Raw genomic sequence first — 57,671 nt, 5'->3', positions numbered from 1 at the left:
GGCGTAGCCAAGAATGCAGTTACCGACACCGCGCAGGCTGCCGTCGGCGGGCAGGCCCCAGCTGGCCAGCAGCTCCAGGCCCTCGGGCGAGTCAAAGACCTCATGCGCGCGGTGAATCCAGCACGAATCGACACCCAGTGCATAGGCGGCGTTGAGCAAGTTGCCCATGGCGAGCGAGCCGTCTTCCAGATGTGTGGGCACACTGCGGTCAACCAGCACCGCCACAACGGTCTTGGCGCCATAGAAGGGGTCGCTGTTGCAGTCCATGACCTGGGCGTTGAGCTGTGAGAGACGCTCGACGGTCGCGGGGTCGGTGACGGCGACAAACGTCACCGGCTGGCGGCCCATGCCGCTCGGTGCATATTGGCCGGCTTCGATAATACGTGCAAGCTTTTCGGCCTCGACGGGACGATCGCTGTAGTTGCGGCAGCTGCGGCGGTGAATGAGTGCTTCGATAGTCTCCATGGTGTCTCCTTGCGGTGGCGTTGCAGATGCCCCGTTCATACCCGTCGGGCTCAAACGATAGACGGTCAATTGCTCGGCCAAAAGGATAGATTCCAATTGGGAAAGTAGGTTTGCATAAAAGTACCTTCAGAATGTGACAAACCAATGGGATGGTTAAACGTTTTATCCCGTCTACCCTGCGGTTTTTTACCACTTGCCTAAATGACGAACGCATAACCTCTGATAAAGGTTTTACTAAAGGAGTACCAACGTTTATCAATGCGCCGTGGTGGCGCCGGGCCAGGAGGTAACATCATGTTCCAGGCTGGAGATGTCGTCGAGACCGATTTCGAAGGATTTCTGAAGCTGCTGCGGTCCAAGACGCGCGCTTTCGTGTCGATCAACGATCATGAGTACTACATCACGCACACCGATGGCTATTGGCGTGTTCAGGATTGCGAGGCCCTCAACGACAAGGGCCACTTTACTGACTGCTCCGAGCTGGTCAACACGGTCTGCGAGGTCGTCGAGCTGCCGTGGATTGCCGGCAAGAGCCTGCATGACAGCTTCTCGGGCGCTACGGTCTATGAGGCTGTCGCCGCTTAACAGGCAATAAAACCCGATTTTCACGTGACCGCTGGCGCCGCCCCCGCGCCGGCGGTCTTTTTCTGCCGATAGGCCATAAAAGTGCAAACATTTGCGGAGAGCCTGTTGACGATAGTCAAAACTCGGACTAATCTAGAGACACAAAATTGGTCAAAAATCGGACAATCGAATGGTGGGATAGATGAATAGCGCGGTTACACTGGTCGACTTCGACCGGTTGCTCAATGGACTCGACCATATCTATTCGGAGTTCTCGCGCGCCTGCGGCCTTTCGGACTGCGCTTACTGGATGCTCGTCGATACCAGCACGGCGGGCGGCAGTATTGCCGTAAGCCGTCTGACAAGCGAATGGTTCTACAGCAAGCAGACCATCAACTCGGCAATTAAAACCTTGACGGCGCGGGGCTTCGCAACGTTGGAGTTTGCCGAAGGCAGCCGTAAGAACAAGGTTGTGAGCCTGACCGAAGAGGGCAGGCGATTTGCCGAGCGTTATGCGCTGCCGGCACTCAAGGCCGAACAGCGAGCCTTTGGCGCGCTTGAGCCATGTGAGCAGCGCAAGATTATGCGCTTGATCGGCAAATTCTCTCAGGTGCTCGGCGATGAGTGCGATGCCTTTAAGCAGCATATCGCTGCCGAGAGCCAAGCCGAGAATCAAGGTGAGGGGGAGTCGTGCGACTGTTAATGAGGTTTCTAAAGCCATATCGAGGGCTTGTCGCAGTGACGCTGCTGGTGCTGCTGGTGGATAACGTTGGTACGCTGTTGGTTCCCACGATGTTGGCGAACATGGTCAACACCGGTATTACCACGGGCGATGTCGACTACATTTTACGCAACGGCCTATACATGTTTATCGCGACCAGCATGGCTAGCGGCGGCACGGTGCTGGGCTGCTATCTTTCGGCGCGCCTAGCCGCCAACGTGGCTTGCGATATCCGCAATGCCGTGTACGACAAATCGCTCGAGCTCGCGGCCAGCGATTTTGAGCGCTTTGGCACCGGATCGATGATCACGCGCTCGCTCAACGACATCAACGTGATTCAGCAGGCGATTCTGCAGACGATTCAGCTGGTGCTGCCCGTGCCGTTTTTGGCTGTGGCGGGCATCATCTTCGCCTGGTTTATCGATCCCGCCATGGGCACGCTTCTGGGCGTAGTCGTTGCGATTGTGCTGGTGGCGGCGGTCTTTACGGTTGCCAACGCGGCGCCGATTTTTATGCGCCTACAGGGCTTTATCGACCGCATGAACGTGGTGCTGCGCGAAAACATCGTGGGCGTGCGCGTCATCCGTGCGTTTAACAAGGAGCGCCACGAGGAACGGCGTTTGGACGAGGTGTTTAGCGAATACGCCGCCAACGCCATCAAAGTCAACCACCTGTTTGTGGGCCTCGACAGCTCAAGCTTCTTTTTGATGAACATCGCCGAGGTGGCGGTGCTGTGGGTGGGCGGCAACCGCGTAGGCGCCCACGCCATGCAGATTGCGAGCATCTCTGCGGTGCTCGAGTACGCAATCTTGATTCTGTTCTTTGTGATGATGGCGCAGATGGTGATTCTGACGCTCCCACGCGCCGCCGCATGCCTGAACCGTGCGCAGCAGGTGTTGGAGATTGAGCCGAGCATCGTGGACGGCGAGCGTACGCTGAGTGACGGTGCGCTTGCCTCCGAGGACGATGCGGACGCGGTCGCCGTGTTCGATCACATGTCGTTCCGTTTTGACGATGCCGACGAGGACACGCTGTGCGATCTGAACTTTACCTGTCGCCGCGGTCAGATGACCGCAATCGTCGGCTCGACGGGTTCGGGCAAGTCGACGGTGGCCAAGCTCCTACTGCGCTTCCACGATGCCACAAAGGGCGCCATTCGCCTGAACGGCATCGATCTGCGCGACCTTTCGCAAGACGACATCCGCGGGCATATCGCTTACGTGCCGCAGAAGGCGTGGCTGTTCTCGGGTACGGTGGCGAGCAACCTGCGCTTTGGCAACGAGGGCGCGACCGAGGCTGACATGCTCCATGCGCTGGAGGTTGCCCAGAGCACCTTTGTGCTCGATCAGCCCCAGGGGCTCGATACTCCGGTATCCCAGGGCGGCACGAACTTCTCGGGCGGTCAGCGCCAGCGCCTGGCCATTGCCCGCGCACTCATGAAGCATGCCGATCTGTATATCTTCGACGACAGTTTTTCGGCTCTGGACTTTAAGACCGATGCGGCACTGCGCCATGCGCTGCAGGACGAGACGCGCGATGCCGCGGTGCTCATCATCGCGCAGCGTATCTCGACCATTCTGCATGCCGATCAGATCGTGGTGCTCAAAGACGGCGAGATCGTCGGCCTAGGCACGCACGATGAGCTTATGGAAACCTGCGAGGTGTACCGCGCTATCGCGGAATCGCAGATGAAGGGAGGTGAGTAGCATGACCGAGGAGCTCAGGAAACAAGGCGGCCTTGTCGATGTTGCCGCTGCGGACGCTGCCGATAAAACGGTCGACCAGGCTGCCGTAGCACCCGAGCTGGATGAGGCCGCCAAGGCTGCAGCCGCGCGCGAGGCTCGCCGCCAGGCGCTCTATGAGGCAAACGAACGAGCCGAGGATGAGCGCGCTCGAGCCGAGGCGGAGCGCATGCGCGATGTGGACGATGAAGACGAGGACGAGACGCCTCGGGATACCTGGGCGACGGTGCGCCGCCTGTGGAGCGAGGCTGCCGGTGACCATTGGCGCTTCTATATCGTGTTCGCGAGCATCGTGTTCTATGCCATCTTTAACACCGCTGCGCCGGCATATAGCGCCCGCGTGATCGATGAGCTGTGGGGCCACATTCAGGTGGCGTTTGCCAACGACACCGCCTTCAACATCACCTGGGAGAACTGCGGCAGGACCATCTTCATCTACTTTATGATCTGGACGGCCGCTGCCTCGTTCTACGCGCTCCAGAGCTTTTTGATGTCGAGCGTGGCCGAACGCCTCAACCTGCGTCTGCGTAACCGCATCGCACAAAAGCTCAATCGTCTGCCGCTCGCCTATTTTGACGCGCATCGTCCCGGCGAGGTCGTCAGCCGCGCGACCAACGACTTGGACAAGATGTCCGAGAGCATGCAGCGCGGCTTGCTGCAGCTTCTGGTGTCGATCGGTACCGTGGTGGGCGCCGTGAGCGTGATGTTCGTGTTTAGCGTGCCACTTACGCTGGTCTTTTTGTTCTTTACGGCGTTGTCGCTGCTGGTGACCAAGGTGGTCTCGCGCCGCACGCATGACGTAACCGGTGAGCGCCAGGAGTGGGTGTCAAAGATTACGAGCGCGGTTGAGGAGGGCTACTCGGGCCGTCTGGTGATTCGCGCGTTCAACCGTGAGCGCCAGAGTTCTGCCGAGGTGCACCAGGCTTCGGGCGAGCTGGCACGCGTGAGTGCCAAGGCCGACTTTATGATTAACGCCGTCGGCCCCGCGGTGCGCTTTATTGGTCGCCTGGCGCAGATCGTGATCGCGCTCGTGGGCTGCAGCATGCTGGTCGCCGGTCACATGACCGTCGGCGTGTTCCAGGCGTTCTTCCAGTTTATCTACGAGGCGTCCGAACCCATGACGCAGTTGTCGTTTACTTTCAACTCGCTGCAGAGCGCGCTGGCGAGTGCGGAGCGCGTGTTCGACCTGCTTGATGAGCCCGAGATGGAGGCCGATCCGCTGCCGGACGAGGCCGCCAAGCTGCCGGGTCGCGTTGAGGGTCGCGTCTCCTTTGAGCACGTGCGCTTTGGTTATTCGCCCGACAAGCCGCTGATGCGCGACGTGTCGTTTACCGCCGAGCCGGGCCAGAAGATTGCCGTGGTGGGAACCACGGGTGCAGGCAAGACGACGCTCATCAACCTGCTCATGCGCTTCTACGAGATTGACGGCGGGCGTATTACGCTCGACGGCGTGGATACGAGCCGCATGGATCGCGGCGAGCTACGTCAGCAGTTTGGCATGGTGCTGCAGGACGCCTGGCTATTCGATGGCACGATTGCCGAAAACATCGCCTACGGCTGCCCCGAGGCAACGCGCGAGGAGATCGTGGCGGCTGCGCGCGCCGCGCAGGTCGACTTCTTTGTGCGCACTATGCCGCAGGGCTATGACACGCGCGTGGCCAACGATGCCGAGAGCATTAGTCAGGGCCAACGCCAGCTGCTGACCATTGCGCGCGTGCTGCTCAACAACCCGGCGATTCTCATCCTGGACGAGGCGACCTCAAGCGTGGACACGCGCACCGAGCTTGCCATCGGCCGTGCCATGGACGCGCTCATGCATGGGCGCACGAGCTTTGTGATCGCGCACCGTCTGTCGACGATTGTGGACGCCGACCTGATCTTGGTCATGGACCACGGCAACATCATCGAGCAAGGCACGCATAAGGAGCTGCTCGCAGCCGAGGGCGCTTATGCCGACCTCTATCTGAGTCAGTTCGCATAATGTGACAAAGGGACAGTCCCGCATGTCACATCGAAAAAAGGCGCGCCGGGGATTGATCCCCTGGCGCGCCTTTTGCATCGGTGCCGATGCCGTTTTGTGCCGCTTGCGTTCCTAGCGTTCGTCCACGAGCTTGGCGACGAGGGCCTTGAGCTCGGCCACCTCTCGCTCGAGTTCTTTGACGCGGCGGGCGTTCTCGGTGATGCCTTGGCGGTTGAGGGCACTCTGCTCGGCGGCGTCATCGGGCATGTACTCGCGATGCTGCTTGGCGTCGAAACTCTCCTCGAACACGCGGCAGCCGTTGCGCTTGATGATGCGTCCCGGCACGCCCACGACGGTGCAGTTGTCGGGCACGTCTTTGACGACGACCGAGTTGCCGCCGATCTTGACGTTGTTGCCGATGCGGATGTTGCCGAGCACCTTGGCGCCCGTGCCCACGGTGACGTTATTGCCGAGCGTTGGGTGGCGTTTGCCGGTCTCGTTGCCGGTGCCGCCGAGCGTGACGCCCTGATAGAGCACGCAGTTGTCGCCCACGATGGTGGTTTCGCCGATGACGACGCCCATGGCGTGGTCGATAAAGAAATGCTTGCCGATCTGTGCGGCGGGGTGAATCTCGACGCCGGTGATGTGGCGGGTGATTTGCGAGAGCACGCGGGCGAGCGAGCGATGGCCATGCTCCCAGAGCCAGTGCTCGGGCACGTGGTTCCACTTGGCGTGCAGGCCAGGATAGGAAAGGAAGATGACCAGACCGTTTTGCGCGGCGGGGTCCTGCGCCTGGACGGTCTTGATGTCCTCGCGAATGGTATTGATAAAGCTCACCGGCCGCCCTCCCTTAGCGCCATGGCAATGCGATTCAATAAAGTATAGCGATTCGCTAGGGATTAAAAAGGACAATCTTGGCGGCTTTGCGCTACAAGTGTCAGTTATGCAAACTTGCTGGTAATGGAGTCATGCTTTTGTGGGGTTGCGCACGAGGGGGCACCGCAACCGTATACTGGTCAACTTGGACGTATCCGCGCCCACAACTGAGAGGTTTTACTTCATGGGTTTCATCAATTTTATTGCCGAGCTGCTTAAGGACCCGCGCACCGCGATCGCCAGCTGGATCGCCGCCGGCCCGCTTATGGCCTACGGCTGCGTGTTCCTGATCATCTTTATCGAGACGGGCGTGGTGTTCTTCCCGTTCCTTCCCGGTGATTCGCTGCTGTTCGCCTCGGGTTTCTTTGCCCACAACGGCGGCTTTAACATCGTGGCGCTTCTGGCCACCGCATGGGCCGCTGCCATTTTGGGCGATCAGTGCAACTTTATGATCGGTCACTTCTTTGGCCGCAAGATCATCGCTTCGGGCAAGGTCAAGGCCATGACGCCCGAGCGCATCAAAAAGTCCGAGGACTTCTTGGACAAGTGGGGTCACTTGGCCATCTTCCTGGGCCGCTTCTTCCCGTTTATCCGCACCTTTGTGCCCTTTATCGCTGGCATGGGCGGCATGCACTGGCGCAACTTTGTCGTCTTTAACGTGCTGGGCGGCATTACCTGGTCGACGGTCTTTACGCTGCTGGGCTACTTCTTTGGCGGCATTCCCTTTGTGCAGGAGCACTTTGAGCTGCTGATTATCGGCATCGTTGCCGTGTCGATCATCCCGACCGTGGTCGGTCTGGTTAAGGCCAAGCTGGGCAAATAGAACGCCTAGCTCGAGCCAGCGCGCAGACCGTACAGTTGAGGCCCGTCACTGCTTACGGTGGCGGGCCTATTTAGCTTCGGTCAAATGAAAATACTTTACTTAGTTAAAGAAAAGCGTTTTATCAGACGCGTGCGGGGAGTACAATCTCGTGCATGCGAATCGACGTGCCATCGGCTTTGATGCTGCTCGCGTGTCCCGTCCGGCTCTACGCTCCGGGCGTGCGACGTTGCGACGCGGTCGGCCTCGGTCCTTGCGTGCGGGTTCGCGAGTATGCAACTGTGTATGTAAGGAGCGACATATGACTGTCGAGAAGAAGGATATCAATTGGGGTAGCCTCGGCTTTGGCTACATGAAGACCGATTACAGCTACGAGGCTCATTGGAAGGATGGCGAGTGGGACGAGGGCGGCCTGACCACCGACCACACCCTGCATGTCTCCGAGTGCGGCGGTATCTTCCATTACTGCCAGGAGGTCTTTGAGGGCCTGAAGGCCTACACCGCCGAGGACGGCAGCATCGTCTGCTTCCGTCCCGACATGAACGCTGAGCGTATGTATAACTCTGCCCAGCGCCTCGAGATGCCCCCGTTCCCCAAGGACAAGTTCGTTGAGGCCGTCAAGCAGGTCGTTTCTGCCAACGCCGCCTGGGTTCCGCCCTTCGGCTCCGGCGCGACCCTGTACGTGCGTCCGTTTATGATCGGCTCCGGTGACGTGATCGGCGTGGCTCCCGCTCCTGAGTACACGTTCCGCATTCTCGTGACCCCGGTCGGTCCGTACTTTAAGGGTGGCCTCAAGCCCGTCAAGCTGCGCGTTTCCGAGTATGACCGTGCCGCACCGCACGGCACCGGCAACATCAAGGCCGGCCTCAACTACGCCATGTCCCTCAAGCCCACGATGGAGGCCCATCGCGAGGGCTATGCCGAGAACCTGTATCTCGACTCCGAGTCCCGCACCTATGTCGAGGAGACCGGCGGCGCCAACGTCCTGTTCGTGAAGGAGGATGGCACTCTTGTCGTTCCTCAGTCGCACACCGACTCCATCCTGCCCTCCATCACCCGTCGTTCGCTTGTTCAGGTTGCTCAGGACCTGGGCATGACCGTTGACCAGCGCCCCGTCGAGTGGGCCGAGGTCAAGGCCGGTACCTTTGTCGAGTGCGGCCTGTGCGGCACCGCTGCCGTCATCTCTCCGGTTGGCGAAATCGACAACAAGGTTTACGGCGCCGACGAGACCGTGACCTTCCCGGCTGGCTACACCGAGATCGGTCCCGTGATGAAGAAGCTTCGCGAGACCCTGACTGGTATCCAGTCCGGTGCTGTCGAGGACAAGCACAACTGGGTTTACACCGTGGCGTAAGCTGTCTTAGCTGTCCGGCCCGAGGGCAACCTTCCTTTCCGGCGCGTCCTCGGACATGAAAGAACCCCCGCTGCGCACTACGTGCGGCGGGGGTTCTTTCGTCCTGCGGAGTGCGCCGGAAAGGAAGGTCGCCCTTTTGTTTTGCTTCGCGCCATGTGGGGGTGGTGGCGACGTGCATTTTTGCGAGTATTCTGCAATCGAAGGTCCCTGCATACCGACCTCGGGCAAAAAATCGGGAGTTCTCGATGTTTTCTACGAATGATGGGCGGGGTTATGGGCTTATAGCGTTTGATTTGCAGGGATATTCGCGGTCTTCGGCATGTATCGTGGCGCCCGAAGCTCTTGGTTATGTTGAATACTCCTAAAAATGCACGGCGCTTAGAGGGGGACCTTCGCGAAAAAAGAAACCGCCCCGTCGAAGTATGCATTCGACGGGGCGGTTTATGCATTTGGCCGATTAAGGATACGCTGCCAAACTACTAGAACTTGACAGTCGGGGCCTGGCGGGCTGCTTCGGCGGCCTCGAAGCCCTGGCGCTCCTTAAACTGGAAGATGCCGGCAAAGATGACAGCCGGGAACGTCTGAATGGCGTTATTGTAGCTGAGCACGCAATCGTTGTAGCTCTGGCGTGCATAGCTAATCTTGTTCTCGGTATCCTCGAGCGATGCCTGCAGCTGCGTAAAGTTGGTGTTTGCCTTAAGATCGGGATAGGCCTCGGCTACGGCGAAGAGCTGGCGCAGCGCACCGGTCAGCACGTTGTCGGCTTCCATCTTGGCCTCGGGCGTGGTGGCCTTGACGGCGGTGTTACGCGCGCTGATCACGGCGGAGAGCGTCTCCTGCTCGTGCTTGGCGTAGCCCTTGACGGTTTCGACCAGGTTGGGGATCAGGTCGTTACGGCGCTGCAGCTGCGTATCGATGTTCTGCCAGGCGTTATCGATGCGGTTACGCTTGGTGACCATGTTGTTGTAGATGCCGGCGATGGCGCAGACAATCACAATGACAACAACGATGCCGATGATGACGGTAATCATGATGTCTCCGTTTCGAATGGCCGCGGCGGCATGCGCCAGCTGCCGTTGGTATAACGCTACTAGTATACCCGCAACGTTTTACCGTGCCGAACTTTCCGGTAAGCGTTGTGTTTTCGGCGGGGTCGGCACCGGGGCAAAGCGCGCGAGGTACAGGTGTAAGATATGCGACAGATTGACGAGTGTTGTCTTTGCCCTGAGGATGGCGATACCAGTGGACCTTCGCATTAAGAAAACCTACCGCTCCCTGTTCGATGCCTTCACCGAGCTTCTCGAGGAGCATCGGTTTGAGGACCTGACGGTCGCCATGCTGTGCGACCGGGCCATGATTCGCCGCACGACGTTCTACAAGCACTTTCGCGACAAGAACGATTACTTTGCCTTTTATATCGATGAGCTTATGTCGGGTTTGCCGCAAAAGCGGGTTGGCGAGGGCGGCACGGTGTCGGCCGACGACGTGCGCGTGCTTCGCCATGAGGTGTTCACCGACGCCATGGACCTGATTCTGGCCCATGAGCAGCTCATGGACAACATTTTGGCGAGCAGCATGTCGGGCATGCTGACCAGCATGATTTGCGATCGCATTGCCCGCTCTATCCGCGAGCGTGTGATGAGTGCGCTAGACGAGGACGCGCTTGCGCCCGTGTCGCTCGACACGACGGCTGAGTTTGTCGCCGGCGGCATTATTCGGCTCTTTACTATGTGGTGGGAATCGGGTCACGATCTGGAGCGTCGCTCCGAGATGGCCGATGTTGTCGATGCACTGTTCGAGCGGACCATGACGCCGGTGCATCACTAGAAGTGGCGGAGAGAGGGGGATTCGAACCCCCGGAACGCTCTCGCGCTCAACGGTTTTCAAGACCGCCGCATTCAACCGCTCTGCCATCTCTCCGTGAGTCGTAATGATAGCATCGTTTTGAATTTGCAACAGGGAAGGCGAACGATGACGATCACCGAAATCGACGAGAAGTTCATGCGCGAGGCGCTGGCGGAGGCTCGCGCCGCCACTGCGGTGGGCGAGGTGCCCATCGGAGCCGTAGTGGCGCGCGACGGCGAGATTGTCGCGAGGGCTCACAATCGTCGCGAGCTCGACCAGGATCCTTCGGCTCATGCCGAGTTTGCGGCTCTGTGTGCCGCTGCTCGGTCGCTTGGTCGTTGGCGCCTTTCCGATTGCGCGGTCTACGTAACGCTCGAGCCCTGCTGCATGTGCGCGGGGCTTATGGTCAACGCGCGCGTGGGACGCTGCGTGTATGGCGCGAGTGACGCCAAGGCGGGCGCGTTGGGATCCCTATACGATTTGAATGCCGACTCGCGCCTGAATCATCGGTTTAACGTGACGGCTGGGGTCCTGGCGGACGAATGCCGCGAGCTGCTGAGTAGCTATTTTGGCGGTCTGCGCGGGGCGGGCGGCGCTGATTGCGGTTGCGGGGCCGATCTTGAGGCGCATGCCGCTCATGCCGAGGCGCTCGCGTGTGCCGAAGATATCGCCGTTGAGGCGGCCGATTTTGGTGCTGCGTGCCGCCGGCCCCGCCGTGTGCTGCTGGCGATCGACTCCTTTAAGGGCAGCGTGTCGAGTGCGCAGGCGGAGGCGGCGGTTGCCGAAGGCGTGCGCCACGTGTGGCCCGATGCCGAGCTGAGCGCTTTGCCGCTGGCAGACGGTGGCGAGGGAACGCTCGACGCCATTGCCGTGCGCGGGGGCGAGCTTTCGACCTGCGAGGTTGCGGGACCCTTGGGCGACCGCGTGCCTGCCCGGATGCTGGTGGACGGCGAGCATGAGTCGGCTGTAATTGAGATGGCCGAGGCGGCCGGCATTGGGTATTCGCCTTGCAGGGAGTCGTCGGCACTGGCTGCTACAACCTATGGCGTGGGCGAGCTCATGCTTCGCGCGGTTCGCATGGGCGCAAAGACTATCTATATTGGTCTGGGCGGTAGTGCCACCAACGACGGTGGCGCCGGCATGCTGCAGGCGCTGGGCGCCCACCTTGTCAATGAAGACGGCCGCGATATCGCTCCCGGTCTTGCAGGTCTTGAACACGTGGCGAGTATCGATGTGGCGCCAGCGCTTCGGGCACTGAATGGCGCGCGTGTCGTGGTGCTTTTCGATGTCGAGAATCCGCTCGTAGGGCGTCGCGGCGCGCTTGCGGTGTTCGGCGGACAGAAGGGGCTGCCGGCGGGCGACATCGAGACGCTACGCAGGTACGACGGTTGGATGGTCGGCTACGGTCGCCTGCTCGATGCGGCGATTGCCGAGGCACGGGCTCAGGGGCTACTGCGCGTGCCCGAGGGCGCGCGGACGTTTGGCTCAGTGCTCGGCGTGCCCGGCGCGGGCGCGGCAGGTGGCTTGGGCGCGGCGCTGCTGGCGCTCGGGGCGGAGTTGCGTTCGGGCGTGGAGACGGTGCTCGATCTCGTGGGGTTTGACGAGCGCGTGTGCGATGCCGACCTGGTCATAGCGGGTGAGGGTAATATGGACGAGCAATCCGCCGCCGGTAAGGCGCCGGTGGGCGTGGCCCGTCGTGCGAAGCGATATGGCAAGCCGGTGATCGCCGTCGTGGGCGGTCGCGCCGTCAACCTGGATGCGGTGTGTGAGCAGGGTATTGACTTGGTTTTGCCGATTTGCCGCAAGCCCATGGACCTGGAACAGGCACTCGATCCGCGAGAAGCCACAACCAACCTCATCTGCGCTGGCGAAGCAGCCGCTCGATCCTACGACCTTGGCCGTATCTAAAACCTATCTCTTTATAAGTTGCGGTGGAATACGGAGTGTTTTTGCCTTTAAGGGGCTAATTCAGCCCGTATTCCACCGCAACTTCGAGAATGGCCATTCGAGGTTGGCTGCCTTGGGTCTTGGGTCGGACCGTTTGCCACGAAATGCGGCTATCTGCTACGTTAGACCGGCCATCCTCGACCATCCCGGAATTTGCAAAAACAAAACCGCAGGTAGAAAGCTTGCCGATTTTCGAAAAAGCACGCTATGGTTGACCTCTGTGACCAAAACGTAGTAGATAGGCCCTTTTCGTGGCACGGCACCAGATCAGTCTATTTAGGATGGGGCTTACTTGACTACTTTCGCCACCCTGATGCCCCTCCAGTCAAAAAGTGGTCAAAAAAGCCCCGTCCCAAATTAGCTACCTTGCTCTGGTGGGCGGGAGCAGGTAAGATATACCGAGCGCCTAGCGCGTTCGATGGGTTCGGATGACGACATGTTCCGAATCTGGTCAGGTCCGGAAGGAAGCAGCCATAAGGAGCCTCTGTCGGGCATCCGAATCCATCGAGCGCACGGGCGCTTTTTGGTGCCGCGACATGGCCCGGCCGGCGGCGAGGTATTTGGTGTCTCGCTGGTCCTCGGCTTCGCCTGCGGGATCGCTCGACTACCAAACACCTCGCCGCCGGCCGGGCCCCGTCGTCCAAAAATCACCCGTAAAGGCGCGTTTATCTAATTAAATCTATCCCTTGCGGAATGCGGCTTGCTGGTGTTGTCTGGGCATTGATGACTATGTGGTTCAAGAGGCGGCGGTGCTGTTGCTTGAATTTTTGCAGTTAAAGAGGTCCGTTTCCCTGGGTGGGGGAAACGGACCTCTTTTTGTCTCTTGGCTTGTGGATTGGCGAAGACAATAACCGCTGGCAGCTATTTTGGGTTCCTGATGCGGCGTGTGGCTGTGGCGGTTATTCCGAGGCCTGCGGCGGCGATTCCTGCGAGTGCTATTGCGCTCGGTGCTGCGTCGCCCGTGTTCGCGAGCTTGCCGGCGGTCGTATCTGCTTGCTTGCCGCTGCTCGTGTTCGCCTGCTTGGTGGAGCTCGATGGGGCGTCTTTGCCGGTTGCAGGTGAGGCAACGGGCGGTGTCGCCTCGGCGGGTTGCGTTGAGCCGGAGGGAGGCGTCGTCTCGGTCGGTTTCGTTATCTCGGGCGAGGTGGCCTTGTCTGCCGCGGCCTTTGCCTCTTCGTATGCCTTGCAGGCGTCGTCATAGGCCGTTTGCGCCTTATTCAAATCGTCGAGGAGCGCATCTCGCTTGGCTATGTCCTCATCGATGTGGGCTTTAGCTTCCTCCGCCTCACTTTCGGAATCCTGAACCTGTCTTTCCTGGCTTTCGAGCCGGCGTCGGTAGGAGTGAAGATCATCTTCACAAGATTTCTCTCGCCTTTCTGCCGACATGATCTCACGTCGCAACTGCTTAATATGCTCTTTAGTAGCTGTGCTGGGCTCCTCGTCGCCGAGTGCTTCAAGTGCCTTATCTAATTCTGCCTGAAGGCCGCTTGTCCGGCTGTGGGCCTCATCGTATTTGGCTTGGGCTGCATCGACGTTCGCTTGCATGGCGGGAAGGCGTTCCCTCCGTTTGGCGGCTTCCGTCACCACCATGTCGTAGATCTCTTGAAAAGCGGCAATGTCATCATCGATTGCCGCAAGTTTCTCGGGACTTGCGGCAACTTTTGCGGCCTCGAGGGTTTTGAGCGCTTCCTGCATGGCTGCATACGCTTTTTCTTTTGCGGCGGCCGCATCTTCCGTCTGCAAGGCAACTGCACCGGTGGGGGAACTGGTTTCTGCCGCAATTGCCGTTACGGGGGCGATTCCCGCGACAAGTGCCGCGGAAAGGGCGATGCTCACAGTTGCTCGTCTTGCTCTTCTTGCGAGAATGTCGTTCATCTCGGCACCTCATTTCAAGGGTCAGCGACTCACTTGGTAGCACTAATGTAAGTATACCAAGTGGTCGACCCGCCACTGGCTGGGCGCGCGCGTACCTCTCCGCTTCTTTGGAAACTGAATCCCGTTAGAAATGAAGAGTTGTTTACGCTTCTTTTGGGTTCACCGTACTATCATGATTCGAATTGAGTGTGAATGATGATAGGGAGCGCCTATACATGATTGAGCTGCTCAGGCGTTTTGGTGGTAAGTTTCGCCGGTATATGGTGATCGGCCCAGCGTGCAAGCTGATCGAAGTGATCTTTGACCTGCTGACGCCGCTGGTGATTGCCCAGATGATCGATAAGGGCATCGGCGCACGCGACGTGAACGCTGTCGTCCACTACGGCATGGTGCTTGGCGCTATGGCCGTGATCGGCATCTCGTTTACGCTCGTCTGCCAAAAGATGGCGGCGCTCACCTCGCAGGGCATGGGTACCGATATCCGCGGCGCGCTCTACGAGCACATCAACAAACTGAGCTATGCCGAACTCGACCGCTTTGGCACGCCGTCGCTTATCACGCGCATTACCAACGACGTCAACCAGGTGCAGCTTGCCGTGGCGCTGGGCGTGCGCATGCTCATCCGCTGGCCCTTCCTGGCGGTGGGCTCTATGTGCGCGGCCCTTGCCATCGACCTTAAGCTCGGCATCATCTTTTTGATCTGCACGCCCGCTATCGGCCTGGTGTTTTGGTTTGTCATGGCGCGCTGCATTCCCTACTACAAGCAGCTGCAGGCAAAGCTCGACCGCATTGCGCTTATCTGCCGCGAGGGGCTTTCGGGCGCCCGCGTGGTTCGCGCCTTTGTGCGTGAGGGCCACGAGCGTGAGCGTTTTGCCCAAGCCGCCGATGACCAGGCCAATACCGCCATCGCGGTGGGCAAGCTCTCGTCGGTTCTCAACCCCGTGACGTTTTTGGTGATGAACCTGGGTGTGTGCGCCATCCTGTGGGTGGGCGGCATTCAGGTCAACGTGGGCGAGCTCACGCAGGGCCAGGTCATGGCGTTTGTGAACTACATGACGCAGACCCTGACCTCCATCGTGTACGTCGCCAACCTGGTCGTGGTCTTTACCAAGGCGAGCGCCAGTGCGTCACGTATCAACGAGGTGCTCAATTGCGTGCCGAGCATCACCGACGAGGGCAACCAGCCGGTCGCGCTGCCCAAGCCGGGCAATGTCGCTCCCGTTCCTGCGCTGGGCTTGAGCCATGCGAGCTTCTCGTTTGGCGCCGGCGCTGCCAACGCCGTCAACGATGTGACCCTGGAGCTGCCGCTGGGCAAGACGCTCGGCATTATCGGCGGCACGGGCAGCGGTAAGTCGACGCTCGTCTCGCTCATCCCGCGCCTGTACGATGCGAGTACCGGCAGCGTGAGCGTGATGGGCGCCGACGTGCGCACCTGGCCGCTCGACCAGCTGCGCCGTGTGGTCGCGACCGTTCCACAGCGCGCGTCGCTGGTGAGCGGCACCATCCGCAGCAACCTGACCTGGCGCGACGAGGCTGCGACCGACGAGGAGCTCTGGGTGGCGCTCGACATGGCGCAGGCGAGCGAGTTCGTGCGCAACAAGCCGCAGGGGCTCGATGCCCCGGTCGAGGCGGGCGGTAAGAACTTCAGCGGTGGCCAACGCCAGCGCCTGACCATCGCGCGCGCCCTGGTGGGCTCGCCTCAGATATTGATCATGGACGATTCTGCCTCGGCGCTCGACTTTAAGACCGACGCGGCGCTTCGCCATGCCATCCGCGAGCGCAGTGTGCGCGGTGCCGCCGAGGGCGGGCTGCCGCTGACTACGGTGATCGTAAGCCAGCGCGTTTCGACCGTGCGCGACGCCGATATGATCTGCGTACTTGACCACGGTTCGGTCGCGGGCCTGGGCGCGCACGATGAGCTCTACACGACCTGCCAGCTCTACCGCGAGATTTGCCAGTCGCAGCTTCGCCGCGAGGAGCTCGAGGGTCAGCAGGGGAGTACGGCGCCCGCGCCCGCCCCAGGCGCCCCCGCATCCGTCTGCGCAAAGGAGGGGTGCTAAATGAATCCGTACACTTCCTCCGGTTCGGTCGCCACGATGACGGCCAACGTGTCCGGTAACGATAGCCTCAACGACCTGGGCGACGGCCCGCGCCAGCCCGGCGATCCCGAGCGCTATCCCGTGGGTGCGGTGACTCGCCGCCTGATGGGCTACGTTCGTCCGCATCGCATTTCGTTTGTAGCGTCGTTTGTGAGTGCCGCCATCTCCGTGGTTCTGCAGCTCTACACGCCCATTCTCATCGGCGAGGGCATCGACCTGATCGTTGCTGCGGGCCAGGTGGACTTCGATGCGCTGCTGCCGCTCGTTACCAAGCTCGCGATTGTCGTGGTGGGCGCGGCGGCCTTCCAGTGGCTGCAGGGCTACTGCGTCAACCGTCTGTCCTACGAGACGGTGCGCGACATGCGCGTGGAGGCGAGCGACAAGCTCAGCCGCATGCCGCTCAGCTTTATCGACGGCCATGCCCACGGCGACCTCATGAGCCGCGTGGTCAACGACGTCGATCAGGTGGGTGACGGCCTGCTGCAGGGCTTTACGCAGCTCTTTACCGGCGTCATCACCATCGTGGGCACGCTCGCGTTTATGCTCTCCATCAACCTGACCATGACGCTCGTGGTGGTGCTCGTCACGCCGCTTTCCATCTTTGCGGCCGGTGCCATCGCCAAGCTTTCCAACAAGAGCTTTACGGCCCAGCAGCGCATCCAGGGCCAGCTCGGTGGTCATATCGAGGAGTATGTGGGTGAGCAAAAGCTCGTGGACGCCTTCGCCTACGGCCCGCACGCTCAACAGCGCTTTGATGCCCTTAACGTCGAGCTCTATACGGCGGGCGAGCGCGCGCAGTTTATGGGTTCGCTTTCCAACCCCGGCACGCGCTTTATCAATAACATCATCTACGCCGTGGTTGCCGTGATCGGCTGCGTGGGTGTGACCACGGGCGTGCCCGCGGCGCTCACGGTGGGCGGCGTGCAGATCTTTCTGTCCTACGCCAACCAGTACACTAAGCCGTTCAACGAGGTCACGAACGTCATCACGCAGATCCAGACCGCGTACGCCTCGGCGCGCCGCATGTTCGCGCTGCTCGATGCGCGCGAGCAGGAGCCCGACGCTGCGGATGCCGTGGAACTTGCCGCCCCGCAGGGTGAGGTGACCTTTGAGCATGTGGACTTTAGCTATGTGCCCGACCGCAAACTGCTGAAGGATATCTGCATCGATGCCAAGCCCGGTATGCGCTATGCGCTCGTCGGTCCCACGGGCTGTGGCAAGACGACGCTCATCAACCTGCTGCTGCGCTTTTACGATATCGATGTTGGGCGCATCGTAGTCGATGGTCGCTCCTCGCGTGACTACACGCGCGCGAGCCTGCGCCGCGCCTTTGGCATGGTGCTGCAGGACACCTGGCTGTTCGAGGGCACGGTGGCGGACAACATCGCTTACGGTTGCCCGGGAGCCACGCGCGAGCAGGTTATCGAAGCTGCCAAGCGCGCTCATGCGCATAAGTTTATCGTGCAGCTGCCAGGCGGCTACGATACGGTGATCGGCGAGGACGGCGGCACGTTTAGCCAGGGTCAAAAACAGCTGCTGTGCATCGCGCGCGTCATGCTCACCGATCCGGCGATTCTGCTGCTGGACGAGGCAACGTCGAGCATCGATACGCGTACCGAGCTGCAAGTGCAGGCGGCATTCGACGAGCTCATGGCTGGCCGCACGAGCTTTGTCGTAGCACACCGCCTGTCGACGATTCGCAACGCCGATTGCATCCTGGTCATGCGCGATGGTGAGATTATCGAGCGCGGCACGCACGACGAGCTGCTAGCGGCAGGCGGCTTCTACGCCGAACTCTACCGCAGCCAATTCGCCCAGTAGGGGTTACCGATTAGCGGCAGATGGTTTACATCTGCGTTGTTAGTACTAAGATATTCATCTAATAAATTGCATTAGTGGCTTTAGTTTTGGGGGAAACGAGGCAACGTGACTATGACGTGCTCTTTGGTGGTCAACAGCAAGAGCGGTAATACCAGGATGGTTTCGGGCGCGATCAAGCGCGCTCTGCAGGCTGCGGGCGTTGAATTTGTCCATGCCGCGGCGTTGAGCGACGATGCGGATGCAGATCAGGTTGCGCTCGAGGCGCAGGGCGCCTGCGCGGCCGACACGGTGCTCGTCGGTTTTTGGTGCGACAAAGGCGCGTGCACGCCTTCGGTCGCGGCGTTGCTCTCCGCCTTGCACGGCAAGCGCGTCTTCCTGTTTGGCACCTGCGGTTTTGGCGCCGACCAGAGCTACTATCAGCAGATTATCGACCGCGTAACTTCCAATTTGGCTGGGGATGCCGAGCTTGCGGGCTGGGCGATGTGCCAGGGCAAGATGGGTCCCGCGGTCAAGCAGCGCTACGAGGCCATGCTCGAGCAAGATCCCGACAACGCCCGATTTAAGATGCTGCTCGACAACTGGGTTGCCGCGAAGGACCATCCCACCAAGGAAGATCTGGACAACATGGCTGCAGCCGCCAAAAAGGCCGTGCTGGGGGAGTAGCTCCCATCGCTGACGGCGGTCGGTCCATCTTTCTAAATGAAACGTCCTCCCGGGCGTCGGGGCACGAAGTTCCCTGCTCTACAGTCCTGCGCAAGACGAAGGCCACATTAAGTGGCCTTCTTTGCGTGCGGAACTCGCGATGAACTTCGTGCCCCGCCGTCCGGAAGGACGCCTCTTTATTGATGGGAGGCCTGATAGGTCGATGGTTCCGTGCCCGGATGCGTCCAAAGTGGGACGGGCTTTCCGGATGGGCAGGCTTTCGAAAAATGCGTCCCGGAATTTGCCTTTGGAATGGGACGTAGTTTCCCGTTGAGGTGCTTTGCGGAAAGTGCATCCCACTCTGGGCGGTCGAAGTGGGACACACTTTCCCAAAGGCGCTCCAACGGGAAATTGCGTCCCATTATTCGGTCAAGAAACGGGATGCATTTTCCCAATGAGAGCAAAACCGGAAAATGCATCCCACAATCAGCCCTCAAAGTGGGACGCCGTTTCCCAATGAGGCTCAAGCGGAAAATGCATCCCGGAATTTGCGCTCAAAGTGGGATGCGGTTTCCGGTTGAGGGTCTAAGGGGAAAATGCGTCCCAGAATCGACGCTTGAAATGGGATGCAGTTTCCCGATGAGGCACTCGACGGAAAATACATCCCAGAAATGGCCTTTGAGCTGGGATAAGATTTCCGCGGCATCTCGGATTCTCAAAAATGAGACACGCCGTTGGCGAAAATGAGACACGTGATATCGGGCATCGGATGCATCATTTGCAAAAATGAGTCCACTCCACTCGAATAAAGCGAGGTCCCTCATGTACGTTGCACACCCCCGTATCCGTAGGCTGTCGAAAATCCCGCTTGTTGGGACGGCGGCGCTTGCTGCGTTGATCGCCACGAGCGTCGCCTGCTTCACGGCCACGCCCCAGGTTGCCCAGGCGGCAGACGCGCCCGCAATCACCGATATGACCGAGCAGGATTATCAAGCCCTGGGTCTGGGCACGAGCGAGGACATTCCGGCCGATACCGTTGGCCCCTATTCCACTGATACCCCCACGACGTTTGCCACGCGCAGCGAGGTCTATATGGCAGCTAACGGTAGCCATGGCAATCGCTACACTCTGCGCGACAAGCTCGAGAACGTCGAGCGCGGTGACATTGGCGGCAGCAGCAAACTCACCGATGGCTATGGAAGTGTGTGGGGCGCCGCAAAGTTCTGGCAAAACGTCAACAACTTCGATACGAACAGCGATCTCTACAAGCATAGCGACTACGGTGGCGGCACCTGGTCGTACCTAAGCAACAATGAGTCCTCAACAGTACTCGCCAACGACAACAACGGTTTCTCGGGCATTCACGCCACGAGTGTTGAGTTCTGCAGCGACGCCAGCACGGGCAAAAAGAGCCGCGTTGCCGAGCTCCGTGCCTACGGCGACAGTTCCTCCACGACGATTGACGGCAAGTCATACGCCGGAAAGGTTGAGCTGGTCCTCTACTCGTTTAGCAACGGGCGTACGCGCACTCTCGACACACACCTGCCGGTGACGGTCAACACTAATATGATGTACGAAGGCCGTTTTAAGTACCTGGATGCCGGTTACCTGCAAGAGCACGACGCCGTCTTTGATGTCGAGGCGGGCGATGTCGATGGCGACGGCGTCGACGAGCTTTTTGTCTACGCGGGCTGCTATGTCGACGAGAACGGCGTGCGCAAGGCTGTAGTCGACATGTATGACTTGGAGGGCGGCAACTGGAAGCAAAGCGTCGTCAAGATCGATGCCGGTAACGCCGCGGACTACACCACGCACAACAAGGGCGGGAACGACTCCTGGACGCAGCTTCAGTCAGCTCCTGTCGTTTCGCTAGCGGCCGGCGACCTCGATCGCGATTTTTGCGATGACCTCGCCATCGTGGTCTCGGCACCCTACGGCAAGAAGAATATTGATAAGTCGACGCATTGCGAGCTGTTTTCGTGGGATGCATCCAAGGGTGCGCTCGTCCATGTCGATGCTCTGGGCGACGCGGGCGCAATCTCCCTCTCCGCGAACGGCAAGACCATGGTCGCTGCGAATGCGACGTTCGGCACGTTTGCCGCCTACGATGAAGAAGGAAAGAAGACGGGTGAAACCGTCACGGGCCTTATTCTTGCGGGCTATGACTGGCAACGCAGCGCTTTTGATTACGGCGCTTCTGACGGCAGCAAGGGGCTGTACGGCGCGCTGTACCGCTACGCGTATTTTGACTCGGAGTCTGGCGAGTTCAAGCTTTCCGATTGTAAGGAATACAGAGACGGGCTCCTCGCCTCCTATGGGCTGATGCATGTGCCCACCAGCGCATGGAAGGATAGCGCTCAGGATAAGCGCTATCCGTGCACCTTGGCGCCTATTGCCCTTGCCACTGCCAACCTTGACGGCCTGTCCGAGCAGCTGGCGGTCGACGAGGTGCTCGTGGGTGGCGATGTGTTCCGCGACTTTGCCTGCAACACGGCACAGAGCGGGGCTCAGGGCTTGGGGTCCATGGTCGGAACCATGAGCATGAGCGGTCAGCAATACAACAGCAGCAACAAGCATGACCACAAGGGTATAGAGCAGGTGTGGATCAGCGACGTCAAGGCGGGCAGCGTCTCGGGTTCGGACCGCTATAACGAGAGCTTTATCGCCGTGGTGGGCAAGCACCGCGACGAGGACCTGCGCAAGAACGATGACTACTATTGGATGACCGCCTCGCATTTTTCGCTCGACGAGAACGGAAAGGTGCGCCGCGGCGAGGAGCAGGTGATTAGCGAGAGCAACCGTCGCGGCACTACCTACGGCACATTTATCTCGCTCGCGCTGCCCGATGTCGACAACGACAGCGTCAAGATCACGTACAAGGACCGCTACAAGGTCTATACCAACCCGCGCGTGCTTGCCGTGCTGCAGGATGCGCCCTATGTTGAGGATCTGGAGCAGGCATACGGCTATCTGGTGTTGGGCGGCACGTCATACGGAGAGGAAAAGGGCACGGGGACATCCCAGGGCTATACCATTGGCGCCGAGTTGGGCGTTGCCGTCGAGGTGCAGACCGGTCCGCCCCTGGTCGCGATGAATGCTTCAGTCGATTTTGCCGCCGAGGGATGCTATGACTACCGGAGCGAGCGCACGGTCAGCGCAAGCGTAAGCTATGAGTCGCATGCCGGCGAGGGTGACAAGGCCGTGCTCTACACGATTCCGATGGTCTATTACGAGTATGAGATCGAAAATGAGGAAACTGGTGGCAAGGGCGTGATGGCGGCGCCCGTGTCGCTCGGCGCGCAGACCTCGGTCGTTAATGTCGAGGCCTATGACCGCATTGCCAAACAGCACAATATGACGCCGCTCAGCTACTTTTTGACCAACCGGTCGGGAGAACCCGGAACCTATCAAACGACGCTCAACGGCGAGACTCCCGTTGGGGATTCCTTTGGCCTGGGCAAGCCTGGCGTAACGCGCGCCTACACGCACGATGGGTTTAACGGCGCCGCCGCGCAGTCGGGGGCGAGCATTGAGCAGACCATCGAAGTCGAGGAGGGCAAGGAGCAGGAGCTCGAGCTCGGCTTGACGCTGAACGGCAGCGTTGTCATGGGCGCGAAGCTCGCAAAGCACGAGTTGTTTGGCGGCCTGTGCTTTGGTGCCAACGCCGGCTTTACTACGGGTAACTCCTCGAGTGAATCGACCGAATACGGCGGCACCGTCGACAACCTGCCCGAGGCCGCGCAGGGCAAGTACGGTTTTGTGTGGCGTCTGGGCGTCAACGCGGTGGATGTCGACAAGTTCGAGGCAGACTCGGGCGACAAGCTCGGCACCAAGGACACCGACCAGTTCTGGATCGTGGGCTATGACGTTAAGGACGTCGAGATGCCCGACGCGCCGGCCGTGACGGGCTTTACGGCAAACGCCGTCGATTCGACCAGCGTTACGTTTAGCTGGGACGATGTACTCGCAAACAAGAGTGGCTTTAGCTACGGCGTGGGCATGCTGCAGAGCAATGCGGCGGATGCGGTCGTCAATAGCTGGAAGATTGCCGACAACACGCAGACCTCGCTCAAGTGGGATGGGCTGCAGCCCAATACGGAGTATCGATTCGCCATCGCCGCCGTTAAGAATGGATCCACGACCGAAACAGGTATTCGCTCGGCAATCATCACGGTCAAGACCATGCCCGATGGCATGACGATGACCGTGAGCGGACCTGCGGCGGATGCTGCGGAGGGGTCGGATCTTGGATACGACTCTTCGGTTGAGCGCGCGGCGGGAAGCCACCTGACGCTCTCGGCGATTGGCCATGTGAAGCAACTCGGTGCCGACGATAGCGAAACAGGGCTGGCACCGACCTATATGTGGTACCGCAAGGGCCGCGGCGAGACAGAGTTTAAGCTCGTGGGTGCCGATGGCAACCTCGCGGCTGGAACGGCCTCAAAGCTCGAGATTGACCTGACCGCAGACGATGACGGTGCGCAGTATTACTGCCACGTGGGATACAACGACGTGGGCCTCGACACCGGCACGACGCTCGTGAATATCGAGGCCGAGGAGACGGCGCCCACAACGGTGAACGCCACCCCAATCCGCACGCGCCGCCTGTTCTCACAGGCAAGTGCGGGCGCCAAGAAGTTCCTGGACCATACGCTGGTAAACACCGCCGGCCCAACCGATTCCGAAGGCTCAAAGGACCCCGAGACTCCTGAGACCCCGACGAACCCGGACAAGCCCAAGTCCGACAACGGAGCTAAGACCGACACCAAGGTCAAGACTACGACCACAGCGAAGAACCTCGCAAACACCGGCGACCAAACATTCGCCCTAGTCGCCACCGCAGCAGCAGCGGGAGCAACGTTCGTAGTGATAGCCCTCATCATGCTGATCAAGCGCCGCAAGACCCACTAGTAGCCAGTCGAACATATCGACAACCCAAAAACCCGGGTAGCCAAAAAACAGGCCACCCGGGTTTTCTGTTGAGTGGAGACTCCGCAAGCGGAAACTGCATCCCACAATTAGCGCCCGGAACGGGACACATTTTCCGTCAAGCCCTCATCCGGAAAATCCATCCCAGTTTGAGCGCCCAGACCGGGACGCACTTTCCCAAAGGGTCCTCAACGGGAAACTGCGTCCCATAATTAGGCCAAGAAATGGGATGAACTTTCCCAATGAGAGCCAACCGGAAACCACGTCCCAGAATCAGCCCCCAAAGTGGGACGCACTTTCCCAACGAGCCTCAACCGGAAAATACATCCCGGAATCCAGCTGAATAGTGGGACACACTTTCCCAATCGGGTCCCAAGCGGAAACTGCATCCCATTCCAGACAAGAATTCCGGGACACACTTTCCGCAAACAAAGAAGGCCACATAACGTGGCCTTCAACTTATATATGTTCGGCGATACGCCCAAGACAAGCCGTGCTCCAACAACAGGGCGTCTGTCCGGGCGGAGGCATATAAGGTTCATCGCGAGTTCCGCACGCAAAGGAGGTCACTTAATGTGGCCTCCGTCTTGCGCAGGACTGTCCGAGCAGGGAACCTTATATGCCTCCGCCCGGACAGACGTTTCAGTTATGAACTCGCAGCTAGTCGTTACTTGATCTTGGTCGTGCCCGGTGCCAGGTTGGGGTCGGTCTCGTTGGCCTCGGTCTGGAAGTGCTCGGTGTACACGTTCTTGCCGTCGCGGAACATCTCGTAGTACTGCATCTTGGCGTAATCTTCGCGCGCCTTGGTGGCGGCTGCGGCGGCGGCATCGTCACCGGTGACGTTGGAGGAAAGCGCCCAGCGCAGGCTGGCGTCCTCGTAGCCCACCGAGTTGATGGCGGGCAGCGACTCGCGCAGCGTCATGTGCGCTTTCTGGTAGTCGGTCAGCGGTGCGCCGATCAGCTGCATAAGCTGCGTGGACAGGTAGTTGGTGGACAGGTCGTCGACCTCGCTCGTCTGGTCGCAGCCGGCAACGTCGTAGTTGGCCCAGATGATGTAGTCGGTCTGCCACAGACGCTCCTGGTGCGTGGCGTCGTCTTCGCCGGTAAACCACTTGTCGTTGAACTTGGACGGGAAGAACGGCTGGTGGTCGCCCCAGAACACCACGACCACCTTGCGGTCGAGCTTGCTCAGGGCGTTGAGGAAGTAGCGAAGCGCCTGGTCGGACTGCTCGATGCACGAGACATACTCGTCGACATCGGAGAGCGTGCCGTCCTCGACGGTTTTGGCGTCCAGGTCGGTCGTGTCGATATTCAGGTGCATCTGCTTGTCGACCGGCAGCAGGCCCGTATCGTAGCCCGAGTGGTTCTGCATGGTCACGTCGAAGATAAACTGCGGATCGGCGTTCTGGTCGAGCAGCTCAAGAATCTTGTCGTAGGTAGCCTGGTCGGTCACCATGCCGCGTAGGGTATCGGCACCCTGGAAATCGTTGATGGACAGGAACTGGTCAAAGCCAAAGTCCTTGTAGACGTTCTCGCGGTTCCAGTTGGTGGCGTGGTTGGGGTGCATAGCCGTGGTGGAATATCCGAGCGACTTGAACTGCTCGGCTAAGTTCCCGGTCGTCTCCATGTTGTAGATGGTGTAGGGGTACACGCCCGAGCCCAGGTTGGCCATGGAGTTGCCGGTCATAAACTCAAACTCGGTATTGGCGGTACCGCCGCCGTAGGCGCTCACATAGAGCTTGCCGCGGCTGAGGCAGTCGGACAGGTTCTTAAAGTACTGCGGACCCTCGTAGCCGGCGCGCATGTTCTGGTAGATCGACAGATCCGAGAACGTCTCGTTCATGATGGCGATGACCGTGGGCTTCTCGCTATCGAACTGCTCCTTTGCGGCGGCGCGCTCGTCGCTCTTGGCCGCGTCGGACTTGTCGTAGGCCTTGGCGTACTTTTTGAGCGTGGCCTTGGCATCGTCGACGGAGTAGTCGGCGGGTTTGGGCGGCTTGATGGACTGCGCTGCGCTAATGAAAGCGGGCAGGTAGCCCTCGCGCCAGTAGCTCTCGAGCGGGCGCCAAGTGTAGACGGTGATGCCGAGGGTGTTGTAGTAGTCGATGAGCGTGACGTGCGCGGTCACGCCGCCTAGGCACAGCACGGCGACGAGCAGATTGGTGAGCAGCACGCGCTTGGCGTTGGCGGCGCCCTTCTGACGGTGCGGTGCCACCAGGCCGGCGTACTCGCACAGCAGCATGGCGATGGCGGTAAAGCCCATGGACAGCACGCAGAACAGCGAGATGGAGAAGGTGTAGCCGGTGCCGGCGACCGCGGCGGCGGTGGAGATGGCCGAAAGGTCGCCCGGCTGGATGGGCATGGACTTAAACGTGATGACGAAGAACTCGGCAATGCCCAGGACAAAGAGGGCAAAGGCCAGGACCGCGGGAGCTGCGCCGTGGCGCTGGAACAGGAAGAACAGGCCGACCATGAGCGTGGTGATGATGGCCCACTCGAGCAGGATGCACAGGGGGTAGACCCAGGTAAAGTCGTGGTTGGACGATACCTCCATGCCCAGCAGCGCAAAGACGCCGGCGAGCAGCAGGCACAGGACGGCGGCGACGAGCGGTTTGCCCACAAAGGCGCCGCGCAGGCGGGCGAGCTTGCCGGTGGGGGCGGGGGCGTCGGGCGCGGCGAACGCAAAGACGCGCGGGGCGATGCGGTCGCGTGCGATGCTGGCCCAAGCGCAGCCGGTGAGGATGGCGTTGGTCAGGATGAGCATCACAAAGGCGAGCGGCTCGTTTTGAGCGACGAGGCCCACGGCGCCCCAAATAGTCAAAAAGACCTGGAACAGGCCGAAGGCGACGCTCCACCCAAGAGCGCTTTTGGCAACGGTGCCCGACTTTGCGCGAATGGCTTTGGCCTCGCGCAAGACAAGGTAGACGGTCGCCGCAAGACCGACGAGCGAGATGGCGGCAGCGAACATGCTGAGACTCCTCACAAACTAAAACCTACGAAAGCGGGGGTTTACCCGATTGTTACCAAGATATGCACTGCAATTGGTGGCTGCGCACAACAACCAGCCATATTAACGCGCGCGTGTGGCGGTGTGGCGCAATGTAGTGGCGACCTGCGCGATAATGGACGGGAATTACACGGAAACGTAAAGGCTTCTTAAAGAATTAGCGAGGATGAGGCGATGAACGAACGGGCTTGTATGACGAGTGCGGGTGACGTGGACGCTGGCATGGACGCGGGCGGCTATCCGGTCGAGACGACGGGCAATGCGGTGCTGGACACGTTGGAGCACCGTTCCTCCACGCGTGCCTTCGCGCGTGATGACGACGACCGTCCCGTGGCGGTGACCGACGAGCAGCGGGCGGCAATTTTGCATGCGGCGAGTCGCGCGCCGTCGGCGGGCGCCATGATGATGTATTCCATCGTGAGCATTCGCGAGCAGGCTACGCTGGATCGTCTGGCCGACCTGTGCGACCACCAGCCCATGATCGCCAAGGCGCCCTGGGCACTTATATTTGTGGTCGACTATGCCAAGTGGATCGATCTGTTTGAGCACGTGGGCTGCTTTGAGCCCGAGTTTGTAGAGCGTACGGGCAAGGCGCCCCGCCGCGCGCCGGGTCTGGGCGACTTTGCCATCGCGGCCCAGGATGCCGTGATCGCCGCGCAAAACGCCGTGGTCGCCGCCGAGGCCCTGGGGCTGGGGAGCTGCTATATCGGCGACATCGTCGAGAACGCCGAGGAAGTTGCCGCGCTGCTCGATCTGCCGCCCTATACCATGCCGCTGTCGATGCTCATCATCGGCACGCCCCGTAAGGAGCGTCCGGCCATTGCGCATCCCGTGGTGAACCTGGTGCACGAGGAGCGCTACTGCCGCGCCGATGCCGCGACCATGGACGCGCAGGTAGCCGAGATGGACGCGATGTTCCGTCCGCATGCCCGCGTGGTGGGGGAGCGCGTCGTGGACATCTATACCCGCAAGCACACGAGTCCCTTTATGGCCGAGATGAGCCGCTCCATGGAGTGGTGGTTCAAAAATTGGCTCGGAAAATGACGGATGCGACAAAGAGACAGTCCCTTTGTCACATTCCATATCGCCGAGGTGGCTTAAAGGCCGTATAAATGTTTATCTAGCTGGGAAAACAGTGCCATTCAAACATGGGCCGATTACCTATAATTCCTTCGAACATTAAAGTTGGGAGGAAACCGGCTTATGGAACAAAAGGCCAAGGAGGCAGCTTCGCACGCTGCGATTCCTGTGAGCATCTCGGCGATGCTCGTCACGCTGGGCGTGGTGTACGGCGATATCGGCACCAGCCCTATGTATGTAACCAAGGCGCTCGTTGCCGGCAACGGCGGCATCGGAAGCGTCACGGAGGAGTTCGTGCTCGGCGCGCTCTCCCTTGTCGTGTGGACGGTCACGTTGCTGACCACCATCAAGTATGTGCTCATCTCGCTGCGCGCCGATAACCATGGCGAGGGCGGTATCTTTGCCCTGTACAGTCTGGTCAAGCGCTGTGGCAAGTGGCTTATCATCCCCGCCATGCTAGGTGGCGCCGCGCTGCTCGCCGACGGCATCCTCACGCCGGCCGTTACCGTTACCACGGCCATCGAGGGCCTGCGCACCATCCCGGCGGTCCATGCCGTGCTGGGCGATGACCAAGGCCGCGTCGTCGCCATTACGCTCGCCATCATCATCGTGCTCTTCTTGGTACAGCGCATCGGTACGGCCAAGATCGGTCACGCCTTTGGCCCCATCATGACGCTGTGGTTCCTGTTCCTGGGCGGCACGGGTCTGTTCTTTGTCTTCCAGCACCCCGCCGTGCTGCTGTGCCTCAACCCGGTGCGCGGCATCGCCTTTTTGCTGAGCCCCAACAACCACGCGGGCATCATGATTCTGGGCAGCTGCTTCCTCGCCACCACCGGTGCCGAGGCGCTCTACTCCGACATGGGCCACGTCGGCCGCGGCAACATCTACGCTACCTGGCCGTTCGTTAAGTGCTGCCTGCTGCTTTCCTATATGGGCCAGGGCGCTTGGCTTATGAACAACGCCGCCAACCCCGAGCTCATGGGCATTGCCGATCTCAACCCGTTCTACCAGATGCTCGCCCCGGGCCTGCGCCCGTTTGCCGTCGGCCTTTCCACCGTCGCGGCCATCATTGCCTCGCAGGCGCTCATCACCGGCGCATTCTCGCTGGTGTCCGAGGCCAGCCGCCTGGACCTCATGCCGCACATGCAGGTCTTCTACCCTGCCGAGACCAAGGGCCAGCTCTATATTCCCATGGTCAACAACGTCATGCTTGTGGGCTGCGTCATCGTGGTGCTGCTGTTCCAGAGCTCGGCGCACATGGAGGCCGCTTACGGCTTGGCGATCACCCTGACCATGATGTGCACGACGCTGCTGCTCTTCTTCTACTTGCATGTCGATCGCGGCCTTAAGGTCGCCCCGTATATCTTCGTTGCGTTCTTCCTTATGCTCGAGGGCTTCTTCTTCGTGAGTTCGCTCACCAAGTTCTTCCACGGCGGCTACTTCACCATCCTCATGGCTGCACTCATCATGGGCATTATGGTGTGCTGGTACAACGGCACGGCGGTCGAGCAGCGCCAGTTTACGCTGCTGCCGCTGCGCAGCTACCTGCCGCAGCTCAAGCGCCTGCGTGACGACGACCGTTACGAGCGCATGAGCGACAACGTCGTGTACCTGACCAAGGACACCCATACCGACTACATCGACCGCGATATCGTCTATTCGATCTTGGACAAGCATCCCAAGCGCGCCCGCGCCTGGTGGTTTGTGAATGTCGAGACCATGGACGAACCGCACACCTTTGCCTATTCGGTCGAGACGTTCGGCACCGACTACGTGTTCCGCGTGCATCTGTACCTGGGCTACAAGATCAACCAGCGCGTCAATGCCTACCTGCGTCAGGTTGTTCAGGACCTGGCTGCCACCGGCGAGCTGCCGCCGCAGACGCATGACTACTCGGTCTACAAGGATCCGGGTAACATCGGCACGTTCAAGTTCGTCTTGATTCGTAAGCTTCTGGCGCCCGAAAGCGATGTGGAGCCCAGCGAGCGTACGGCCATCACGCTCAAGTACATCATCCGCCGTGCCGCCGGCACGCCTGCACGCTGGTACGGCCTGGAGAACTCCAACGTGAGCTTTGAGTACGTGCCGCTGTTCACCAAGTTCAAGGCTGTGAATAAGATGCAGCGCCTGGCCCCCAACGAGCGGCCGTAGGCGCCGACAGTTGCATGGAGTTGGTTTTCGATGGACAAGATTGAGACCGGGGAGGCAAACATGGATGCAAAGATGCTTGATGGCCGCGAGGTGGTTGCCGAGCTGGTACGTGAGGCACGCGCCGACGCCGCCGAAGATCGGTTTTTGACGAACCGTGCCAACATGGACATGGCCGACCGCGTGATCTCGATCGTGGCACTGGTATTTGGAGCGGTGTGCGTGTGTGCCCTGCTCGCGCACGTGCTGTTTGTCTAGCGACCGCCGGTTGCAAAGGCTATACACTTGGAACCACCACAAGGGAAACCACCACAAAGGTGCCTGTCCCTTTGTGGTGGTTTTTGTTTTTGAGAGAGGGGCGGGGCGCTGATGGACGTCCGTACGGACGGCGATATTGCCGATAGCTTTTGGTGGCGGCGCACAACGCTGACGCGCCGCACTCCTCTGTATGACGCCTGCGTATCAGTGGGGCTGCTGGTCGCGGCGACGATTGTGGGCGCGCTGCTCGACCATCCGGGTCTCGCGCCGAGCATCATGATCGTCTATGTGTTCGCCGTTCAGCTGTGCGCATTCTTTACCTGGAGTCGCCTGTATTGCTTGCTGAGCTCGGCTGCCGCCGTGGCGCTCTACAACTTCTTGTTTGTCGACCCGCGCTACTCGCTGTCGCTTATCGACCGCGGCTATCCCGGCATGTTCTTCATCATGTTTGTGGTTTCGCTCGTGTCGAGCTCGATTGCCTTGGCCCTGCGCCGTGCCCTGGCGCAGGCCGCTGCTAGCGACCGCCGCACGCATATGGTGCTCGAGACCAACCGCATGCTGCAGCGCTGCGCCGACGAGCAGCAGATTGTCCATGCCACGGCAACCCAGCTGGCGCGTCTTTCGGGCTGTCCGGTCGTGTGGTACAGCGCCGACGCCGAGGGCGATGACCTGCTGCCGCGTGCGACGTATACGGTCGTGGGCGATGCCGCGCCGGTGCACGAGCTGGCGCCGCAGATGCCGCCGCGGCTCTCGGCGTCCGCCTATGTGGGAACGCCGCTCGACGCCACGTTTGGCGGCTCGGCGTTTTATGGCATCTACCTGACGGTTCGCACAGGCGACGGCTTCGCGCGCTCGGGCGACCCCGCCTCGGTGGTGGGCGTGCTGGCTATCGTTGCCGAGCCCGACGTACTGACGCATGAGGAACGGACACTTGCCGATGCCATCGTGAGCGAAGGCGAGCTGGCGCTCGATCGCGCTCGCGCCATGGAAGCCCGCGAGGAGGCGGCGGTACTCGCCAAAAACGAACAGCTGCGCGCCAACCTGCTTCGTTCCATCTCGCACGATCTGCGCACGCCGCTCACCAGTATTTCGGGCAATGCCGACGTGCTGCTCGACCAGGGCTCGACCGGCACCGCCGTGCTCGACGCCCAGACGCGCCGCGGCCTGCTCCTGTCCATTCGCTCGGATGCGCAATGGCTCAACGCCACCGTCGAGAACCTGCTCGCCATCACCAAGCTCGAGGGCGGCGGCATGCGCCTGTCGACCACGCTCGAGCTCATGGACGATATCGTCGAGGAGGCGCTGCGTCACGTGAACCCTGCCGTGCGCGAGCACGACCTTAAGGTTGTGGCGTGCGATGAACCGGCGCTCGTCAATGTAGACGCGCGCCTGATGGTGCAGCTGGTGGTCAATCTGGTGAACAACGCCATCACCTATACGCCCGCGGGCTCGCATATCATGATTTCGATTAGCGTCGACGATGGACGCGTGGCGTGCTCGGTTGCCGATGACGGTCCGGGTATTGCGCCCGAGGATCGCGAGCGCATCTTTGAGTCGTTCTATACCGCCAACCACGGTTTGGCCGACAGCCGCCGCAGCGTGGGCCTGGGACTTTCGCTCTGCCGCTCCATTGCGCTGGCACATGGCGGTAGCATAGAGGTTGCCGCGGCGGACCCGCACGGCTCGGTCTTTACGATTGAGCTTCCCGCCGCCGATGTTTCGTTTGATAAGGAGTAGCGCTGTGCCGAACTCTGCCGTAAAACCGCTCATCTTGGTCGTTGAGGACGATCCCGCTGTCCGCAACCTTATCGTTGCCGCGCTCGAGACGCACGGCTTGCGCCATATGGCCGTGGAGACCGCCCATGCCGCCATCGCCGCCGCCTCGTCGCAGGCGCCGAGCATTGTGCTGCTCGATCTGGGCCTGCCCGATATGGACGGCGTCAAGGTGGTGGAGTCGGTGCGCGCATGGTCGGGCATGCCGATTATCGTGGTCTCGGCGCGCAGCGAGGATGCGGACAAAATCCGCGCGCTCGATGCCGGTGCCGACGACTATCTGACCAAGCCGTTTTCGGTCGAGGAGCTGCTCGCGCGTATTCGCACGACGCTCAGGCGCCTTTCGTATGCGCAAACGGGCGGTGTTGCCTCCGAGGGCTCGTTCGATACCGGTGAGCTGCATATCGATTTTGATGCCGGCATCGCCACGATGGATGGCGAGGAACTGCATCTGACGCCGATCGAGTATAAGCTCCTGTGCCTGCTGGCACACAACGCCGACAAGGTACTGACGCACCAGTTTATCCTGCACGAGATTTGGGGCACGGCAACTAAGAGCGACCTGGCGAGCCTGCGCGTCTTTATGGGCACGCTGCGCAAGAAGATTGAGTCCGACCCCGCGCACCCGCGCTATATCCAGACGCACGTGGGTATCGGCTATCGCCTGGTCACCCAAGGCTAGATCGCCAACCACCATCCCACTATGAGTTGCGGTGAAATACGGTCTAAATTTGCCTAATTCCAGGCAAAACAGTCCGTATTCCACCGCAACTTTGTTATTTGCCTTTGGGCTTGCTGGCGTAGAACTTCTTCTTTTTGGGCTTGCCGGCGGGGGAGGGGCTGCCGGTGACGTGCGGCTTGCCGTCGCCGGCGTGCACATGGCCAGGCACTGCCGCGCGAGGCTTGCGGGCCTCGGGGTTGCGCAGCTCCTCGACACGCTCGGCAATCTCCTCGGCGCTAAAGCCGATCTCGGCCATGGCGTCCTCAATGGGCAGGCGGCGCACGATATAGCAGTGGTGCACCTTCTGGTTGCGCGCGAAATCCTCGGGGATGGTCTGCGCCGTAATGTCCTCCAGCACGACGCCCGCGCGTGCGAGCTTGCGCGTCTCGGGGCGGAAGCCACGCAGGTTGCAGCTAAAGATGGCGTGGCCGCCCTGTGCGAGCAGGCGCGATACGCCGGCCAAAAGCTCAACATGGTCGCGCTGGACATCCCAGGTGCGGCGGCCCATCTTGGACGAGTTCGAGAACGTGGGCGGGTCGACAAAGATCAGGTCCCAGCGGTTGCGCGTCTGGCGCTGGTCGCGAATCCAGGCGAGCACGTCGTCGCGCACAAAATGATGCTGCGGACCAACAAAGCCGTTCTGGCGCATATTGCGCTCGGCCCAGTCCAGGTAGGTGTTGGAAAGGTCGACCGTCACGGTCTCCTCGACGCCGCCGTCTGCCGCATAGCAGGTGGCGGTGCCGGTATAGGCGAACAGGTTGAGGAAGCGGCGCGCCTGTTTGGCGTGCTCGCGCACCAGGTTGCGGGTGACGCGGTGATCCAAGAAGATGCCGACGTCCAGGTAGTCGTCAAAGTTGACGGCAAAGGTAAGGCCGCCTTCTTCGATGAGCGGCAGGCGACGGCGTGCGATATTGGCGCGCTCGCCCGGGCCGCCCTTGCCGGCGCCCTGCTTGCCGTACTGCGAGCCGCCGCGCGAACGCATGCGCGCCTTGGCGTGCACATGCTCGGCGGGAACATCTAGGATGCGCGGCGCGATGGCCAAGATGTCGAGCATGCGGGCCTGGGCCAGTGCGGGGTCGATGGTCTTGGGCGCGGCGTATTCGGCGATGACGAGCCAGCGGCCCGGCGTCTGCGGGCAGCCCTCGTACAGGTCGATGGCGGCGGAGTAGTCGGGTAGGTCGGCATCGTAGACACGGTAGCAGCTCACGCCCTCGCGCTTGGCCCACTTGCGACGCAGACGGGCGTTCTTGCGCAGGCGGTTGGCGAACTGCTCGGACTCGGGGATGAGCACGGGCAGCGGCTTGCCGTCGCCCAAGTCGAGCGTGGCGGCAGGTTCGGGCATGGAGGAAGCGGCGGCTTCGCCGTTGGCTTCGTTGGCATCCGCAACCTCGGCCTTGGCATCCGCACTGGTCGCAGCCTCAAACGCTGCGGCGGCGTGGTCGAGCGAAGGCCAGACTTCGACGGTTGCCTCCTCGTTGTTGGGCATGATGGCGATCGAACGTTCGGGCTCGGCGTGGAGCGCGCGGGCCAGCAATCCGTCGCGGGTGAGTGCGGCGACCGGTGCCGAAGCGAGCTCGGGCGCGCGGCGCAGCTCGCCGACCAGCGTCATGGCGTCGTGCATGAGCGAAAGCGGAGTCTCGGTGGTGTCTGCGACCGCGGCGGCGCCGGCGACAGCGCCCACATGGTCCAGCACGGTGGCGGGCTTGGCGGCACAAAAGTCGACAAAACGCTTATAGCCGGCGCTCTTGACCATGCGCTCGGCGGTCTTGCGGGCAGCGGGGTCGATGTCTACGGCCACGATGCGCGCCTGCCGCTCGCGCGCTGCCGCCTCGCGCTCGCGCGCCTCGGCAAGCAGCTGCTCCCACAGAGCGGCGTCGTGCGGCTGCCAGCCCTCAAAGCCCCAGCGCTCGCGTGCGGCGCCCGGGGCGCGGTCGGTCAGAATGTTCACGGCTTCCAGCAACAGGCCGCCGCCGGCGCACGAGGCATCGATCAGCGTGGGAAGGGCTTCGTTCTCGTAATCGTCGGCCGTCAACTCGCGCTGGCACAGTGCGGTCCAGCCGACCTGCGCCAGCACCAGGGCGGCGTAGTCGGGGCGCAGCACGTGCGAGCCCTCGCCGGCGCGGGTCGCTGCGGGCGGCAGGCGTTTGAACAGCGGGTCGCCCGAAAGGTCCAGGCTGATGCTCGCGCGGCGCTGACGCAGCGAAAGCAGCAGGTGAACATCGGGATCGGCGGCGTCGACATCGGCGCGACGGCCCGTGGTTTCGGCCAAGCGGTCGCACAATGCGTCCTTGGCGCGCAGGGCCGAGAAGCGCGTGTTGCGCAGCTGCTCGGTCACGCCGCGGGCGGTGATGGCGATGGTGGCGCCGGGGCGGATGATGGTCTCCCAAGCGATGTCGTAAACGCTGTCGTACAGTTCATCGGCATCCTGCGCCTCAAAGCGCCCGAGTACCACGAACACACGGCTCGCCAGGCGTGACCACAGACAGGCGCGGTAGCCTTCTTCGAGCTCGCCCTCAAATGTGGCGCGGCCCTTCAGCCGGCGAACATGCGAAAGCCCGAGGCGTTTAAGCTCATCGGCGAGTGCGGACTCAAAGCCCTCGGGGCAGCTTGCGTAAAATTCCATGGGTGACCTCTCTGGTTGCGTCGCTCCATTATATGATGGATGCTTCGTTTGCCCTTATCCTCGAAAGGAACCCATATGATTGATGCGTGCCCCGAACCCGCTGTGCTCTTTTTTGACGTGGACGGCACGCTGACGTCGTTCGATCCCGACGATATGACCGATAAGGACTTTTCGGCGGTTCGCCCCTCGCAGGCGGTCGTCGAGGCGTTTCATCGTCTGCGCGACGCGGGACACAAGGCGTTTATCTGCACGGGTCGCCCCCTGTGGCTCATCGCCGATAGCTTGCGTGCGCTCGACCCCGCGGGCGTCGTTGCCATGGCGGGCGCCACGCTCGAGGTCGAGGGCCGCGTGGTGTATGAGGACTGCTTTGACGAAGACATTGTTGAGGAGCTTGCACGCCGTATGGCCACGGCAGGGATTGAAGCCTTTTTCGAGACCAACGTGGCTACTTTTGCCCTGGAACCCGCGGGTGTTGAGCAGTCGTCTCTGATCGGCACTTCTGTGGTGCACAGCACCGAGGAAATGCGCGTCGACGGCCGTCTGCGCGTGGGCAAGGTAGGCATCGTCGCGAGCGACCTGGCTCGCGTAGCCAACGATGATGGCTTTATCGATCGCGAGTTTGAGCTGTGCAACACCGGTGGTCAGAATCGCGAGCTGAGCCCCAAGGGCATCGACAAGGGCGTAGGCGTGGCGCGAGCGCTGGAATACCTGGGTCGCACCGGCAACGCGCGCACCTTTGGCTTCGGCGATTCGGGTAACGACCTGGGCATGCTCGCTGCGGTCGAGACGGCTGTCGCCATGGGCAACGCCATGCCTGAGGTCAAGGCGGTCGCCGACTACGTGACCGACGACGTCGCACACGACGGCACCGTCACAGCGATGCAGCATTTCGGCCTCATCTAATGAATCCCGCGTTCTGACGTTTGCTCAAACTGCGACTCTTTGCTTTTGCATGCTCAATCGATTTATCAATCCAAACACTGAGGTGTTTATACCGTTCGCCGAGAAGATAAAAAACCGCAGCTCACGCTTTGATAAACGTAGGTAAAGTGTTTAGCAGTTTATCGGCCGTATGCTAACGAAAGGAATTAGGCAGATGGCAATCAAGGTGTTCGCTGACGGTGCAAACCTCGAAGGCATGCTCGACATGTACGAGAACGGCAACGTTCAGGGTTTCACGACCAACCCGTCCCTTATGAAGAAGGGCGGCGTGATGGATTACCGCGCGTTTGCCAAAGAGGTCCTGGCTCACATCACCGATGTGTCCGTCTCGTTTGAGGTCTTTGCCGACGACGTCGAGACCATGGAGGTCGAGGCCCGCGAGATCGCTACCTGGGCCGAGAACGTCTACGTCAAAATTCCGTGCGTGACCACCAAGGGCGAGTCCACCGCCGAGCTGGTCCGCAAGCTTTCCGCCGACGGCATCAAGGTCAACGTCACTACCATCTTTACGCCTACGCAGGTCGATGAGATGGTCGAAGCCGTTGACGCCGAGACGCCGTCCATCATCTCGCTCTTTGCCGGCCGTATCGCCGATACCGGCGTCGACCCCATTCCGTTTATGACGGAGTCGGTCAAGAAGGCCGCCGCCAAGCCCAACTGTGAGGTCCTGTGGGCGTCCACGCGCGAGCTCATCAACATTTACCAGGCCGAGGCCTGCGGTTGCCAGATCATTACGGTGCCCAACAGCATCCTGGCCAAGCGCAAGAACATTGGTCGCGACCCGTACGAGGTCTCGCTCGATACCGTGCGCGGTTTTGCCAAGGATATCGCGGCGCTCGGTTTCCATATCCTGCCGTAGCGCGAACACTGACTACGCCGCGGGCTGCTCGCCCCGGCTTTCCTTTCCCTATCGCTCACGCGCTTCGCGGGGGTCGCGCTAGGCAAAGGAAAGGCCGGGGCTGCCGACACGAGCCTGCCAGCAAGTTGGCGCTTGGTTTCCATATCCTGCCGTGGGCAAAGGTACCCCCGCCTGCGCCGTGCAAAATTGAGAGTATTCAGCAAGGTAAAGGCTTTCACCAGTTGGGTGAAGTACGGAACAGCCCCCGTTTTGGCTCTGACGACGCTAAAACGGGGGCTGTTTTTTGCTTTTTCGCCTCTGGGAGGCATCCGGAACAGCGGAATTTGCAGAATACTCGCGATTTTGCACGTCACTACAGGGGGTACCCCTGCTTTGGCGGTTTACTTCCCCTGTACCATGGTGAGCGAGATCTTCTTGCGGTCGCGATCGACCTTTTCGACCCACACCTTGACCGTGTCACCGACGCGCACCACGTCGCTCGGGTGCTTGACAAAGCGGTTGGCTAGCTTTGAGATATGCACGAGGCCGTCCTGGTGCACGCCCACGTCGACGAAGGCGCCAAAGTCCACAACGTTGCGCACCGTGCCCTTGAGTTCCATGCCGGGCTCCAGGTCATCGATGGAAAGCGCCGAGCGGCTAAAGACCACCTCGGGCGCGTCGTCTCGCGGGTCGCGGCCGGGCTTTTTGAGCTCGTTGACGATGTCGATGAGCGTGAGGGTGCCGCAGTCCAGGTCGCTTGCCAGCGCCGAGATACTGCCCAGGCGGCGCTCGATGTCGGGCACGCCGCCGCGGCTGAGTTCACTGGCCGCCACACCGGCGCGCTCCAGGACGGATGTGGCCACCTCGTAGCTCTCGGGGTGGACGCTTGTCGCGTCGAGCGGGTTCTTGCCACCGCTGATGCGCAAAAAGCCCGCGGCGTTGAGATATGCCTTGGGTCCCAGCTTGGGGACCTTCTTAAGCTGACGGCGATCGGTAAAGGCGCCGTTTTCCTCGCGGTAGGCCACGATGTTTTTGGCCACGCTCGGCGTGATGCCCGATACGTATCCCAGTAGGCTCGCGCTCGCGGTATTCACGTCGACGCCTACGTGGTTGACGACGTCCTCCACCACGTGGCCCAGAGTGCGCGAGAGCTCGGCCTGGTCAAGGTCGTGCTGGTACTGGCCCACGCCGATAGACTGGGGCGGAATCTTGACGAGCTCTGCTAGCGGGTCTTGCAGGCGACGGCCCAGGCTCATGGCACCACGCACGGTGACGTCCAGGTCGGGATATTCCTGGCTGGCGAGCTCGGAGGCGGAGTACACCGACGCGCCGGCTTCGTTAACGATGGTGTAGCGAAGGCCGGGCGCCTGCTCGGCAATGAACTCCGAGACGACTTCCTCGGTCTCGCGGCTGGCGGTGCCGTTGCCGATGACGATGGTGTTGACGCTGTCCTTTTTGACGAGGCGGGCGAGCTCGCGCTTGGTGCCGGCGACGTCGTGGCGCGGCTTGGTGGGGTAGACCACGCCGTGGTCGAGCAGCTTGCCGGTCTCGTCCATAACGGCGACCTTGCAGCCGGTGCGGTAGCCCGGATCGAGCGCGAGCACGCGGGCGCCGCGCACGGGGCGTGCCGAGAGCAGGCCCTCAAGGTTCTTGGCAAAGACGTTGATGGCCTCGGTCTGGGCGCGAACGGTGAGCTTGGCGCGGGCCTCGCGCTCCAGCGAGGGGGCCATCAGGCGCTTGTAACCGTCGGTGATGGCGGCGTCAAAGACGGGCGCGAAGACGCCTTGGCGTCGGGGCCAACGGCTGCCGAGGCGTGCCGTGGCAGCGGCGCCGTCGACGTTCACGCGCACGCGGAGCTTGCCCTCGCGCTCACCGCGGTCGATAGCCAGCACACGGTGGTTGGGAATACGGCGCAGCGGCTCGTCAAAGTTGTAGTAGGGCTCGTAGGGAGTCTTCTCCGCGGGGTCGGTAGCCTCGACGACGATATCGGCGGTGTTTTGCGTAAAGGCGCGCAGGTCGGCGACGTTCTCGGGGTCCTCGGCCACCGTCTCGGCCACGATGTCGGCGGCGCCGGCGAGCGTCTTCTCGGGCGTGTCGAAGCCGGCCTCCTCGTTGACGTATGCCGCGGCGGCGTCGAGTGCGCTGCCCTTGGCCGAGGCCTGCATGATGATCATGTTGGCAAGCGGCTCCAGGCCGGCCTCGCGGGCCTTCTGCGCGCGGGTCATACGCTTTTTGCGGTAGGGCTTGTAGAGGTCCTCGACACGCTGGAGCTGCGTGGCCTCGCGAATTTGCTGCTCAAGCTCTGGCGTGAGTTTGCCCTGGGCGTCGATGAGCAGAATGACGTCCTCTTTGCGCTGCTCAAGATTGCGCAGGTAAGACAGACGCTCGTCGAGTGCGCGCAGGGCGACGTCGTCCATGCCGCCCGTGGCTTCCTTGCGGTAGCGCGAGATAAAGGGGATGGTGTTGCCCTCGTCGATGAGTTTGACGGCCGCCTCGATGTTGGCGGCCTTAAGGTTGAGCTCGCGGGCGAGCTGGGCGATAAGATCCATGGGACTCCTTGCGTTTAAGGTGCGTTTGCAACACAGGGCTACCAAGGATACCACCCGTCCCAAAAGGCTGTTTTGGGGCCGCGCCACGAAAACGGCCTATCTACTACGTTTTACCCGTAGGGGCTGACCATACCTGGGTTTTCCGAAAGTCGGCAAGCCGTTTACCTGCGGTTTTTATCTCGCGAAATTCGGCATGCTTGAGGGTGATCGGTTAAACGTAGTAGATAGGCCCATTTCGTGACGAACGAACCAAGCTGAGGCGCAAAATAGCCTCGCTCCAGAATAATCGTCGGCAAGGTAGCAAAATGCCCCGCGGGCAGGAGGCTGCTCGCGGGGCAAAGAAGAGGGGCTTGTTGGCGGCGGGCCAAGGCGCTCGGCGGGGAGTTTGCCGCGACCCGCTCTTAAGGCATTACAGCTCGACGAGCTGGCCGGTCTCGGCGGCCTCCTTGATGGCGTTGAGAAGCGTGAGCGTCTTGACGTTATCGGCGGGGGTCACGACGGGCTCGACCTCGCGGCGGACGACCTTCACAAAGTGCTTGAGCTGCATCTTGTGCGGCAGCGCCGGGTCCACGGCCGGAATCTCCATCTGCAGCGGCTTGTGCCAGTTGGAGGCGCCATCGTAGGAGAACTGGTGCAGGCGGGGCAGCGACAGGGCACCCTTAGTGCCGCCGATATAGTAGGCGTCGGCGTCGAAGGGGCGGTACTGCGGATCCTCGCGGGCGGTGGCCTCCCAGTTCCAGGGGCTGGCGGTGGCGTCGGAGATGGTCATGCTTGCGAGCGCGCCATCGGAAAAACGGACGTTGACCACGGCGGAGTCCTCGGTCTCAAAACCGCGGGCGGCGCTGGACTGCATACCCTGGACGGCAACGGGCTCGCCCAGCAGGTAGCGGAGCAGGTCGACGTCGTGCACCAGGTTGACCAGGATCGGGCCGGCACCCTTCTTGCGGCGCCACTCGACATCGAAATACTCGTCATTCTTATAGATCATGTAGTGGAAGCTCGACACGGTGAGCTTGCCCAGCTCGCCGGACTCGATGATTTCCTTGGCCTTGTTGACGAAGGGGTTGTGGCGACGGTGCTGACCCACGAGCACGGGCACGCCGGCGGTCTCGGCCTCGGCGGCGAAGGCCTGGGCATCCTCGAGATCGTTGGAGATCGGCTTTTCGACCAGCGGCACGATGTTGCGCTTCACAGCCTCGCGAGCAACGCCCAGGTGCAGGTCGTTGGGGGTGGCGATAATGACGGCCTCGGGCTTGACCTCGTCCATCATCTGGGCGGGATCGGTGTAAAACGGCACGCCGGCGGCCTCGGCCGTGGCGCGGGCGCCCTCAAAGGCGTCAGCGATGGCGACGAGCTCGGCCTCGGGCTCCTCGGTGACAAAGCGGATGTGGTTGCGGCCCATGGCGCCGGCGCCGATAACGGCAATGCGGACGGGGTTGAGCTCAGACATTTCGACTCCTTAAATACTGGTGACCGGTGGAATGCGACAAAGGGGCTGTCCCTTTGTCGCATCGGTAAAACTAGGCGGACTTCTTCTTGCTGTCGGAGACCATCATGTAGACGGTGAGCACGACGGCGATGGCGGCGATCACAATGGCGCCGTAGAAGGACTGCTGGTAGGCGGCGCTGCCGGCCTCGGCGTGATACAGCACGGCGGTGATGGGCTGGCTGATCCAGGTGGAAGCGGCATAACCCAAAAACATGATGCCGTAGTTGACGCCGATGTTGCTGGTACCAAAGGCGCCACCGGTGAGCGGCGGGTAGATGACGAGCAGGGCGCCAAAGCTAAAGCCGAGCAGAGCGAGCGCCACAAAGAACATGGCTTGCGTAAAGCTCATCGACATGATGACGAGTGCGACGATGGTGACGACAAGGCTGATGAGCAGCGACTTATAGGCGCCGAGCTTGTCGATGATCTGGCCAAAGGACAGGCGGCCGACCAGGTTGGCGCAGGTGTTGACGGAGACCACCACACCGCCGAGCGCGACGGCCGCGGCGCTCGTGGGATCGGCGAAGAGCTGGACGGCGGCGATGGAGGCAACCTTGCCCACGAGCAGGGTGCCCGCGGTGGCGGCAAAGGCGAAGGTGACGATGAGGACCCAGAAGCGCGGGGTCTTGACCATCTCGCCCGGGGTGAGGTCGCCGAAGGTGCCGGCATGCGCGCCGCCCTTGGGGGCCTCGAAGCCCTCGGGCAGCCAACCGGCCTCGGGGGCCTTCAGGAACAGGGCGGAGGCGGCAATCGTCACAAAGAAGATGACGCCGAGCGCCTTAAGGGCGCCAAAGATGCCCAGGCTCGGGATGAGCAGCGAGGCGAGCACTGGGGACAGCACGGCGGGGCCGGCGGTCGAAGCGGCCAGGGTGATGCCGGAGGCGAGGCCCTTCTTGTCGATGAACCACTTTTGACCGGTGGTGAGTGCCGGGTTGTAGCCCAGGCCGTTGCCGATGGCGGCGACGAGCGAGAACCACAGGTAGAACTGCCACGGCTCGGTGACGGTGCCGGACATGAACCAGCCCAGGCCGTAGCACACGGCGGCGGCGATAACGACGTTGCGCGGGCCGATCTTATCGGAGATGCGGCCGGCGAAGATGCCCGTCACGGCCATGATGGTCTGAAAGACCGGGAAGGCCCAGGTAAGAGCGCTGGACCACTCGGGGTAGACGGCGAGCAGGTTCTTGCTCACGACGGAATACAGCGCGATGGAGCTGATGAAGAACATGGTGACGCACGCGGCGGAAAGCACGACGGCGCGACCCTTGTTGGAGTTGGTGGAAGCCATTGGACTCTTTCTAATCGATACGGGGGAGGAGCGGTCGTATCCGCGGGTCTCCCTGTTAGGTTGGTTTACTGGTCAGTCGGCTTGGCGACGCCGGACTCATCGGACCAAAGCTCGACACCCTTGTTCTTGAGGTAGTTGTCGGCATAGGCGCGACGGCCGCCGGGCTTGGCGGTGAGGTCGCCCATCATGTTGGAGAAGCCACCGTCGACTTTGATGGCGTCGCCGGTGGTAAAGTCCGAGCGTTTGGACGCCAGGAACATGACGGCGTTGGCGATATCGCTGACCTCGCCGATGCGACGCGTGGCGATCAGGCGGCTGCGGCTCTTTTCGACCTCGGGGTCGGCGTAAAAGCTTGCCGACATCGGGGTCTTAACGAAGCAGGGCTCGACGCAGTTGGAGCGCACGCCGTAGGGGCCCCACTCGGCAGCCAGCATCTTGGACATCATGTTGACGCCGGCCTTGGTAGAGCTGTACACGCCCGAGAACGTCTCGGGGGAGTGGCTGGCAACGGTCGAGATGTGCACTAGGCGGCCCTGGCCGGCCTTGATCATCTCGCGACCAAAGCGCTGCGAGGTGATGAAGTAGCCGGTGAGATTGACGTTGAGCACCTGCTCCCAGTCGCTCAGCGGCAGGTCTTCCATGGCGGCGAAGCGCAGGATGCCGGCGGTGTTGACGAGAACGTCGACGCGGCCGAAGTCGGCGATGGTGGCATCGACGGCGGCCTGAACCTCGGCCTCGTCGGTGGCGTTCATCTTGTAACCCTCGGCGTGGATGCCAAACTCGGCGGCGAGGTCGGCGGCTGCGGCCTTGACCTTCTCTTCGTCCAGGTCGAGCAGAACGACGTTGGCGCCATTGCGGGCGAACTCGCGGCAAATCTCGACGCCCATACCGCCGAGCGCGCCAGTCACGGCGCAGACATCGCCCTCGAGCTTAAGCCAGTTGCTCATAGGAACTTCCCTTCTTGTCTTCTTGTGCCTCCCTGTGGGTCGCTCCCATTAACCGACCCACGTGGTTTTCGCTGGTTATCGTATGCTTTGCATTTGCGCAGGTGAATTGCATATTTGTTAGAATGGCGTTAACCGTAGGTTTACACTGTGCAATGCAGTTTTTCTCAATCGAGCGCGTGACCTGCCAAAACGACCCCCTGTGGCGCCATGCGTTCACAGGCGCGAAAACGGGAGATTGACGTGTACGATCGACGACTCGAGGCCATATCGGCCGCCGCGGAGCTGGGAAGCTTCTCACGTGCGGCGGCAAAATTGCGCGTGTCGACCCCGGCGCTCGTCAAACAGGTGTCGGGTTTCGAGGCCGAGTTTGGCATCACGTTGTTCGAGCGCTCGCATTCGGGTGTTAAGGTGACGCCGGCGGGCGCTCTGCTGGTGGACGACGCGCGCTCGATCATGCGGCAGTCCGAGGACGCGCTGCGCCGCGCCCGACGCGCGGCGGGCGATGGCGGTGCCGTGCGTCTGGGTGTGTCGATGATGTGCCCGGGGCGCCAAACGCTGTCGATGTGGTCGGGCGTACACGAGCTGGAACCGTCGCTGCGATTTGAGATCGTGCCGGTAAGCGACCTCTATGACGAGCGCGAGACCGTCATGCGCAGCCTCGGTCGTGAGGTCGATGTGGTGCAGTCGAGTTTTTCGACCCCGCGCTGGGGTGACGCCTGCCAAAAGCTCCGCATTGTCAACGTGCCGTTTTATATCGACCTGCCGCGCACGAGCCCGCTGGCGCGCAAGAATCGCATTACGGTCGCCGACTTGGAGGGTATGCGTCTGCGCGTGCTCCGCCACGGCAACGACGCTATGGACAGCCTGCGTATCGATCTGTTGGCCGACGGCGGCGTAGACGTGATCGACGTGGACAGCTTTGACTTTGCGCTCTTTAACGAGGCAGAGGAAAAGGGCGACGCGGTGCTCACCTGCGGCGCATGGTCGGGGGTGCACCCGGCCTTTGTGGGCGTGCCGTTCCTGTGCGGGCGAGAGGTGCCGGTCTTTTTGCACTATCCGCTCGAGCCCACCCTCCAAGTACAAAAATTCGTCAACGCCATGGCCCAACTCCTCAAGTAGCCAAAAGAGTCCCGTCCCAAATTAGCTACCCTTTGCTACGGGTTTAGCGGTCCTCGCGTTGCGGCCCGGCTGCCTCGGCTGTCTTTACGCGGTTCTTATCGACGTACATGTTCTTGTCGGCCTGGGAAAAGAGTTCGCGCATGGTAGGCGGCTCGTCAAAATCGCTGGAAAGCGCATAGCCCACCGCGTAGCTGATGGGCATATCGGGGTGGACTTCGGAATACTCGTTCACGTTCGCGCGAATCCGAGCGAGACAAGATTCCACAGCGGCTCGGTCGGCATCCCGCAGCACCGCGATAAACTCATCGCCGCCGTCGCGACCCACAAAGCACGTCTCCGACGCCACACTTCCCAGTTGTTGGGCAAAAGAGCGAATGTATTCATCGCCCTTCTCATGGCCGAAGTTGTTATTGACCATATGCAGATTGTTAAGGTCGAAGACGCACACCGCAACGGGCTCCTCCGCGGAGACAGGCTGCTCCTGCCCCAAGATCTCCTCGCACTTGTTCTTGTTGGGCAGCCCCGTGGCTTCGTCGAGATAGACTTTGCTCTGCAGTTCGCGATTGAGCGCGGCGGTGCGCACCGCGCGAACGAGTTCGACCGCAAAGGTCGCCACCAAGCCCACGATGTCGATGATCACCAAGCCCTCGAGATAGTTGAGCGCCGACGCCTTCTCCTGAGAGTAGTCCTCTGCGAGTCGCGTAGCATCGTCGCAAATGCCAAAGAACTCCTCGCTCATGGAGATGATGTCGGTGTTCTCATAGCCGACTTCGCGCACGCGGATGATCTCGGTGCAAAGCTCATCAAAATAATTTGCAAGCTCGGTCATTTTTGCCTGATACTCATCGTCGTCGAGACGGACGAGGTTGAGGTCGTCACTTCCGTAACGCAAACCGTTGATGTATGAATCCACGGCTTTGAGCAGGTCATCTTGAGGCTGGCCCGCATCCTCGAGCTTAACGATTCGCTGCGTGGTACCGCGCACCAGACCGGCGTAGTTGACCACACGCGCCGTGCCCTGGATATCGGAGACGAGCAGCATAACATTGATGAAGAAGAAGATGAGAACTGCCGTGAGCACCATCATGAGCAGGCGCACCGCCTGGCCGGCCTTCTTGGCGACAGAAGTATTCACAAGTTCACTCCCCTAAATGACAAAAGAACAGGTAGCACGCAGTGTGCTGAAATTCATGGGTGGTTAACTCTACCATATGGGCCAGCAGCCTCAAACTGCAGCAGACGCTCGTCCAAATTGGCGTGACGCTTGCCTTGTTGTTCTTGACCTGGCCGCGCTATCGGACATGCTTCTGGTCTTGGATCACCATGGGAAAGCTCATCCCGTTTTGTGCGTCTAGAGTGGGATGCGGCTTCCCAAAGGTGCCGTTAGGGGAAATCACATCCCGGTTTACCCCCTTGAAATGGGATGCCGTTTCCCGGAGGGGGTCCAGCGGGAAACGGCATCCCATTTTGGGCCCGAAAAGTGGGATACGGTTTCCGGCCGGCATGAAAAAGCCTCCGCAGCTCGTGTGGCTGCGGAGGCTTTATTCGTTGCGGTGCATTGTGTTTGGGTCGTTGAGATGAGTCGATTTGCCCCGAAAGAGGAGGGCATTGATCTTAGGGTCATGCCCGACGAATGAGCGGCAAATCGGCCATCTCGGCGAGCCGAACTACTCCAGCTCAAACGCTCCGGTATAGAGCTGGTAGTAATACCCGCGCTTGGCAATCAGCTCGTCGTGGTTGCCGCGCTCGATGATGCGGCCGTGGTCCAGACAGATGATCGCGTCGGAGTTGCGCACGGTGGACAGGCGGTGCGCGATGACAAACGTCGTGCGGCCTTCCATGAGCTTGTCCATGCCGGCTTGCACGATGGCCTCGGTGCGGGTATCGATGCTCGACGTGGCCTCGTCCAGGATCATCGCCGGCGGATCGGCGACGGCGGCGCGTGCGATCGAGATCAGCTGGCGCTGGCCCTGCGACAGCTGGGCGCCGTTGCCGGTGAGCATCGTGTCGTAGCCGTCGGGCAGGCGGGTGATAAAGTCGTCCGCGCCGGCGAGCTTTGCTGCCGCGATGCACTCCTCGTCGGTGGCATCCAGATTGCCGTAGCGGATGTTATCCATCACGGTGCCGGTGAACAGGTTTACGTCCTGCAGCACCACGCCCAGCGAGCGGCGCAGATCGGCCTTGCGGATCTTGTTGACGTTGATGCCGTCGTAGCGGATCTTGCCGTCGGCGATGTCATAGAAGCGGTTGATGAGGTTGGTGATGGTCGTCTTGCCGGCACCGGTGGCGCCGACAAACGCGACCTTCTGACCCGGCTTGGCAAACACGGACACGCCGTGCAGCACCTCGTGGTCGGGCGTGTAGCCAAAGTCGACGTTGTCCATGACCAGGTCGCCACGCAGCGGCACGTATTCGATCTCGCCGGTCGCGCGGTGCGGATGTTTCCACGCCCACATGCCGGTGTGGTGGTCGGCCTCCTCGAGCTGCCAGGTGTCGGGGTTCACCTGCGCGTTGACGAGCGTCACGTAGCCCTCGTCGGCCTCGGGCTTCTCGTCAATGAGCTCAAAGATGCGGTCGGCACCGGCGAGGCCCATGACCACGGCGTTGATTTGCTGCGAAATCTGGCCGATCTGTCCGCAGAACTGCTTGGTCATGTTGAGGAACGGCACGACGACGGCGATGGACAGCGCCATGCCCGAGATACTCAGGTTGGGCACGCCCAGCGCCAGGAAAATGCCGCCTGCCAGTGCGACCAGCACGTAGAGCAGGTTTCCCAGGTTCATAAGGATGGGCATGAGGATGTTGGCGTACATGTTGGCCTTCTGCGAGACCTCGAAGAGCTTTTCGTTGCGCTCGTCAAAATCGGCCTCGGCGGCAGACTCGTGGCAGAATGCCTTGACGACCTTCTGGCCGTTCATGACTTCCTCGATATGGCCCTCGACCACGCCGAGCTCGGTCTGCTGCGCAATGAAGAAGCGCGCGGAGTTGGAGCCGAGCAGCTTGGTCATAAAGGTCATAAAGGCGACGCCTGCCACAATGACCAGGCACATCCAAACGCTGTAGTACAGCATGATAAAGAACACCGTGACGATGACGATGGTCGTCATGAGCAGGTTGGGCAGCGACTGGCTGATCATCTGGCGCAGCGTGTCGATGTCGTTGGTGTAGTGGCTCATGATGTCGCCGCGCTGGTGCGTGTCGAAGTAGCGAATCGGCAGGTCCTGCATGCGGTTGAACATCTTCTCGCGCAGCTTCTCGAGTGAGCCCTGCGTGACGATGGCCATGGCGCGGTTCCAGAACAGCGAGGACAGGATGCCGACGCCGTAGATGCAGGCGAGGGTGGTCACGAGCTGTGCGATCTTGGGCTGTGCAACTTCCCAATCGCCCGACTGCCACGATTCGCTAATAATCTGCAGGGCGCTCTGAAGGAAGGTCGCGCCGATGGAGTTGATGATGGCGCAGAGCACCACGCCGACGACGACGAGGGGCAAAAGCACGGGGTAGAAGCCAAAGAGCGTCTTGATGAGGCGCGACATGGTGCCGCCCTTGCGGTTGAGCGCGCGCTCGGCGGTCGTTGCCTTACTCATGTGCCTCGCCTCCTTCCTGGGTCTGAGCTTGTGTTGCGGATGCCTCGGTGTCGGCCTCGACGGCCCCTTCGCCCTCGGCGGACATCTTGTTCTGCGAGGTGAAGGTCTCGCGGTAGATCTCGCTCGTCTTGAGCAGCTCGTCGTGGTTACCGATCTGCGCGATACGGCCGCCCTCCATGACGATGATGCGGTCTGCGTCCTGCACGGAGCTAATGCGCTGGGCGATGATGAGCTTGGTCGTGTTGGGCAGATAGCTTGCCAGCCCTGCGCGAATCTTGGCGTCGGTCTTGGTGTCGACGGCGCTGGTGGAGTCGTCCAGGATCAAGATCTTGGGGCGACGCAGCAGGGCGCGCGCAATGCACAGGCGCTGCTTCTGACCGCCGGAAACATTGGAGCCGCCCTGTTCGATCCAGGTGTCATAGCCCTTGGGGAAGCCGTCGACAAACTCGTCGGCGCAGGCCAGATGTGCCGCCTCGCGGACCTCCTCGTCGGTGGCGTTCGGGTCGCCCCAGCGCAGATTCTCGGCGATGGTGCCGCTAAACAGCACGTTTTTCTGTAGCACCATGGCCACTTGGTGGCGCAAGGCGTCCAAGTCGTAGTCGCGCACGTCCATGCCGCCCACGCGCACGGTGCCCTCGGTGGCGTCGTACAGGCGGGCGATGAGGTTTACAAGCGTGGACTTGGCCGAGCCGGTGCCGCCGATGATGCCGATGGTCTCGCCGCTCTTAATGTGCAGGTCGATATCGTCGAGCGCTTGGCGCTTCGCATGCGCGGAATACTTAAAGCTCACGTGGTCAAAGTCGATGGAGCCGTCGACAACCTCGAGCACGGGCTCGGCGGGATCAGCGATCGTGGGTTCGGCGGCAAGCACCTCGGTAATGCGGTGTGCCGATTCGTCGGCCATGGTCACCATGACAAAGATCATCGACAGCTGCATCAGGCTCATGAGGATCTGGAAGCCATAGGTAAAGATCGAGGAGAGCTGGCCCACGTCGAACAGCGTGCCCTGGCTCGTGATGATGAGCTTGGAGCCCAGGTAGATGATGACGACAAACGCGCCGTTGACGCAGATGTTCATCATGGGGTTGTTAAAGGCGAGCAGCTTCTCGGCGCGGGTGAAGTCCATCTGGACGTCGCGTGCGGCGGTCGCGAACTTCTCCTTCTCAAAGTCTTCGCGCACGTAGCTCTTGACCACGCGCATGCCGGTGACGTTTTCCTCGACGGATTCGTTAAGGGCGTCGTACTTGTGGAACACGCGCGAGAAGATGGGACGCACCTTAAAGATGATAAAGAACAGCCCAAAGCCCAGCAGCGGAATGATGACCAGGTAGACCATGGCGACGCTGCCGCCCATGATAAATGCCATGGTAAAGGCGAAGATCAATACCAGCGGCGCGCGCACGGCGATACGGATGATCATCATAAAGGCCTGCTGCACGTTGTTGATATCGGTGGTCAGGCGCGTGACGAGCGAGGAGCTCGAGAACTCATCGATGTTGGCAAAGCTGAACGTCTGGATCTTGTAGAACAGGTCGTGACGCAGGTTCTTGGCGAAGCCGCAACTCGCATGGCTGCAGGTGACGCCGGCAGCGGCGCCAAAAGCAAGCGACGTCAGCGCGATGAGCACCAAAAAGCCCGCGGTGGGAAGCATCTCGGCTACGGTGGCGCCGTCTTTGATGGCGTCGATCAGGTTGGCGGTGATAAAAGGAATCAGCATCTCGCAGAGCACCTCGCCAAGCACGAGCAGCGGCGTGGCAACGGTGACTTTCATATAGTCGCGGATGCTTCCCATGAGGGTTTTAATCATCCAGTTCCTCCCAGGTTACACGGATTTTCTCGAGCATTTCGGCGAGCTGTTCGCGCTCGTCGTGGGTGAGGGCACCAAAGGCCTGCTCTCTAAAGCGAATGCGGGCTGCCTGGTCGATGCGGGCGTTTTCCCGGCCGGTTTCGGTCAGGCGAATGGTGGGCTGCCGTCGATCCTTGGGGTTACGGCTGCGCTCGATGAGGCCGTTGAGCTCGAGTTTGGACAGGATCTCGGAAAGCGACCCCGGCTTGAGGTCAAAGTGCATGCCGAGTTCCTGCTGCGACATCTCGCCGCCGGGTTGCTTGGCCAGCAGGCAGATGATGGGCGCCTTGCCGGACACGCCTCCGCCATGAAAATGCATGTAATGGCCGCAAAAGCCCAGGCCATTGAGGATGCGTTTGGCAAGCTTGTCTTCTGAGCTAACCGCTTCGGGTGCATCCGCCGGCTGTGACGGGTCGCCGTCGGGCTCGTGCGAACAAAGGTTAAGAGGTTCATCGCACATGAATTAGTGTTGCTCCTTTCTTTAGTTAGGTAGTGGAATTGTTTTGTGCCTAACCAATCTAGGAGCATGAGAAATGAATGTCAAGGTACCAAAGTGAGAAATGAATGTCAAGGTACCAAAGTAGTTGTTGCGCGGTTTTACCAAACCGCGCAACGGCTCGACGCTGCAAACCCGCCAGAGCGGCAATCTGCCTTTCAATTTCGGCGGCATGACCTTATAGTTACGGCGTTTTACCAAACGCCGTAACCGGCCGACGCTGCAAACGCTCCTAAGCGGCAATCTGGCGTTCAATCGTCGGGCATGGCCACAAGGCCTATGCCCCCCATTTCCGAAACCTTTCCGCAACAATGCGCTCTTCGCGACCCTGGCGCCCGCTCACAACGTCCCCTGCGCTACACTTAGTCGCACTGTGGCGCTGCTGCGCCGTGCCCGAACCAAGGGAGACCCTCATGAAGAACACTCAGCTGCTGCTGATCAACGATATGTGCGGCTACGGCAAGGTCGCGCTTTCCGCCATGCTGCCGGTGCTGTCGCATATGGGCTACCGCATCCACAACCTGCCGACGGCGCTGGTGTCCGATACGCTCAACTATCCCAAGTTCTACATCCATGACACCACTGAGTACGTGCGCCAGAGTCTCGCTATCTGGGAGGAGCTCGGGTTTGAGTTCGACGCCATCTCGACCGGCTTTATCGTGACCGAGGAAGAGACGCGCATCATCTCGGACTTTTGCCACCGCCGTGCGCAAAAGGGCACCAAGGTGTTCGTCGACCCCATCATGGGCGACAACGGCAAGCTCTACGCCGGCGTGCCCGAGTCCACGATCGGTCTCATGCGCAGCCTGCTCGAGTGCGCTGACTATGCGGTACCAAACTACACCGAGGCGTGCCTGCTCACCGATACGCCCATTGCCGAGCAAATCACGCCCGATGAGGGCCGCGCTCTTGTGGATGCCGTGCGTGTCCTGGGCGCCAAGTCGGTGGTCATTACGAGCGCCGTAGTCGACGGTGCGAATGTCGTCATCGGTTACGACCATGTGGCGGGGGAGTACTTCACGATTCCCTTCGACCTGATCCCGGTCTACTTCCCGGGCACGGGCGACACGTTCTCGGCGGTGCTCGTCGGCCGCGTTATGGCCGGTTGGAGCCTGCAGCGTGCGACGAGCGATGCCATGCGCGTGGTAGCCGAGCTTATCGAGCGCAATGCCGACCAGGAGGATAAGTCCGCCGGCCTTCCCATCGAGGCCTGCCTGGATGTGATTGACCATGAGTAACGCCGACGAGAGCGACACCGAGGTCACGGGCGAGAACAAGCCGCTCGGCGCACCGCGCGGCAGGCGCCCACGTATTCGCATTAGCTGCGTGGACCAGCTGGGCACATGCCGCTGCCATCACGGGCACAAGCCGGGTGACGTCTTCGACTTCGACCGCGACCGCGGCAAGATGTGCGCCATGGCCTGCCATGTGGGCTTTCCCTATATCGATATCCTGCGCTATGGCGGAACCGTGCCTGGCAACGAGCCTGGTACGGCAAAGTTCTGCTGCCCCGAGGTCGATACGCTGAACGTCTGGCTCGCCGAGGTTGTCGACGAGTAGTCGAGCGCAATGTGACAAAGGGACAGTCCCTTTGTCACATTCGCCGGTGGTGTTCCTTCTATTGTGCTTGTAATCTCAAATCTCTGCATTTCATCCGATTTTAGGTTCTAAAAATTCTACGTTTTATCGATAATCAAGCGTATAAAACTTTGCATTTCATTTGATGACACTGAGGGGAGAGCCTATGCTGCGCAGGAAAATAGCGGCAGAGCTGGAGCGCTGGCTGAAGTCTGTCGAGCAAAAGGCCTTATTCATTACGGGTTCTCGCCAGATCGGCAAAAGCTATTCGATTCGCGCATTTGGCAAAGCCAACCATGCAACCTACATCGAGCTTAACCTCATGGAAAATCGCCAGGCAAAAGATGCTCTTCTCGAGGCGCGGGATGCCGATGATTTCATCAGCAGGGTGACGCTTCTTTCGGGAAAGTCGATTGCACCAGGCAAAACGCTCGTGTTTATCGATGAGGTCCAAGAGGCCCCCGACATCATGACGATGGCAAAGTTCCTTGTTGAGGACGGGAGGTGCCGCTGGGCGTTTTCGGGGTCAATGCTCGGGACTCAGTTCAAGGGCGTCAGGTCCTATCCCGTGGGGTATGTCCACGAGCTTAGGATGTTCCCGCTCGATTTTGAGGAGTTTTGCTGGGCAACCGGGGTGAGCGAGGGGGCTCGCCAAACGATACGTAACGCGTGTATCAGCGAGAGGCCCATTCCTGATTACATTCATGACGCGATGATGGCAAACTTCAGGACCTATACCGTTGTCGGCGGAATGCCGGAGGTCGTGCAGCGTTTCCTTGACACGCAGGGCGACCTTGCCTCTGTTCGTCAGCTACAGTCAGAGCTCAACGAACAGTACCGACGGGATATTTCCAAGTATGCAAGCGGGCGTACCCTTCAGGTGCAGAGCATCTACGATCAGCTCCCCATTATGCTTGAGGGCGAACACAAGCGTTTCGTGCTCAATTCCATTGACCCCAAGGCGCATTATGAGAAGTACCAGCGAGATTTTGTCTGGCTTGTCGATGCCGGCGTTGCTCTCAAAGCCGATATCGTAACCGAGCCAAAGTCGCCCCTGCTCAAGACGGCACGGCCATCGCAGTTCAAGCTATACCAATCGGATACGGGCATGTTGATGGCGCGCTACCCCGTTGGAGTCGCCCAAGCGGCGTATCTTGATAGCAAGGAGCCCAATCTGGGCGGCATTTACGAAAACGTGGTGGCCCAGCAGCTGGCTGCCCAAAATCGCCAGCTTTACTACTATCAGACAAAAAAGCGCGGTGAAGTGGACTTTGTGGTCGACGGACCGGATGGGACGGCTGTTCCGATCGAGGTTAAATCGGGCTCCTATTACCACGCGCACGCTGCGCTCGGTCATGTGCTTGATACGGCTGAATATGGCGTAAGGCTCGGGATTGTTTTCTCGAGAGGCAACGTTGAGCGCAACGGAGCGGTTCTCTATTTGCCGCTATATGCGACCTGGGCCCTTTCGGATGTTTTGGGCGACTCCTGCGCCGAGGGGATAAAGCTGGAGGTCAAGCCGGTCTAGGGCCGGTCCCGGATGTGGCAAAGGGACAGTCCCTTTGTCACATTCATGAGTGTGGATTTTCTCCCACCGAGATAACGAGCGTGGATTTTCTCCCGTTTAGAGCGCACTCGAACGCTCAAAGTGTGAGAAAATCCACGCTCGTTTTATGCCGATGGCGTGGCCCGTGTGCCCGCGCCGCCCGAGCGCCTACAGCTGCTCGAGCATGGCGGTGCAACCGGCGAGTACATCGCGGTAGGTGGCGTCGAAATTGCCGGTGTACCAGGGGTCGGCCACGTCGCCGGGGCGATCGGTCCAATCGAGCAGGCGCGAGATCTTGCCATCGGGGTCCTTCCCAAAAATTCGGTACAGGGCGCGGGCGTTCTCGTCGTCCATATAGACAATGTGGTCCCAGTCGCCATACTCCGCGCGACGCACCTGACGTGCGCGATGTGCGACGACGGGAATCCCGACCTCGCGTAGCTTGGCAACGGTACCGTGGTGTGGCGGGTTGCCGATCTCCTCGGTCGAGGTCGCCGCGGAATCGATGGCAAACTCCGCCTCGCGCCCAGCGCGGCGCACGAGCTCGGTAAACACCGACTCGGCCATCGTCGAGCGGCAGATGTTTCCATAGCAGATGAACAGTACACGTTGCATATGCGGTTTCCTTTCGATCGCCATCATCGAGCTCGAGTATCGCATCTACGCCTGCGCCATCGCCCTCTTGCGTTCCCAGCGAGCCAACTTAATCGTCACCAGCGTAAGCACCCAGGCCACAAGCGAGAACGCGGCACCCACTGCGCCTACATATGCAATGCCAACGCTGCTTACCACGGTGCCGCCCACTGCGGTGCCAAACGAGATGCCGACGTTAAACGCCATGGGCTCAACCGAACTTGCGAGTACCATCGACTTGGGATGGCGGCTGCGTGCCACGTCCATAAAGTGCGTGATGCACGACACCGAGAACAGGTACATGAGCAGCGCCAGGCTAAAGACAAAGACCAGCGCGAGCGGCATGGTGCCGCCCACAGCAAACAGTCCGAGTAACGCTGCAGCCTGCAGCACAAACGTCACGAGTAGCGCCTTCATGCCAAAGCGCGCATCGATCCATCCGCCCAGGATGTTCGAGATCAGGCAGAACACGCCGTAGGCCATGAGCGTGGTACTGGCTTCGACCGTGCCCATGCCCAGCACCTGCTCAAGATAAGGCGTCACGTAGCCGTAGAAAACGTAGACCGACCCCACGCCAAACAAAAAGATGAGCATGCCGGTGATGATGCTCGGCTCGCGTAGCAGACCCGCCTGCTCGCGAAAAGTGGCGGGCTCGTCGGTTTGCCCAGCGCGCGGCATAAACGCCACGAGCGCTCCGCAGATCAGAACGGCAAAGGCCAGCGTGCCGTACATGGCCACGTGCCAATCGAGCGTGTCGGCCACAAACTTGCCGATCGAAGTGACAAAGACCATTGCCACGGAAAACGCACCATATACCACCGAGATGGCAAGCGAAGTTTGCTGCGGAGACAGAAGCTCGGGGATGTACGTCACGCCCACGGCGAGCAGTGCGCCCGAGACGGAGCCCAGGATGATGCGCGAGATGAACAGCACCTGGAAGTTGGGCGCCAACGCCATGACCAGGTTGCCGAGCACAAAGACGATGCTGTAGCACACGAGCAGCTGGTAGCGGCGAAAACGCCCCGTACTGAGCGCGAGCACCGGCGTCGAGATAGCGTAGATCAGTGCGAACACGCTAATAAGTTGGCCTGCGGTGGCAAGCGATACGCCGAGTTCCGTCGCTAGGTCGCTTTCGATGCCGATGACCACGAACTCGGAGCAGCCGAGCGAGAATCCCAACAGCACGAGCAGCGCCAGGCAAAGATTGGTGCGCGCGGGGGAGAGCGCGGCGGCGGTTGACTTACTTTTTGGCGTGGTTGCGGCGGTCAAGGTTGTCACTCCAATGTCGCGTGAATAAGCGGGATTCAATCCCTGCAACTCTAACAGAATGTGACAAAGGGACAGTCTCTTTGTCACATTCGCGGCGTGGCTGCCGCCTAAACCGTCACAACATTCGATGAAAATCTCGAAAACGAGGAAAAACGTCGAATGTTGTGACGGTTTTCGTGTCCGGCGCGGGTGAGCTTCGGTGCCGTCTGGGGGTATAAGACTAGCGAGTGTTTATTTGCGAGGCCTAAGGGGCGCCCCGTATGGATATCGATAACTTTGAATGGTGGTATAGCGAGGGCGAGGCTCCGGACGAGGAGTGGGACGAGCCCGCGTCGCGTGACGTGTCGAGCGACGAGGACGAGACCGGCAACGATGCCGCTGTCGAGCCTGATGCCGCCTCCGATGCCGCCGAGCCCCTGACCTTTGAGCAGGCTTGGGCCCAAGCCGAGGCCGATGAGGCTAAGGCCGATGCCACGGCCACACTCGGTGAGCCGGCGGACATGTCCATCTCGCCGGCCAAGACCCCGCAGCCGCGCCATAACATCGACCCCGACAGCACGGCATCCTTCAGTATTCTCGACGTGCCCTCGCAGGGTGCTCAGGCGCCCGCGCCCACACGTCGTCCCAATCTGTCTCGCGAGGAAGATGCAGGACGTCGCTCTCCGCTCGGCCCCATCCTTATCGCCTTCATGGCCGGCGTTATCGCATGCTCGGTAATTGGAAACGTCTGGAGCCATGTTGAACAACAGCGAAAAGACGCCGCCAAGGTCGAGATGTCTATCGAGCAATCGCTCGGCCGCACGCGCTCGGTACATGTGTCGGTCGAGGTCAAGGACGGCGCGACGTGGGACACCGCGCGCGGCGACAGCCAAATGCTCATCCACATCGTGGGGCGCACGCTCAAAGGGCAGACGATTGACGAGTATCAATACGTCAATTCCGCTGGTGACGGCATCGAGCTCAAGCCCGGCGACTACGAGCTCACCGTCGACGAACCGCCCGTCGCCACCGACGGCACGCGCTTCCGCGCCTCAAAGCGCATGGTTCCCGTGAGCTTTAACTCGCAGGCGCCCGATACGGTCGATAGCACTCCGCAGGGCGGGTTTGACCTTTACGCTATTGCTCAATAACTGCGCCTGTCGCTCAACCCCGCCGCCAAGAGTGGGACAATAGCCCTCGACACTATTGTTTACTTTTGGAGGAAGTAGCATGTCTACCGTCACTACCATCAAGCGCGGCAGCCTCACCGCGGCCATCGATTCCATGGGCGCCCAGCTCACGAGCCTTGCCCTCAACGGCAACGAGTATCTGTGGCAGGGCGACCCCGCCTTTTGGGGCAAGCATGCGCCCATCCTGTTCCCCATTGTGGGCTCGCTGCGCAACAACACGGCGACGTCTGCGGCTGGCACCTGCGAGATGCCGCGCCACGGCCTCGCGCGCATCGTCGAGCACAAGCTGGTCGAGGTTTCGGAGGACGGCTCCTCGGTAACGTACGAGATCACCGACACGCCCGAGTCGCTCAAGGCCTTTCCGTTCCACTTTAAGCTCAACATGACCTATGCCCTGACTGGTGACGCCACACTTACCCAGACCTTTGCCGTCACCAATACCGGCGACGTGGACCTGCCGTTCTCGGTGGGCGGCCACCCCGCATTTAACGTACCTGCTCCCGGTGCCGAGGACGAGGCATTCGAGGATTACGAGCTGGCGTTTACCGAGGCTTGGACTAATGAGGCTCCCATCATCACGCCCGACGGTCTTATGACGTTCGAGGGTAGTTACAAGGCTCCCGATAACTCGGACGTGCTGCCCATCACGCACCGCAGCTTCGATAACGACGCCATCATGTTCACCGATACCCCGGGCTCCACGCTCACACTGCGCGGCCGCAAGTCTGGCCACGGCGTCAAGATCGACTTTGAGGGCTTTAAGTACATCGGCGTGTGGTCTGCCGCCAACGACGCTCCGTTTGTGGCGCTCGAGCCCTGGACCGGTCACACCACCATGGACACCGAGGACGATGTCTTTGAGCACAAGGTCAACACCATCACCTTGGCTCCCGGCGCTACCGATAAACGTAGCTTTAGCGTCACCCTGCTCTAGAGGTTCCGCCGTTCTAATGAACGGCGGGCCGGTCGACGCTGCGCGCCGCCCAGGGCGACAATTTGTCATTCAAAAGGCAGGGCATGACCAGAAGGTCTATGCCTTGCCTTTTTCATGCCTAGTCGTTGGGGACGTTCTTGTTTGACTAGTCGTTTAAGAACGTCCCCAACG

At 60.9% G+C, this 57,671-nt stretch carries 41 protein-coding genes, 1 tRNA gene and 1 other RNA gene (1 of these 43 only partly in view); 26 read left to right on the top strand and 17 right to left on the bottom strand.

All coding sequences use genetic code 11. From position 1 onward, the window contains the following. On the bottom strand, positions 1-465 hold the 5' portion of the coding sequence (locus ABCN01_RS04715; RefSeq protein WP_342996192.1) for a nitroreductase family protein. Its footprint begins 57 nt before the window's first position; only the first 465 of its 522 coding nucleotides appear in the window; the start codon lies at positions 463-465; its stop codon lies off the left edge, out of view. Between the two features lie 294 nt (positions 466-759). Between ABCN01_RS04715 and ABCN01_RS04710 the strand changes: the two genes are divergently transcribed. From ABCN01_RS04710 to ABCN01_RS04695, 4 genes are all read left to right on the top strand, one after another. Beyond that, positions 760-1,050, top strand: a complete 291-nt coding sequence (locus ABCN01_RS04710; protein ID WP_006235631.1) for a hypothetical protein — start codon at positions 760-762, stop codon at positions 1,048-1,050. Between the two features lie 181 nt (positions 1,051-1,231). Next, entirely contained in the window at positions 1,232-1,732 is a 501-nt protein-coding gene (locus tag ABCN01_RS04705; protein WP_342996191.1) for a MarR family winged helix-turn-helix transcriptional regulator, read from the top strand. Beyond that, positions 1,732-3,456, top strand: coding sequence for an ABC transporter ATP-binding protein (locus ABCN01_RS04700; RefSeq protein WP_342996190.1), 1,725 nt, complete (start codon positions 1,732-1,734; stop codon positions 3,454-3,456). Before ABCN01_RS04705 ends, ABCN01_RS04700 begins: the two co-directional genes overlap by 1 nt. A gap of 1 nt (position 3,457) precedes the next feature. Beyond that, a complete protein-coding gene (locus ABCN01_RS04695) occupies positions 3,458-5,473 on the top strand; it encodes an ABC transporter ATP-binding protein (RefSeq protein WP_342996189.1) in 2,016 nt (671 codons plus the stop codon). A 111-nt stretch (positions 5,474-5,584) separates the two neighbouring features. Here the strand turns inward: ABCN01_RS04695 and cysE are convergent, their stop codons facing one another. Further along, positions 5,585-6,289, bottom strand: coding sequence for a serine O-acetyltransferase (cysE, locus tag ABCN01_RS04690; RefSeq protein WP_035138740.1), 705 nt, complete (start codon positions 6,287-6,289; stop codon positions 5,585-5,587). Positions 6,290-6,512: 223 nt separating this feature from the next. Here cysE and ABCN01_RS04685 point away from each other — a divergent pair, with 223 nt between their 5' ends. Next, positions 6,513-7,151: a DedA family protein gene (locus ABCN01_RS04685; protein ID WP_138113555.1), complete on the top strand. Its 639-nt coding sequence runs from the start codon at positions 6,513-6,515 to the stop codon at positions 7,149-7,151. A 298-nt stretch (positions 7,152-7,449) separates the two neighbouring features. Continuing rightward, entirely contained in the window at positions 7,450-8,502 is a 1,053-nt protein-coding gene (locus tag ABCN01_RS04680; RefSeq protein WP_342996188.1) for a branched-chain amino acid aminotransferase, read from the top strand. 479 nt (positions 8,503-8,981) lie between these two features. On the opposite strand, the gene ABCN01_RS04675 is transcribed toward ABCN01_RS04680, so the two are convergent. Further along, on the bottom strand, positions 8,982-9,533 hold the full coding sequence (locus ABCN01_RS04675; protein ID WP_082421874.1) for a LemA family protein: 552 nt from the start codon (positions 9,531-9,533) through the stop codon (positions 8,982-8,984). 211 nt (positions 9,534-9,744) lie between these two features. Between ABCN01_RS04675 and ABCN01_RS04670 the strand changes: the two genes are divergently transcribed. Next, positions 9,745-10,329 (top strand): TetR/AcrR family transcriptional regulator, encoded by a 585-nt coding sequence (locus ABCN01_RS04670; protein WP_342996186.1) that lies wholly within the window; start codon positions 9,745-9,747, stop codon positions 10,327-10,329. A 3-nt stretch (positions 10,330-10,332) separates the two neighbouring features. Here the strand turns inward: ABCN01_RS04670 and ABCN01_RS04665 are convergent. Then, positions 10,333-10,422: transfer RNA gene (locus ABCN01_RS04665), tRNA-Ser, on the bottom strand. 51 nt (positions 10,423-10,473) lie between these two features. Between ABCN01_RS04665 and tadA the strand changes: the two genes are divergently transcribed. Both tadA and ffs read left to right on the top strand, forming a co-directional pair. After that, on the top strand, positions 10,474-12,255 hold the full coding sequence (gene tadA, locus ABCN01_RS04660; RefSeq protein WP_342996185.1) for a tRNA adenosine(34) deaminase TadA: 1,782 nt from the start codon (positions 10,474-10,476) through the stop codon (positions 12,253-12,255). A 454-nt stretch (positions 12,256-12,709) separates the two neighbouring features. Beyond that, positions 12,710-12,805, top strand: an RNA gene (gene ffs / locus ABCN01_RS04655) — signal recognition particle sRNA small type. Between the two features lie 350 nt (positions 12,806-13,155). Here ffs and ABCN01_RS04650 read toward each other — a convergent pair. Continuing rightward, positions 13,156-14,169, bottom strand: coding sequence for an LPXTG cell wall anchor domain-containing protein (locus tag ABCN01_RS04650; RefSeq protein ID WP_342996183.1), 1,014 nt, complete (start codon positions 14,167-14,169; stop codon positions 13,156-13,158). 215 nt (positions 14,170-14,384) lie between these two features. On the opposite strand from ABCN01_RS04650, the gene ABCN01_RS04645 reads away from it, so the two are divergent. The 4 genes from ABCN01_RS04645 (at position 14,385) to ABCN01_RS04630 (ending at position 23,642) form a co-directional block, all read left to right on the top strand. Beyond that, the gene (locus ABCN01_RS04645; protein ID WP_342996182.1) at positions 14,385-16,229 is read left to right on the top strand and encodes an ABC transporter ATP-binding protein; all 1,845 of its coding nucleotides are present in this window, start codon (positions 14,385-14,387) and stop codon (positions 16,227-16,229) included. Beyond that, on the top strand, positions 16,230-18,089 hold the full coding sequence (locus ABCN01_RS04640) for an ABC transporter ATP-binding protein (RefSeq protein WP_342996181.1): 1,860 nt from the start codon (positions 16,230-16,232) through the stop codon (positions 18,087-18,089). It begins immediately after the preceding gene. Positions 18,090-18,200: 111 nt separating this feature from the next. Next, entirely contained in the window at positions 18,201-18,752 is a 552-nt protein-coding gene (gene bilS / locus ABCN01_RS04635) for a flavodoxin family protein BilS (RefSeq protein ID WP_099432355.1), read from the top strand. A gap of 801 nt (positions 18,753-19,553) precedes the next feature. Further along, the gene (locus tag ABCN01_RS04630; protein ID WP_342996179.1) at positions 19,554-23,642 is read left to right on the top strand and encodes a fibronectin type III domain-containing protein; all 4,089 of its coding nucleotides are present in this window, start codon (positions 19,554-19,556) and stop codon (positions 23,640-23,642) included. 685 nt (positions 23,643-24,327) lie between these two features. Here the strand turns inward: ABCN01_RS04630 and ABCN01_RS04625 are convergent. After that, complete coding sequence (locus ABCN01_RS04625) at positions 24,328-26,628, bottom strand: LTA synthase family protein (protein WP_342996178.1); 2,301 nt, start codon at positions 26,626-26,628, stop codon at positions 24,328-24,330. Positions 26,629-26,841: 213 nt separating this feature from the next. Here ABCN01_RS04625 and ABCN01_RS04620 point away from each other — a divergent pair, with 213 nt between their 5' ends. The 5 genes from ABCN01_RS04620 to ABCN01_RS04600 all read left to right on the top strand — a co-directional run bounded on the left by ABCN01_RS04620 (position 26,842) and on the right by ABCN01_RS04600 (position 32,608). Then, positions 26,842-27,711 carry a nitroreductase family protein gene (locus ABCN01_RS04620; RefSeq protein ID WP_343014213.1) on the top strand — a complete coding sequence of 290 codons (870 nt, stop codon included), beginning with the start codon at positions 26,842-26,844 and terminating at the stop codon, positions 27,709-27,711. A 159-nt stretch (positions 27,712-27,870) separates the two neighbouring features. Further along, entirely contained in the window at positions 27,871-29,898 is a 2,028-nt protein-coding gene (locus tag ABCN01_RS04615; protein ID WP_343014212.1) for a KUP/HAK/KT family potassium transporter, read from the top strand. 60 nt (positions 29,899-29,958) lie between these two features. Further along, entirely contained in the window at positions 29,959-30,153 is a 195-nt protein-coding gene (locus tag ABCN01_RS04610; protein WP_118450240.1) for a hypothetical protein, read from the top strand. Between the two features lie 111 nt (positions 30,154-30,264). Beyond that, the gene (locus ABCN01_RS04605; protein WP_342996175.1) at positions 30,265-31,890 is read left to right on the top strand and encodes an ATP-binding protein; all 1,626 of its coding nucleotides are present in this window, start codon (positions 30,265-30,267) and stop codon (positions 31,888-31,890) included. Between the two features lie 4 nt (positions 31,891-31,894). Beyond that, complete coding sequence (locus ABCN01_RS04600) at positions 31,895-32,608, top strand: response regulator (RefSeq protein ID WP_342996174.1); 714 nt, start codon at positions 31,895-31,897, stop codon at positions 32,606-32,608. A 94-nt stretch (positions 32,609-32,702) separates the two neighbouring features. Here ABCN01_RS04600 and rlmKL read toward each other — a convergent pair whose 3' ends face one another. Next, positions 32,703-35,270 carry a bifunctional 23S rRNA (guanine(2069)-N(7))-methyltransferase RlmK/23S rRNA (guanine(2445)-N(2))-methyltransferase RlmL gene (gene rlmKL, locus ABCN01_RS04595; protein ID WP_342996173.1) on the bottom strand — a complete coding sequence of 856 codons (2,568 nt, stop codon included), beginning with the start codon at positions 35,268-35,270 and terminating at the stop codon, positions 32,703-32,705. A 75-nt stretch (positions 35,271-35,345) separates the two neighbouring features. On the opposite strand from rlmKL, the gene ABCN01_RS04590 reads away from it, so the two are divergent. Both ABCN01_RS04590 and ABCN01_RS04585 read left to right on the top strand, forming a co-directional pair. Continuing rightward, entirely contained in the window at positions 35,346-36,173 is an 828-nt protein-coding gene (locus ABCN01_RS04590; protein WP_342996172.1) for an HAD-IIB family hydrolase, read from the top strand. Positions 36,174-36,366: 193 nt separating this feature from the next. After that, positions 36,367-37,071, top strand: a complete 705-nt coding sequence (locus ABCN01_RS04585; protein ID WP_342996171.1) for a transaldolase — start codon at positions 36,367-36,369, stop codon at positions 37,069-37,071. 380 nt (positions 37,072-37,451) lie between these two features. Here ABCN01_RS04585 and ABCN01_RS04580 read toward each other — a convergent pair whose 3' ends face one another. The 4 genes from ABCN01_RS04580 to ABCN01_RS04565 all read right to left on the bottom strand — a co-directional run bounded on the left by ABCN01_RS04580 (position 37,452) and on the right by ABCN01_RS04565 (position 43,323). Next, a complete protein-coding gene (locus ABCN01_RS04580) occupies positions 37,452-39,599 on the bottom strand; it encodes a Tex family protein (protein ID WP_342996170.1) in 2,148 nt (715 codons plus the stop codon). A gap of 409 nt (positions 39,600-40,008) precedes the next feature. Then, positions 40,009-41,049 carry a Gfo/Idh/MocA family protein gene (locus ABCN01_RS04575; RefSeq protein WP_342996169.1) on the bottom strand — a complete coding sequence of 347 codons (1,041 nt, stop codon included), beginning with the start codon at positions 41,047-41,049 and terminating at the stop codon, positions 40,009-40,011. A gap of 70 nt (positions 41,050-41,119) precedes the next feature. After that, positions 41,120-42,376 carry an MFS transporter gene (locus ABCN01_RS04570; RefSeq protein WP_117770400.1) on the bottom strand — a complete coding sequence of 419 codons (1,257 nt, stop codon included), beginning with the start codon at positions 42,374-42,376 and terminating at the stop codon, positions 41,120-41,122. A gap of 65 nt (positions 42,377-42,441) precedes the next feature. Next, positions 42,442-43,323: an SDR family NAD(P)-dependent oxidoreductase gene (locus tag ABCN01_RS04565; RefSeq protein ID WP_117736616.1), complete on the bottom strand. Its 882-nt coding sequence runs from the start codon at positions 43,321-43,323 to the stop codon at positions 42,442-42,444. A gap of 240 nt (positions 43,324-43,563) precedes the next feature. Between ABCN01_RS04565 and ABCN01_RS04560 the strand changes: the two genes are divergently transcribed. Beyond that, positions 43,564-44,442, top strand: coding sequence for a LysR family transcriptional regulator (locus ABCN01_RS04560; protein WP_342996168.1), 879 nt, complete (start codon positions 43,564-43,566; stop codon positions 44,440-44,442). Between the two features lie 43 nt (positions 44,443-44,485). On the opposite strand, the gene ABCN01_RS04555 is transcribed toward ABCN01_RS04560, so the two are convergent. The 4 genes from ABCN01_RS04555 to ABCN01_RS04540 all read right to left on the bottom strand — a co-directional run bounded on the left by ABCN01_RS04555 (position 44,486) and on the right by ABCN01_RS04540 (position 50,335). After that, a complete protein-coding gene (locus tag ABCN01_RS04555; protein WP_226812474.1) occupies positions 44,486-45,577 on the bottom strand; it encodes a GGDEF domain-containing protein in 1,092 nt (363 codons plus the stop codon). Positions 45,578-46,109: 532 nt separating this feature from the next. Beyond that, on the bottom strand, positions 46,110-48,029 hold the full coding sequence (locus tag ABCN01_RS04550; protein WP_342996166.1) for an ABC transporter ATP-binding protein: 1,920 nt from the start codon (positions 48,027-48,029) through the stop codon (positions 46,110-46,112). Further along, positions 48,022-49,836 carry an ABC transporter ATP-binding protein gene (locus ABCN01_RS04545; RefSeq protein ID WP_342996165.1) on the bottom strand — a complete coding sequence of 605 codons (1,815 nt, stop codon included), beginning with the start codon at positions 49,834-49,836 and terminating at the stop codon, positions 48,022-48,024. The genes ABCN01_RS04550 and ABCN01_RS04545 overlap by 8 nt, the downstream gene beginning before the upstream one ends. Continuing rightward, positions 49,829-50,335 carry a MarR family winged helix-turn-helix transcriptional regulator gene (locus ABCN01_RS04540; protein WP_342996164.1) on the bottom strand — a complete coding sequence of 169 codons (507 nt, stop codon included), beginning with the start codon at positions 50,333-50,335 and terminating at the stop codon, positions 49,829-49,831. Before ABCN01_RS04540 ends, ABCN01_RS04545 begins: the two co-directional genes overlap by 8 nt. A 449-nt stretch (positions 50,336-50,784) precedes the next feature. Between ABCN01_RS04540 and ABCN01_RS04535 the strand changes: the two genes are divergently transcribed. The 3 genes from ABCN01_RS04535 to ABCN01_RS04525 all read left to right on the top strand — a co-directional run bounded on the left by ABCN01_RS04535 (position 50,785) and on the right by ABCN01_RS04525 (position 53,477). Then, entirely contained in the window at positions 50,785-51,609 is an 825-nt protein-coding gene (locus ABCN01_RS04535) for a PfkB family carbohydrate kinase (RefSeq protein ID WP_342996163.1), read from the top strand. Next, on the top strand, positions 51,602-51,931 hold the full coding sequence (locus ABCN01_RS04530) for a TIGR04076 family protein (protein WP_342996162.1): 330 nt from the start codon (positions 51,602-51,604) through the stop codon (positions 51,929-51,931). Before ABCN01_RS04535 ends, ABCN01_RS04530 begins: the two co-directional genes overlap by 8 nt. A 184-nt stretch (positions 51,932-52,115) precedes the next feature. Next, a complete protein-coding gene (locus ABCN01_RS04525; protein WP_342996161.1) occupies positions 52,116-53,477 on the top strand; it encodes an ATP-binding protein in 1,362 nt (453 codons plus the stop codon). Positions 53,478-53,663: 186 nt separating this feature from the next. Here the strand turns inward: ABCN01_RS04525 and ABCN01_RS04520 are convergent, their stop codons facing one another. Together ABCN01_RS04520 and ABCN01_RS04515 are read right to left on the bottom strand one after the other, a co-directional pair. Beyond that, positions 53,664-54,110, bottom strand: coding sequence for a low molecular weight protein-tyrosine-phosphatase (locus tag ABCN01_RS04520; protein ID WP_035138777.1), 447 nt, complete (start codon positions 54,108-54,110; stop codon positions 53,664-53,666). A gap of 45 nt (positions 54,111-54,155) precedes the next feature. Beyond that, the gene (locus ABCN01_RS04515; protein WP_342996160.1) at positions 54,156-55,406 is read right to left on the bottom strand and encodes an MFS transporter; all 1,251 of its coding nucleotides are present in this window, start codon (positions 55,404-55,406) and stop codon (positions 54,156-54,158) included. A 251-nt stretch (positions 55,407-55,657) separates the two neighbouring features. Between ABCN01_RS04515 and ABCN01_RS04510 the strand changes: the two genes are divergently transcribed. Together ABCN01_RS04510 and ABCN01_RS04505 are read left to right on the top strand one after the other, a co-directional pair. Then, positions 55,658-56,527: a hypothetical protein gene (locus ABCN01_RS04510; protein ID WP_342996159.1), complete on the top strand. Its 870-nt coding sequence runs from the start codon at positions 55,658-55,660 to the stop codon at positions 56,525-56,527. 79 nt (positions 56,528-56,606) lie between these two features. Then, entirely contained in the window at positions 56,607-57,500 is an 894-nt protein-coding gene (locus ABCN01_RS04505) for an aldose 1-epimerase family protein (protein WP_195503144.1), read from the top strand. The last annotated feature ends 171 nt before the right edge of the window (positions 57,501-57,671 follow it).

Origin of the sequence: Collinsella aerofaciens (assembly GCF_039062365.1) — a bacterium.
In the GTDB taxonomy this organism is placed as follows: Bacteria; Actinomycetota; Coriobacteriia; order Coriobacteriales; family Coriobacteriaceae; genus Collinsella.
The sequence above is the reverse complement of the archived record's forward strand: the minus strand, read 5'-3'. Positions and strand labels throughout refer to the sequence as shown.

Coding starts and splice junctions, on each gene's coding strand:
- ABCN01_RS04710 (WP_006235631.1), top strand. CDS start 760: ATGTTCCAGGCTGGAGATGTCGTCGAGACCGATTTCGAAGGATTTCTG.
- ABCN01_RS04705 (WP_342996191.1), top strand. CDS start 1,232: ATGAATAGCGCGGTTACACTGGTCGACTTCGACCGGTTGCTCAATGGA.
- ABCN01_RS04700 (WP_342996190.1), top strand. CDS start 1,732: ATGAGGTTTCTAAAGCCATATCGAGGGCTTGTCGCAGTGACGCTGCTG.
- ABCN01_RS04695 (WP_342996189.1), top strand. CDS start 3,458: ATGACCGAGGAGCTCAGGAAACAAGGCGGCCTTGTCGATGTTGCCGCT.
- ABCN01_RS04685 (WP_138113555.1), top strand. CDS start 6,513: ATGGGTTTCATCAATTTTATTGCCGAGCTGCTTAAGGACCCGCGCACC.
- ABCN01_RS04680 (WP_342996188.1), top strand. CDS start 7,450: ATGACTGTCGAGAAGAAGGATATCAATTGGGGTAGCCTCGGCTTTGGC.
- ABCN01_RS04675 (WP_082421874.1), bottom strand. CDS start 9,533: ATGATTACCGTCATCATCGGCATCGTTGTTGTCATTGTGATTGTCTGC.
- tadA (WP_342996185.1), top strand. CDS start 10,474: ATGACGATCACCGAAATCGACGAGAAGTTCATGCGCGAGGCGCTGGCG.
- ABCN01_RS04650 (WP_342996183.1), bottom strand. CDS start 14,169: ATGAACGACATTCTCGCAAGAAGAGCAAGACGAGCAACTGTGAGCATC.
- ABCN01_RS04645 (WP_342996182.1), top strand. CDS start 14,385: ATGATTGAGCTGCTCAGGCGTTTTGGTGGTAAGTTTCGCCGGTATATG.
- ABCN01_RS04640 (WP_342996181.1), top strand. CDS start 16,230: ATGAATCCGTACACTTCCTCCGGTTCGGTCGCCACGATGACGGCCAAC.
- bilS (WP_099432355.1), top strand. CDS start 18,201: ATGACGTGCTCTTTGGTGGTCAACAGCAAGAGCGGTAATACCAGGATG.
- ABCN01_RS04630 (WP_342996179.1), top strand. CDS start 19,554: ATGTACGTTGCACACCCCCGTATCCGTAGGCTGTCGAAAATCCCGCTT.
- ABCN01_RS04625 (WP_342996178.1), bottom strand. CDS start 26,628: ATGTTCGCTGCCGCCATCTCGCTCGTCGGTCTTGCGGCGACCGTCTAC.
- ABCN01_RS04620 (WP_343014213.1), top strand. CDS start 26,842: ATGAACGAACGGGCTTGTATGACGAGTGCGGGTGACGTGGACGCTGGC.
- ABCN01_RS04615 (WP_343014212.1), top strand. CDS start 27,871: ATGGAACAAAAGGCCAAGGAGGCAGCTTCGCACGCTGCGATTCCTGTG.
- ABCN01_RS04610 (WP_118450240.1), top strand. CDS start 29,959: ATGGATGCAAAGATGCTTGATGGCCGCGAGGTGGTTGCCGAGCTGGTA.
- ABCN01_RS04605 (WP_342996175.1), top strand. CDS start 30,265: ATGGACGTCCGTACGGACGGCGATATTGCCGATAGCTTTTGGTGGCGG.
- rlmKL (WP_342996173.1), bottom strand. CDS start 35,270: ATGGAATTTTACGCAAGCTGCCCCGAGGGCTTTGAGTCCGCACTCGCC.
- ABCN01_RS04590 (WP_342996172.1), top strand. CDS start 35,346: ATGATTGATGCGTGCCCCGAACCCGCTGTGCTCTTTTTTGACGTGGAC.
- ABCN01_RS04585 (WP_342996171.1), top strand. CDS start 36,367: ATGGCAATCAAGGTGTTCGCTGACGGTGCAAACCTCGAAGGCATGCTC.
- ABCN01_RS04580 (WP_342996170.1), bottom strand. CDS start 39,599: ATGGATCTTATCGCCCAGCTCGCCCGCGAGCTCAACCTTAAGGCCGCC.
- ABCN01_RS04575 (WP_342996169.1), bottom strand. CDS start 41,049: ATGTCTGAGCTCAACCCCGTCCGCATTGCCGTTATCGGCGCCGGCGCC.
- ABCN01_RS04570 (WP_117770400.1), bottom strand. CDS start 42,376: ATGGCTTCCACCAACTCCAACAAGGGTCGCGCCGTCGTGCTTTCCGCC.
- ABCN01_RS04565 (WP_117736616.1), bottom strand. CDS start 43,323: ATGAGCAACTGGCTTAAGCTCGAGGGCGATGTCTGCGCCGTGACTGGC.
- ABCN01_RS04550 (WP_342996166.1), bottom strand. CDS start 48,029: ATGAGTAAGGCAACGACCGCCGAGCGCGCGCTCAACCGCAAGGGCGGC.
- ABCN01_RS04545 (WP_342996165.1), bottom strand. CDS start 49,836: ATGATTAAAACCCTCATGGGAAGCATCCGCGACTATATGAAAGTCACC.
- ABCN01_RS04540 (WP_342996164.1), bottom strand. CDS start 50,335: ATGTGCGATGAACCTCTTAACCTTTGTTCGCACGAGCCCGACGGCGAC.
- ABCN01_RS04535 (WP_342996163.1), top strand. CDS start 50,785: ATGAAGAACACTCAGCTGCTGCTGATCAACGATATGTGCGGCTACGGC.
- ABCN01_RS04530 (WP_342996162.1), top strand. CDS start 51,602: ATGAGTAACGCCGACGAGAGCGACACCGAGGTCACGGGCGAGAACAAG.
- ABCN01_RS04525 (WP_342996161.1), top strand. CDS start 52,116: ATGCTGCGCAGGAAAATAGCGGCAGAGCTGGAGCGCTGGCTGAAGTCT.
- ABCN01_RS04520 (WP_035138777.1), bottom strand. CDS start 54,110: ATGCAACGTGTACTGTTCATCTGCTATGGAAACATCTGCCGCTCGACG.
- ABCN01_RS04510 (WP_342996159.1), top strand. CDS start 55,658: ATGGATATCGATAACTTTGAATGGTGGTATAGCGAGGGCGAGGCTCCG.
- ABCN01_RS04505 (WP_195503144.1), top strand. CDS start 56,607: ATGTCTACCGTCACTACCATCAAGCGCGGCAGCCTCACCGCGGCCATC.